The following is a 57,671-nucleotide window of genomic DNA, read 5'->3' as shown; positions in this document are numbered from 1 at the left end:
TTCCAATAATCGCTGTTCTGCGTTTTAAGCACAAGCGCAATTTGTTTCTTGGACTCGGAGATGTGCGGCTCGGTATTCTCGCTCCCGCAAGAGGCGAGCAGCAGGAGGCCCCAAAAGGCTGCAAGCAGCACCGGAACCGTTCGAAATGCTGCGCTTCCCCTTGTCATCGTTCCTCCGCCCCTTCCGTTCGTACGGCCGGAATCCACAGCGTCACCGTCGTGCCTTCCTCCAGTTGGCTTTCGATCTCCAGCCCGTAGGCTTCGCCATAGCCAAGCCTGATCCGCTCATGCACGTTACGCAGACCGACAGATGAGCCTTCGCCGCCTGCCGCCTCGCCCGTCAGCAGCCGCTCCAGCTTCTCCGCCGGGATGCCGAGCCCGTTGTCGATGACCCGCAGCCGCACCTTTTCCCCGACGAGTTCGGCGGTGATCCGGATGAAGCCTTCATCCGCCATCATTTCGATGCCGTGGTAGATTGCGTTCTCCACGATCGGCTGCAAAATCAGCTTCAGCGTCCGGCAGCTCAGGACCTCCGGCTCCGCTTCGAATGCGAACTCGAATTTGTTCTTGTAGCGCATTTTCTGGATGATCAAATAATTGCGGACATGCTCCAGCTCGTCCTGTATGGAGATGACGGTCTGGCCTTTGCTGAGGCTGATGCGGAAAAATTTCGACAGCGCCGTAATCATCGTAATGACCTCTTCGCTCTTGCCTCCGCCAGCCAGCCGCACGACGGAATTCAGCGTATTATACAGAAAATGCGGGTGAATCTGCGCCTGCAGCACCTCAAGCTCGCCTCGGCGCTTCGCTTCCTGCTCGCGGATGATTTGGCCCATCAGCTCGCGGATGCGGGCCACCATATAATTGAAGCGGCGCGACAGCCGCCCCACCTCGTCGTCGCCCTGCACCTGGATGTGAATGTCGAACACGCCCTGCTCCACCTTGCTCATCGAACGCTCCAGCCGGCGGATCGGCTGCGAGATTTTGGCCGACATGAACGCCGAGATCAGCAGCACGAAGACGACGACAAAGAGCAGCAGCCAGGCGATAAAGCCGCCGATTTCCTTTTTGGCGGTCACGATTTCGTCCATGTAAGAAACGCCGATAATTTTCCAGCCGATGTTATTGACCGTTGCGATGGTGATCAGCCGCTTGTCGCCGCTGGAGGAATCGAGATAATTGCCGTACGTATATTTGAGCGCCTGCTCCACATTCTCGTATTTCAGGCCGATATAAATGAGCTGCTGCTGAGGATGGTACACGATGTTGCCTGCGGACTCGTCGATGATGTACACGTAGCCTTTCTTCCCCAGACTGACCCGGCGGCACAAGTCGTCGATCGTCTTGAAGTTGAAATCGACGAGCAGCACGGCGTTCCGCTTTTCGCCGCCGTGTTCGATCGTAATCTGCTTGCTCATCGACACGACCCACGTATATTTGCCCTTGTACAGGTTCTGGATGTGCGGCAGCGAAAAGGTCAGATGGTTCGGGTTCTCCAGCGCCGTCTTGAACCAGCTCTGCTCGGTCAGCTTCGTGTTTTTGCGCATGTCCATGACCGGAAGCCCCGCAATCGGCTCGCCGTCCGCCGTAAAAAGCGCCATCGATACGATATCCGTGCGGCTGTCCAGAATCATCCCGAGCTGATCGGTCAGCCGTTCGCCCGCCACGACGGAATTCATCCACACCTTTTGTTCCACGGTCTGAAACACCTGCGACATATTTTGCAAGTAATTTTCAAGGTTGTATTTGACCTGCGCGACGATCTGTTCATTACTGAGAAACGTATTCTGCTCCGCCGTCTTCGTAAATTTGTTGTACAGCATCACGCTGACGAACGCCATCACAAGCAGCGTCAGCAGCGTAAACGACGCGGTAATGATCACCTGAATGCTCTTGACCTTCCACGTATAGACAACGGATGCGGCCATCCGCCGAAGCCCCCGGGCCACCCGCTTCATCCGCGCTGTCCCTCCATGGCGGCGCTGCGGTATTCCTTCGGCGAGACGCCGACATGCTTGCGGAAGCTGAAGCTGAAATAGTTCGGCTCCGCATATCCGACCCGCTCGGCGATCTCGAACGCTTTGAGGTCAGTTGTCCGCAGCAGCTCCTTCGCCGCTTCCATCCGAATGTGCATCAGGTAGCTCACGAACGTCATTTTCGCTTCTTTCTTGAAAATGCTGCTGAAATAGCCCGCGCTGATATGCAGATGGCTGCACACTTTCTGGATCGAAATGTCGGTCTCGTGGAAATGGCTCTTCGTATACTCGATGGCCTGCTCCACCAGCGATTTGTACGCATACTGCCGCTGGCTTGCGATGCTGTTCATGATGGCGGTGCACAGCCCGAGAATGCGGCTCTTCGCTTCCTGCAGGCTCGCGAACTTGTGCAGCTCCGCGAACGGTACGAAGTCCGTCCCGAGCACCGCATCCAAATCGACGTTCGCGTCTTTGGCCGCTTTGAGAATGGCGGTTAACATTTCCATCAAGTAAATCTGGTAATCCTTGAACGACACCTGCGTTTCGCCGATGCCGTGAAACAAGCCGTCCACCGTCTCCTGAATTTCCTGCGGGGTGCCGACCTTCAGACAGCGGATCAATGCATGCTCCTTCAATTCGTCGAAGCGCAGCTTCTCGACGAAACGCGTCTCCACGTCGTCGATGCAAATGATCCGGTTGCTGCCGAGAATGCCGCGGTAATCGAGCGCCAATACCGCATCCTTGTACGAATAGGATACGTCCGTCAATTCGCCGCATACGGTACCGACGCCAATCGTGACGGTAAATTTCAAATATTTCGCAATGCTCTGCCGGATGTCCTCCAGCGCAGTAAGCGTTTTCTTAAGTGTGGAAGCTTCGCCCTCCGGCACCTGTCCGGCTACCGTCAAAAGCACCAAGTAATCGTTGTGCAAAAACACCCGCCCCAGCCGGTGCTTCTCGACGATTTCTTCGGCAATGTTCAGCACGGCGAAGCGCTTCAGCTCCGTGTCCTTCGAACCTCTCAGCGAGGCTTCGGCCGCTCCCTCCGCGTCCTCGCTGTCGCCCGTATCCATACTGATGACGGATACGACGTAGGCGTCCGCCGCCAGCTCCAGATTGTAGCTGCGGCACTTCTCCTCGATTTCGCGCCGCGGCAGCTTCCGCGCGACCAGCGAGGCCAAGAAAACCTCGCGCAGCACGGGCAGACTTCTGCGGTAGTGCTCCTGCAGCGTCTGGACGTTTTCCTTCTCCGCCGCTTCTTCGTCAATCCGGCGCTTGATCTTCGCCAGCACGTCGATCAGCTCCTGCGCCGAATACGGCTTGAGCACATATTCGTCGATATGCAGCTTGACCGCTTTTTGCGCATATTCGAACTCGTCGAAACCGGTCAGGATGACAATCTTCGTCGCTTCGTACCGCTGCCTGATCCACGCCGCCAGCTGCAGCCCGTCCATAAACGGCATGCGGATGTCGGTGACGACCACGTCCGGCACCTGCCGTTCGAACAGCTCCGCCGCCTCCTGACCGTTTTCCGCGGTTTCGATCACTTCAAATCCGTGGCGGGCCCAGTCGATCTCCCGCAGGATGCCTTCGCGCACATCTTCTTCGTCTTCCACAAGCATGAGCTTATACATCGGTCACGGCCTCACTTTGCGCCGCTGCGGGAGCTAGCGCCTCCCGGCTTCGGCAGGTTTTCGAAATCTCGTGATACCAATGTACCAGAAGGTCGCCTCGTTTGAAAAGTGGAGGAATGAGGTCCCCGCTACTTCCGGCACACCGCCACGCCGATAAAATACCGGATGCCGTCCCGCGGCTTCTCGAAGGTCACGCCCCGCTGGTAGTAGATGTCCACCTCCGCAAACCCGGTGAACAACTCCTCGAACTCGCTCGGTGTCAACTGGTGAACATGAAACGGTTCGCTGGTCGGCATGCCCCGCCCCCGGCCGAACGGGCTGGACAAGACCAGAATTCCCCCCGGCTTCAGCATGCGGTAGAGGTTGAGCATAAACGTCCTGTCGTCCTCCAGGTGCTCGATCGTTTCAAAGCTCAAGATCGTATCGAACAGGCCGAGCCGCTCCGGAAGCCCCGGGTCTGTCGCGTCCCCTTGCACATACGTCACCTTCTGATGATGGTACTCCCGGCTTGCGTACCGCAGCGTCTCCTCATCGTTGTCGACGGCGACGATTTCCGTCACTTCCCGCTTCCGCTCCTTGGCCGTCATATGGCTCCCGTACCCGGTTCCGCACGCAATGTCCAGTACCCGCCCCTGCACATATGGAGCAGCAAAATAATATCTCGCGATATGCTCCAGCAGCATGCCGTTCGTCGGCTTCATCTGCTTCGGAATAATTCGCTCTCCCGTCCATTCGAGCATCCTCATCACCTCACTCGGAACAAAAAAGACCGCCCATCCAAGTTAACAACTTGAACGGCGGCTGTCAAATTCGTGCCTATTCCTCTTGACCGGTCTTGACCGGACGTTGATCCGGCGCCGAATTCACCAGCACCGGCAGCATTCTCGTATCGCTAACCATAGCGGACTGGCACAATGGACACGTCGGGTTATGCTCGAACATAAAATTGTCCCGCATCCACCCGTTGCAGTCTTCTTTCGTACAGGACCAGATCTTGGTCTCTTCCTTGGGGACTTCCTCAAACATCTTTTTACGATAATTCACGGCCATTCCCCTTTCCGATCTCAATACTAAAAGAAAAACCGCCCCTAACTTGCGTTAGAAGCGGGCTTGCTGCTTAGTAAACTTTTACAACGTTCTCGGCTTGCGGTCCGCGGTTGCCTTGAACAACGTTGAATTCAACGCGTTGGCCTTCGTCCAGGGACTTGAAGCCTTCGCCTTGGATCGCGCTGAAATGCACGAATACGTCGCTGCCGCCTTCAACTTCGATGAAGCCGTAGCCTTTCTCTGCGTTAAACCATTTTACTGTACCTGTTTGCATGGGTGTGACCTCCACAATTAATAAATTTAATATGCTCATTTTTAACCAAAATTAAAAAATTCACACATTGAAAAAAGTATCATGTAAAAAATGTCACCTTTTTCAATATGTGAATTCCGGTTTCATTTATAAACATTTATTTCATTTTACCACATTCCGTACGTAAAGGCAAATATCGCCGCCGGCAAAAATAAGCTGCAATTATTAAGAATTATTTAGAAAAGAAAACTAACTTTTGGATAAGCGCCTGCCGATAGATACAAATGAGCATTTCAAAATTTACTGTTGTTAATGGAGGAATCACTGTGGATTATACTACACCGCAACATCAACACAAGAGTCCGAAAAGCTTTGTAGCCGCGCTGCTTCTGGCTTTCTTCTTGGGATCGCTTGGCGTTCACCGCTTCTACGTAGGCAAGGTCGGAACCGGCATCCTGATGCTGATTACCTTGGGCGGCTTCGGTATCTGGACATTGATTGATTTTATCATGATCGCCGTTGGGAGTTTTACCGATTCCGATGGCAGACCTATCAAGAATTAATTTCCATCGCCTCATATTTACCCCGGAAACTGCTGCTGATGCGCGGCAGTTTTTTTCATTCGCGCTTGTCCGGGAATTGGAGGGTGGAAGCAATTAGAAACGACACCGCCAGCAAACAAAAAGGAACGGCGCTGATCAAAAAGCGGAACGTGCCCTGCGGATCAGGCCCCGGCTGCTCCCCGCTCACATACCCGAACAGCAACCCGACCACCCAGAACGCCAACGCCGAGATCAAGCCGCTCGAACGCGTAATAAAGCCGCCGACCGCGGTATAGACACCCTCTCTCCGGCGTCCGGTCTGCTCGAAGTCCCGGTCGATGATCTGGCTTCCAAGCACGGGCGGCGTCACCAGAAAGCCCGCCAAGCCGAACCCGACCGCAACGCCTGCCGCGATGCCGCCCGCCAAATGGCTGCCGAACCACAGCGGAATGACGGACAGCCCGTACACACCCAAGGAAAGCCGCCAGCTTCGGAGCGCTCCCAGTCTGCGAACAATCCAATACCACACGGCAACCAGCGGAATGACCGACACGAATACGGAAGCAAGCAGCAGGGAGACTTGCGATTCCGGGATGCGCAGTACGTATTTGGCATAAAACGGAATCATCGATCCGATCAGCCCGTTCACCGTCTGCGCGAACGAGTTGGCCAGATTGAACAACCAGAAAACGCGGTTTTTGAGCGTTTCGCAGAACGCTTCCCGCAGCCGGAGCGGCGGTTCTTGGCGGGCTTCCTCGCTTTCCCTTACGGTCGCGGCGCACAGCAGCATGAATACGGCAAAAGCAGCGGCATACACAAGCGCCATTCGTCCGAAGCCCATTGCTGCAAATAATACCGGCGTCAGCGCCGAGCCGATAAGGATGGCGGCGATTTGAAAGCCCTGCTGAATGGCGGATGCTTTGGCCCGCAGCCGCTCGCCCCGGAACAGCTCCGGGAACAAAGCGCCGTAGTTTACCCACAGAATGGCAGAGACGCTCTCGAACAACACGAGCGCGATCAGAAACCAGGCGAACAAGCTGTAGCCGGACAAGCCGTCCGGGACGGCAAACACCATAACGAACGTCAGCATGAACAACGGAACCGCGCCTACGATCCACGGCTTGCGCCGTCCGAAGCGGCTGCGCGTCCGGTCGGATAAATAGCCGAACAAGGGCTGGTTAAGCGCATCCCAGATCAAGTAAATCGTTCTTGCAAGCGTGGCAAGCCCTACGCCAAGACCCAGCTTCTCCACGTAGTAGTAGCTGTAGAACGCGCTGAACGCTTGAGTCGGGATCATCATGGCGAGCATGCCCAGAGCGAACGCGTTCGGGGAATTCACATATTTTTTCATGGCAGGTACTGTTCCCCTTTCGGCATAGAGTTCAATGTAAACGCTGCCACAAATGTTTCTGCTGGTTTGTTTCCTATACCCTTATGCGTGCCTGTCGTTGCATTATTCCGATTTATCAGATTTGTAATATAAATGAAATATAATTTTCATCGTTCTTTAATGTTCGCCGGCTATAATAATCCTTGACCCCCTTTTTAATATATAAAACCTTAAGACCCACAGCCCGTTGCTGTGGGTCTCTTTCTGTCCTGTCTGCTACAGTTTAAATTTGCCAATCACATCTTGTAACTCCTGCGCCATCTTGCTAAGCGCCTCCGCGGAAGCGAACACCTCTTCCATCGAGGCACTCTGCTGCTCCGTTGCCGCCGCGACACTTTGCGTATTGCCGGCCGATTGTTCGGCAATGCCGGCCACATCGTTGGCTTTTTCGACCATGCTTTGTGCGTTCGCATTCACTTGGGATACGATGGAAGCGACCTCCATGCCTTCGGCAGCCACTTGTTCGATGGAAGCCACGATTTCCTTAAACGTCTCTCCGGTCAAATGAACCATGCTGATCCCTTCTTTGACAACCTCCGTACCGTCATGCATCGATCGGACCGCATTTTCCGCTTCCGCCTGAACATGTTGAATGAGCTCGCGAATTTGACCTGCGGCTGCGCCGGACTGTTCCGCCAGTTTGCGAACTTCACCGGCAACGACCGCGAATCCTCTTCCGTTTTCGCCGGCCCGTGCCGCTTCAATCGCCGCATTCAGCGCCAACAGGTTGGTTTGACCCGCGATTTCCGTAATTAAAGTCACGATATTGCCGATTTCATTAATTTTATCGCCTAATTGGTTCACCGCTTCGGCCGTATGGCTGACAGTCTCTTGAATCAGGTTCATCTGCTCAACCGTTTTAATCACGACAGTATTCCCATTACTTGCTTTGTTGTTCGTGGCAACCGTTAATTGGGATACGGATTGAATCGACGCCGCCGCTTTATCCATCCCTTGGGACACTTCGCCCATCGCTTGAGTAAGTTCCGTCGCACTGCTTACTTGCCGTTCCGCGCCCGCGGCGATTTCCTGAACGGCACTAGCGATATGATCCGCCGTATTTCGCGTCTGCTCCGCACTTGCCGATAATTCCTCCGAGGTCGAAGCCACCAGTTCGGAATTGGAGCCGACTTGACCGATCAGATGGCGCAAATTGACCGTCATCCTATTCACCGCGGCCGACAGCATGCCCAACTCGTCGTTCGAAGTGACTGCCACCTCTTCACGCAAATCGCCGGAGGCGATCTTTTCCGTTGCGGTCATCAAGCGGTTCAACGGTCGATGAATCGACCGGATAATCCCCAATACCAGCAGCATCCCAAGCAGCACGGCGATGACCATAATAATAAGCGTCGTTTGGAAAATCCCCCGGCTAGCCTGGGCAATTTCATCCAAATCCATGATCCCCACGATTTTCCATCCCGTTAACTCGTTCGTCTCGAAGATGGCTTTTTTTCGCTTTCCTTCGGATGATACGTAGTCTACGATTCCTTCGGCCTGCTCCTTCATTTGGGCAACGACCGATTCGGTATTCTCGGTCCCGATGGGAAGGGTCGGATGGGTAAGATATTTATATCCCTGATCCAGGATGGTAACATACCCCTGCTCCCCCACTTTGATCGCATTCACTTGTTGGGACAGGTTAGTCAAGCTCAGAACGACGCTGACTACCCCGGACCCGTCCTCGGTCGCTTTGGAAGGCACCACGATAACCTTCCCGTCCTGACTGATGATCGGACTGCTGACAAGAGCCTCTCCTTTTTTGGCCAGGGCGTTCTTGTACCACGGGCGGTCTCTCGGATCAAACCCGGCAGCGAAAGTTTGCTGCGGAGAATTCAGCAATTTGCCGTCATTGGTTGCGTATTGGACATGATCGTATTCTTTCTTAACCGCTTTTATCGGATCAAGCACTCTTCGAAGCTCCGGACTTTTCTCGCCGTTCACCATTCCGCTGTTCACGGTTTGTGCAAGATAATTCAAGTCCTCCAAGCTGGTTGTAATTAATTTGGTCGTCTGTTGATTGACGGAGTCCACGCTCTGTTTCGTATTTCTCAAAATTTGTTCGGTAATATCTTTCTCCGCTTTCTGATATGAAAAATACCCCAAGGCACCGGTTGGCAAAAGCAAGACTGCCAAAAACGCAAGGATCAGCCGATTTTTAATCGACATTACCAGGCGCAGGTTCAGTTTCAGTTTTGGTTGTAACTTCTGTTTCGATTGCGATTTCTGCTGTGGATTCACGCTGTTTCCTCCTACCCGTTTTATCTCTTTCTTTTGTCCCAAAAATAGAAGACTCTTTTTTATTTCGGCAGCAGGCCCTTAGATTATTAGGTCTTATGGCGGATATTTTTGTAATAACGTTTCCAAAACAACAAAAAGAATATATATTCTAATTATTGTATTAATATACATTCCATTTCTTTAGAAAACGATATAATACCGATCATTTATGGCAAAAAATAGGTTTAGTTCTAAATTATTAACTTCAATAACATGCATAATTATGGTATATTCTCTTTGATTTCACCCCTCCTCGTTGAGAAGCGGTTACCATCAAGAAAACCAATGTCGTCCAGTTCATCAGCTTAGCATCCCAACCAAAGTCATAGTTCTAAAGATGGTCACCGTAAGCCGGCGAAAATTGGGAATCCGTGTCTCAAACGAGGAGGGTAACGGCAAAAAGAATCACTACATAGGAGGAGCTCGAATGAATACGAAACCACAAAGAGGAAGAACGTATCGGCGAATGATTTCAAGCTTTCTTGCGCTGCAACTTGTTGGGGCCGCCGTCGGCATGCAGGCGTGGGCCTCTTCGGATACCGCCGTATCCCCCAGTGGAGTAAAAACCTTATCTCCCGAAGGCGCGATTCAGCCGACCGGACCGTGGAATCTCGGAACCCGGGCCGGGGATCATCTGTATATCGCAGGCATGCGGGGCATCGATCCGAAGACCAATAAGCTCGTGGCGGACGAAGAAGGCCGCATCCGGCAAGCGTTCCTCAATATGAAGCTGATCGCCGAATCCGAAGGCGCCACCCTTCGCGATGCGACACGGCTTGTCGTTTATGTCACCGATATGTACAGATACCGTCCGATCGTCAACAAGATTCAGGAAGAGCTGTGGGGTAAGGGACCTTATCCTCCGCGGACGATCATTGAAGTCGACCGGCTGAATCAGGACGACATCGTGGAAGTCGAAGGCACGTTCTACGCTCCGCAGAAAGACAGCATCTCGCCGAACGGCGTCAAAACGCTGTCCCCCGAAGGCGCAATTCAACCGACCGGACCGTGGAACCTCGGCACACGCGCAGGGGACAATATCTACGTCGCGGGCATGCGGGGCATCGATCCGAAGACCAATAAGCTCATAGCGGACGAAGAAGGCCGCATCCGGCAAGCGTTCCTCAATATGAAGCTGATCGCCGAATCCGAAGGCGCCACGCTCCGCGATGCGACACGGCTTGTCGTCTATGTCACCGACATGTATAGATACCGTCCGATCGTCAATAAGATCCAGGAAGAGCTGTGGGGCAAGGGGCCATACCCTCCGCGGACGATTATTGAAGTCGACCGGCTGAATCAGGACGATATCGCGGAAGTCGAAGGTACGTTCTACGCTCCGCTAAAAAAAGGGAACCACTAATCCGTACAAGCCTTTCTGCGTAATCTGACGGAAGACCGCCCTCTGCTTTGCCTTTATGGCAAGGCGGAGGGCTTTTTTTAAGGGGTATTGAAAATATTGGAATACCAAATAATCATACCCATGGAAGCGAAATTTCCAAATCACGCTGTGCATAACCTTTTTTGTGAATATGTGAATAATAATAAGCCCCTAGGGTTAATTTTCCCGTCGATAAGCTGTTTATTATGTGCATAACTCCGTGGATAACTAGGTGCCTACCCCTGAAATTCACCCAGATACGGGGCTTGGAATTGGTAATTGGTTTGACTTCCACGCGCAAAAAAAGACTTCCTCCCCTCGGAACGCCCATGCGAAAACCCAAGGTAAGTGAAGTCTTTTCCGTATCATATCATTACTTCTTGTTGTGCATCGATCGCAGCGCCGTACGGAAGTCATCGTCCTTCATAGGAGCTTCGCCGGCTTTCCCGGACGGCGACGCGGGCCTTGCCGGTTGGGCAAACCCGCGGAGCGCCTGACGATATTCCGGATCGGCCAGCTTGGCCGAAGTCCGCGCGGCTTCCGCATCGGCGGCTTCAGGAGTACGTTCCCGGCCCGATTGAGCTATGGGCTTCTGCGCCGCCGCCCGCACCTCAGCTTCCTGTTCCGCCTTCGGAGGCACTTGGACCGTTGTGGCCTCCGCTCTCTCCTGATTCGCCTCGGGCCGCTGCGGCGCCGAAGGCTGCGGTCCGCGCTTCTGCTCCGCCGGCGGGCGCTTCGCCGCCACGGCTTCTTGCACAGCCGGACCCGCGGGCGCTTCCGCTTGCGGCCCCTTCCCCGGCGCCTCCTCCGAATGGCCGGGAAATTGCCGCTCGCTCCGGGGGACCGGCGAGGACATCATCGATCGCATATTATACATGATGAGAGCAATAACCAGAATGACGGCTATTGCGATGCAAATGACAGGAACGGTCATCTCGCTACCTCCTTCCGTCCGCCTGAGTCATCCGCTTAAGAACGCACAAATCTCCGCGTCACTTCGGCGATCCGCTTTCCGAAGGCCCGACCCAACTGTTCGCCATGCCCGCTAAGCAGCTCTTCGCTATCGATCGGGCACGTCACGCCTACGCCGTAATACGAGCCGTACGTAGCGTTTTCCGGAAGATTGCCGGGCAGACCGACAACGATCATGCCTTGATGCAGCATCGGCGTCATCAGGCTGACCATCGTCGATTCGAGGCCTCCGTGCTCCGTCGCCGTCGTACAGAACACGCCGCCGATTTTATCGATCAGCTTCCCTTGCGCCCACAAATAGCCGAGCTTGTCGATCCATGCTTTAAGCCCGGCGCTGATCGTTCCGAAATGCCCGGGACAGCCCCAAATAATCGCATCCGCCTCCGGTAGAGTCCTGATGTCCGCTTCCTGCACGCTGCGCACCTCTACCTCGGCGTTCTCGACGAGGGCGGCTCCCGCCGCAATGGCGTGCGCCAATGCCTCGGTATGTCCGCCTTCGCTATCGTATACGATATATAGTTTCACCTTGATCCCCTCCTTGTCCAAACCGTTTCCCTTCCAGATTCATTCGTTATTTATTGCGCCGTTTGTCCCGGCGACGGGAGCAGAATAACCTCCGTCGAACGCGCGCCTGTCTCCTCGGGCGCAAGCAGACTCCGCTTTGGCTTATCTTTTCTCACATCGCGCAAGAATACACTCAAGCCCAGCCCAACCACCGAAATGATCGTCGTCCAGAAAAAGGCGTCGTTAATCCCCATCACCGTCGATTGCAGCTTCGCTTGTCCGGCCAGTGCCGCTGCCGCTTGCGTTTTCGCTTCGGTAAGCGGCAGGTGCGCCACCGTGGCGATCCGGTTGACAAGCGCATTGAAGGAATCCATGAAGGTCGGGTCCGTCGTATCCATCCGGTCCGTGAAGGCGGCATAATGTGCGGTCGAACGATTGGTAAAAATCGTCGTAATCAAGCTTGTCCCGATCGAACCGCTGATTTGGCGCAGCGTATTGGACATCGCCGTCCCGTGCTTGCTCAGCTCCCGCGGAAGCTGATTCATCCCCGCCGTCATGATCGGCATCATCAACAGGGACATCCCGAAATAACGCGCCATATAAATGGCAACAATATAACCGTAAGATGTATCCAAAGTCAGCGTCGTGAATTCGTACGTCGTCACCGTCGTAATGATCATTCCGATGACCGCCAGCGGGCGCGGACCGATCTTGTCGAACAGCGTTCCGGAGATTGGCGACATGATCATCATCACGATCGCCCCCGGCAGCATCATCAATCCGGAATCAAGCGGCGTAAAGCCCCGCAGGTTCTGCAAATAAAGCGGCAGAAGAATCATGCCCGCGAACATGCTGGCCGTGACGAACACGTTGATCACGGTCGACAGCGAAAAGACGCCGTAGCGGAACACCCGCATATCCAGCATCGGGTTTTCCGAACGGATTTGCTGAATAACAAACGCGATAAGCAGAACGAATCCGGCAACGATGCAGGACAAGACAACGGTATCCGTCCATCCTCTGGACCCGGCTTCGCTAAGCCCGTACAAGAGAAGCCCTACCCCGGAGATCGAGGTGACCGTGCCGAAGGTGTCCAGCTTGATTTTTTTAGGCTCTTCGATATTTTTCAGCTTGAAAAAAGCAATGACAAGCACCAACACGCCGAACGGGATCATTCCCGTAAACAGCCAATGCCAGTCGTAATTTTGTACAATCCATCCCGACAAAGTCGGTCCGACCGCCGGCGCGAACATCATCGCGAGCCCGAACAGCCCCATGCCTTTCCCCCGCATTTCCGGCGGAAAAATAAACAAGATGACGCTCATCACCAGCGGAGTCAGAACGCCGCCGCCGATCGCCTGAATCAGACGTCCGGTCAGCATGACCGGAAAGCTTGGAGCAAGGCTGCAGATCAGTGCCCCTGCCGTAAAGGAAAGCATCGCGATCAAAAACAACCGGCGCACCCCAAGCCGTTCAATCAAGTACGCGGACAAGGGGATCAGAACCCCGTTCACCAGCATGTAGCCGGTGAGCAACCACTGCACCGTACTCGTGCTGACGCCGAAGTCGGCCGTCAAATGAGGGAGTGCGACGTTCAGCAGCGTCTGGTTCAGAATCGCCAGGAACAAGCCCAGCATCAGCACCGTCAATAAGCTCCCATAACCTGACAAGCCGCCCCGGTTATCCTTCGTTTCTGTCGGAGAAGCCATCATTGCAGCTCCTTTCTTTATAAGATATTAGAAATAACCCATTATTTTTTCGTCAATTTAACCGTAGCGTTCATTCCCGGCAGGACAGAATCCGAATAGTTGGTCATCGAGATTTTAACCTGCACCTTCTGCGTGACTTTCGTATAATTCCCGCTTGTATTGGCGGAAGGCAGCAAAGAAAATACGGAGTTCGTCACATGTCCGATCTCCTCGACCTTTCCTTTCAGCGTCGTGCCGGCATCGCCGTCCACCGTAATGTCCACCGTCGAGCCGACGGCAATGTCTTTCACGTCGGTTTCGTCCAGGTTGGCCGTCACGTACAGGTTCTTCATATCGACAAGCTGCGCCAGCGGCTGGCCGGGCTGCACCATTTGGCCTTCCTTGGCCTGGTTTTTAACGACTGTACCGTCAATCGGGGCAGCGACGTTCACCGTTTTCGAGCCTTCTGCCACTTGTCCGACGTTGCCGTTTTTGGCGACGACCCCGCCTTCCTTCCCGCTCCAGGACGATAGTGTACCGGCTGCCGGGGCGGATACCGCAATCACATCGCCCGCAACCCGGGCATCCTCGGTCTTGATATATTTGGACGACTGATCGTAATAATAAAATCCGCCGAAGGCTAACAATACAATAAGAACAACGCCAATAATATTGGCTGCAAACATGCGACCTTTCATTCCAGTTTCTCCTCCATTATTTTAATATGTTAATTACTTTGTTATAAAGTAATTTTGCAATAAAACCACTTTAGCATGAAAAAAACGGAACACAATTAGTAATAAAATCCGGTATACTTGATCTATCACCGATTTTGAACCAAGTAAGGAGAAGCCTCATGCCCGCAAACCAGCCTCCGGATACGTCTGCCCATGAATTCGATTCGATGAACAGAATGACGGAAACGTTCCTGAAATACAAAATGAAGCTCATCGAGCAAAAGCTCAAAGAGCCGCATTGGCGGATGAACAATACGAAATATTACATTCTTAAGACCATCTACCATAACCAAAACTGCATGGTCGCCGATATCGCCAAGCGATTGCAGCTTTCCTCCGGCGCAACGACGATCGCGCTAAATCAGTTGGAGGAAGACGGCTTCATCGTCCGTCTGCGCAGCGACGCGGACCGGCGCACCGTACGGATTTCGCTCACGGAACAAGGCGCTGCCTTCGTGAAGAGCGCCATGGAAATTCGGCGGCAGCTGCTTGCCGATATGCTTGAACCGCTGAGCGACGAGGAGAAGACGCAGTTTTTCGCCATGATCGACAAAATTACCGAACAGCTCGCCCTGAAGCTGGAACGGGAGTAATGTTTTCTTTTCGCACCCCTGCATTGCCGGCTACGGGATTCTGCTAAGCTTTGCCGTATTCGCAATTGACAACGACCAAAGGTTGTTATACGGTTATTACCGAAACGGAATACTAAAACCTATTTGGGATAATGTGGACTTTTCTGGAGATACATCTCTATTTTCGCCACACAAAGGCCTTACTGGTCATTTGTGTGGCTTTTTGCATTTAAAAAGGAGGATTATTATGAAGTTATGGCACTATGCATTGATTGTTTTTTTGGGAGGCTGCTGTTACGGGATATTGTCTACATTTGTTAAATTGGCTTATACAGCAGGTTTTACCGTGTCAGCAGTAACCGGAGGGCAGTATTTTTTCGGAGCTGTACTTACTTGGCTTGTTGTTGTATTTACCAAAAAGAAAAAACTAACTCGTATCCAAACTTCAAAACTTATTCTATCTGGAGTTCCATTTGGGCTAACAGGTATATTTTATTATCAAGCCTTACAAACTCTAAACGCTTCGCTGGCCATTGTTTTTTTGTTTCAGTTTGTTTGGATCGGAGCCCTGCTGGAGTGGTTGTTCCATAAGAAAAGGCCGACAAAGCGTAAGCTTACTTCCATTGTGCTGCTTCTCATTGGGTCCGTTTTGGCTGCCAATGTACTGTTTCAGGAAGGCATGGCGTTGTCATGGTTGGGAAGCTTTTGGGGAATGCTTGCTGCATTAACGTTTTCCTCATTCGTTTTTTTGAGTAGCTCTGTTGAAAAAGCAGCCCCTCCCATTTTAAAAAGTGCTCTTCTTTCCACGGGGGGTGTATTCACCGTATTTATCGTATTCCCGCCATCGTTTTTATTGGATTTGGATGTATTCATGGGGTTGATTCCTTATGGATTAGCACTGGGTATATTCGGGGTCGTCCTTCCTCCCCTTTTGTTTTCCATCGGAATGCCGCATGTTGGTTCAGGACTCGGAACCATTCTGACAGCATCCGAACTGCCGGTTGTCATTGCCATGTCCTCTTTCGTGCTGGCTGAACCAATAAGCTTGCCTCAGTGGATTGGAGTGACCATTATTTTAGGCGGGATTGTTAGTAGTAACCTTCGATCTGAAAATTCGAACAAGCTGTAATGCTTCAGAGCCTAGGCTAATCGCGCTCTAAAGCCGCGAATCCGCTTTTCCTTCCAGATTGCGCGCCGTTTCGCTTTTTTCCACCTGCTGCTCGTCGCGGAAGGTGCCCAGCATGACATCGAACAGCGGGTTGGTTACGCCGTACCAGTAATGTTCGCTTTTATAATGATGCCAGAGATGCACTTTCTTCATCCAGCGCCCCCAGGGCGTGATCGGCTTGATAGGCCGATGGGCGACAAAATGCGTCCATTCGTAGTAAAGCAGGAAGCTGATCACTCCCGTCACAAAAGAGACGGTCAGCAACGTATCCCGTGTCATCAAGTAAGCGATAAGCGCCGGTCCGGCCATGACCGGGAGGCTGTACCAGACAGGAAGGAACAGCAGGTGCAGTTCGGTCGGGTAAATATGATGGTCATAGTGCAGGCGGCGGAGCATGGCAAGCAACAGGGGATGCTTCGGCGGCTTCATATGAAACAAAAAGCGATGAATCATATATTCGCTCAACGCATAACCGGCCATGCCGATGACGAGAGCCAGCCATATCGTCCCCTCATTCGCATGCGGCAAAATGACCGTCCACCCCGCCACCAGCAATACGCACATCACGCAAATATCAACATGGGTAAAAAACTCTTTGATATAGGGTCTCATCGCGCGTCCCCCTTGCCGCTGCCCGGCTCGCTTATTTGGATTTTCGCATCAGCTCAAGGTACGCCCGAATGAAACCAAGCAGGCTTCTCCGGGAACCGTACCAGCTTTTAATCAGACGCCCGAAGACCGGATATTTACCCGCATAAGGAAACCAGTTAACTTCCGCCGGTTTCGTTCCGCGGTCCAGCACGACCGCCTTTTGATGACAAAACAACGTGAGTCCCTCTTCCCCATGGTAGCGGCCTATTCCGCTGCGCTTTATCCCGCCAAAAGGCAAGTACGGATTCGCGATCGTGACCATTACATCATTAATACACACGCCGCCGCACTCCAGCAGGTCGGCGACGCGGCGGGCCTTGGTCAAGTCCCGGCTCCAGACGCTGGCGTTCAGACCGAAAGAGGAATCGTTCGCCAGCTCGACCGCTTCCATCTCATGGTCAAAAGGCATGACGTTCATGACGGGGCCAAACGTTTCTTCACGCATCACCTTCATCTGCGGATTCACCTGCGTCAGTACGATAGGCTGCACCTGCAAGCCCTGCGTGAGTCGCCATTGCTCGGGATGAATGCCGCATTCCAGCTCGGCCCCTTCCGCAAGCGCATGGCGCACATGTTCGCTAACGATATCCACCTGCTTCGAAAAGGTCATCGAGCCCAGGTCCGTGTCCTCGGTTCCATTTTGGCGCAGCCGGCTGACTTCCTGCTTAAGTCGCGCAGTAAAGTCGGCATAGACGGACCGCTCGACATAGATTCGCTCCACCGAAATGCACGCTTGCCCGCTGTTGGCCAGCGATCCCCATACCGCTCCTCGCACGGCCCGTTCAAGGTTCGCATCGGCGAAGACGATCATCGGGTCCTTGCCGCCGAGCTCAAGCGTGGTCGGAATGAGCCGCTTCGCGGCTTCTTGCTGAATCCGGGCGCCGGTTTGCACGGAGCCCGTGAAGAAAATATAGTCCGGCTCCGCCTCAATAAGCCTGGCTCCCAGCGTTCCATCCCCATGAGCGATTTGCACAAGCCCTTCGGGAAATCCCGCCGCCGCGAATATACGCTCCATCAATTTCCCTACAAGCGGCGTTACCTCGGAAGGCTTGATAATGACGCTGTTGCCGGCTGTTAATGCGCTTAACGCAGGTATCATCGCAAGCTGAAACGGAAAATTCCACGGCGCAATTACAAGAACGACACCCCGGGGGTGGTAGGAAATCGCGGATTGCTTTCCGAACAAGGTGAGCGGTGTTTTCGCTTTTCGCGTTTTTAGCGTCTTGACTGCGCAACTTTCCACATGCTTGATCGCATCCGCCACGATAAACAGCTCGTGCGTTGCCGCTTCCACGAGCGGCTTCCCGGTTGCCTCAACAATTAGCTCCGCGCATTCCTCAAAATGTTCCGTGATGTAGTAGCGAATCCGCCGCAAATACGTCAATCGTTCCGCTACCGGCGTCTGCCGCCACCGGGCCGAAGTTGTTTTCGCCTTTTGCATCATTGGGTCCACCGCTTCCAGCGGCGTTGCCCGAATTTCCTCTCCTTCTTCTCCAGTCGCAGGATTTACCGCTCTCCACACCACCACCATCGCTCCATTTCGCTACAAAATATTTTATTCACCGAACATCATCCTGCCGCGGCGTAAATAATCGCCATCTGTCCGGCGACATACGTGAACCAGATCCATATTTCTTTATGTTTTATTCGGTATCCCCCGACATCCGTCACGCCGATCAGCAGATCGGACAGGACAAAGATCAGCCCGCCGACAGCCGTCAGCCACCAGACTCCCCCTAGCATCATGGCCAGATCAAGAGCAAAGCAGGCCATTCCGCCGACCCATAATCCGTATCCAAGCGCTCCATAATTAAGGATGGCTTGCTTGCGGGGATTTCGAATGAAGAACAGCCATCCGACAACAAGCAGCAGGCCGTAGCCGGCCACACCGATCCATAATCCACGGCCTCCCGCAGCCCCTCCGCTAGCGGACATCATTTGAATAAAGGCCGTCATATAGAAGCTCTGCGCGACCGCGAAGGTCAGCATGCCGCCAATTAGCCGTTGTGGCCAAGGAATGACGCCGGCCATGGACAGATCGCCGAGGAATGACATCAGCATTCCCCAAAACACCCATTCGCCATAAGGCGAAGCAGGATCGGATCGCCAAATCACCAGCGCTGCCGCAACCAGCGAGAGGCTGAGCAGCACTCGTGCCCACAGCGGGAGGATAAGACCGTCCTCTCCGCTTGCCGCTCTCCGCCTGGCCATCCATAGGCCCCATGCAAAAAGAACAACCTGCACCAACGCAATCCCCATCGTACCCCTCCAAATCTAAATCCATTCTATATCCTATATATGCCATTTTCCATCATTTCATTGACAGTTCGATCAAGAAGAATGGCCCGGCCGGCAAAAAGATAAAGCCGCAGACGCGCCTGCGAATAACGCAGAGCACGACGGCGGCTCCTTTTGCGACCTGATGAAGAAAGGCTTTGGTACCGGAACGTCAGTCTGTTACGCCCATCGTTTGAGCGAAGGGATGAATTGATTCAGCATTTCGCGGGCTTCCTGCTCCGATATACCTTGACCTTCGACCACATGCGGAACGCATTCCTCGATCATCGATTGCACGGTAGCGTCCGGGGAGGTGAAGGCCCCTCCTTGATAGCAGTAGGTGCAGTACTCTTCATTGCGGCTTCCGTCGGCATTCGTGCCGAAATCCTCAGCAGCGTTCAGGGGCATGCTGCAGCTTTGACAAAACTGTTTGTCCATTTTGACAACCTCCATTTGATTGGGAATAGCTACAGCATACACCCCTAACTCTGACAACAGTTTGTCATGTTATTTTTTCATTTCCCGTACATCTTGCAGATGCGCTCCGCGCGGTCCCGGATGAGCACACACAGCCGCTCGGGTTCGAGGATTTCAACCTGGTCCCCGAAGCTGAGCAGAAAACCATACACCCACTCGTCCTCGGGATACGTCTGCACAACCGTCAAGTAACCGTCCTCTCCCGATTGCCCTTCCTCCATGCCGAAAAACTCTTCCGCCCGGGCTCTCGCCTCAGGCGCGAAGCGCAGTACCATCGTCACCGTCCGGGAGCCGCTATTCCACATCTGCTCCAAGTCCTTTTCTTCCAGGCTCGCCTGCTCTCTGCGCTCGAACGGGTGATCCGTCACCACCATTTGAGTCATGCGCGACAACCGGAACATGCGAAAATCGCCGCGAAGCGGGCAATACGCATACAAGTACCAAGCTGCGCCCTTGAGCAAAAGCGTCATCGGCTCGACCTCACGATCGGTCGTCATCCTATTGTTCGAAGTATAGGCGAAGCGGAGGGTCACCTCCTTCTGCAGCGCCTCCCGAATCAGGGCGACCTTCCGCTTCATCGCGCCGTCCGCCCCCCACGGATTCATATCGATGACGAGCCGCTCCTGCCAGAAGCGGGCGGTTTCTTTTTCCTTGTCGGTGAGCAGACTCGTATATTTCTCCAGCGTCGTTCCAAGACGCGCATCGTCGAGCGTCTTCGTCATCCCTTTCAGCGCCGAAATAACCGAGGCGATTTCCTCGAACGTCAGCGCGTTCCGCTCCAGCCGATAGCCCTCCATGACGGCAAAACCGCCCCCGGCCCCTTGATAGGCGACGATCGGGAAACCGGCTTGGCACAACGTCTCGATATCCCGGTAGACGGTACGGACCGAAACTTCCATTTTGTCCGCGAGCTCCGCGGCCGATATTCTTCTCCTGTTGACCACCAGCATCAAAACAGCAAGTATCCGTTCCAAACGCAAGACCGTCCCAGCCTTTCTTTACTCGGACTCTCCCTCATAGCAGCATTATTTCGACTTAAGGAGCACGTCCTCCTTTTTTCCATCCCATTCGACATGTATGGGGATTTCCTCGCTCTTTTGAAGAGGAGCAATCGAGGAGACGGAACGGGCCACGATTTTATTATTTTTTATGTTATAGCCTTTTGTCGAGGAGCTTCCCCCGGAATAGGAATAGGAGAAGTCAATCGGCACCGTAAGCCGCTCATTCGGTTTATATTGAAGCGTGAATCTTTCCTCCGCTTTGTCGCCGATCCGATAAACTTCAAACTTCCCCGTCCAATGCTCACTCTCGCCGGAGAGCACAAGGTTCTTTTGATCTTCACGGGCACATCCCTGCAAAAGCAGCAGTGAAAAGAGTAAAGCGAAGGCTTTTCTCATCGCCAGACCTCCCTGTTATTTACCATAATACCATACTAAAAAAGCCTGCTTATGGGAACCGGGAATTTTACATATTCGTGTGTTGAATAAGAAGAGCCCATAGGCGAGATTCCTCGTCTATAGGCTGGATATGGGGTGTATAGTAACTATTATTCTTTTAAATGGCAGTTAATTCTGAGATGTCCTCGATACAAAGCTATTTACAAAAGAAAAGCGCTCTGGCTCAGTCTGGCGGGGCATTTAGTTTATTTCCATTAAGTATTAAATTTATTATTTGGAATATCCACCGTTTTTCTTCTTCGCTTTTATCTCTTAATGCCGCCAATATTGCAGCAGTAGTAACATCGTCAGTTATGTCTAAATCCTCGAATTTAAAAAGCTCATATAATTCCACATTTAAAGCCTTAGCAATCTTTTCAAGGTTCTGAAGAGTGATGTTCCTCTCCCCACGTTCCATACTCCCGATATATACATAGTGCAAGTCGGCTTTCTCTGCCAAAGCTTCTTGCGAAATTCCCATTAATTTTCGCAAAGTGCGTATTCGGGCACCTGTCTTCTGAAGAACATTCACAGTAGTCCACACCCCCTGTAGGTTAGTGTAGACAATTCCCACAAAATAGATAATGATTCTAAACGTTTCTTAATTGAAACTTTTAAGTTTCTATCGTAAAATTTTAGTCATTAACATAAATGTTTCAACTAGAAAACGTAAAGTTTACCTAAAATATAGGTTATGGGAGTTTGAAGCAATGCTTTTACAATTTCTTCGGTTCTTTGCGTACGTTTTAATTTGCGGGTATTTAGGTCTAATTTCCTTATGTACGATTGACTTAGTTACAAGGATACTGCGATAATTCACCAGCAAAAGAAAATCCCCACTAGCTTCGGCTGGTGGGGATTCATTTTACTATTTAGAAACAGGAGTATACTCATTCACTTCATAGGTGAGAATCTTATCGAAGATCACATAATCTTTTCTGCTTTTGAAAGGCCCCTTATTGTTGTCGTGTTTATCAATCGCATAGGAAGCTGGGCCGGTTCCAGCAGCTTTTCCTTCATACCAGGTGATGAATGCATTTACTTCAGTCATAGAGAGATCAAACTCTTTTTCAAGGCCGGTATCCAACGTAACAACTAAAATTGCTCTACCACTGGTAGGAGGCGTTACTTGTCCTTTCGGCGTTGCGGAAGCTTCGTTAGAGTTTGCGCTCTCTCCATCAGCAGTGACTGCCGTAACAACGTAATAATAAGTAGTTCCATTGGTAACTGTAGTATCTGTATAGGTTGTACCATACACATCATTAGCAACAGTAGTATACGGTCCACCTGGGGTAGTTGCTCTTTTTATATTATATCCTTTAACACCAGTAACTGAATTCCAATTAAGAGTGACCTGTGCATCTCCCCCTGTAGCAGTTAGATTTGTGGGGGCCCCAGGAACATCACCCTGGCGGTTCTCAAAAACATCAAATTCATAAACTAAAACGTCATAGGGTGCAAATATTGCAACAAATTTTACATTTGCAATCGAAGTAGGAAAATTAATTTGTTGGACACTCTTAGGGCCAGAGGGAACATACTTATACCTAAAAATAACATTTTTTGATTCATCATAAAAAATAATATCCATGTTAGAATTTACAAGAAATTTAGTAGAACTTATTGTCTTAACAGTATCGAATTTGTACCATGCGTAAACATCTTTATTCAGATCTACGTAAGTAGATTCATTGCCATCTGTCCATTCTCCACGGTTGAAAACTGGACCTTCATCAACTCTCATACTTTTAGACAACTGTTTTCCATGCAAAAGTCCATTTTGATATGCAAAGGCAGGCACGGATGAAAAAAGCATAATTAGCATAATGATGGATAATAATAAAGAAATTCTTCTTTTCAAAACAAATCTCTCCTTTTTTCTCATATGTTTCATGTCGAAACAAATAAAATACTACAAAATATTACATGGGTTGTCCAAACAAATATAACCAAATGTTATATATAAAGTTATTTATTAGCATTTTTTTGGATATTTATCCTTGTTATGTCGTCGCCTGCTTCGAGACCTTCCACAGCTAGCTCCTCGCTTTCAGCCAGCCCGCAAATTTGTAGTTCAGAGAGAATTGTTACGAAAAAGTAAGTCTTCTTTTCACCCTTTCTGGACTGATCGGTTCAGATATGTTATATTTCAATTACGGGAGGTGTTACTCATCGCTAGGACAAAAGAGTTTAACGAGGATCAAGCGTTACACCAAGCGATGCTGTTGTTTTGGAAAAAGGGTTATGAGGCAACAAGCATTCCGGACTTGCTGCAAGTTATGGGCATTAGCCGATCCAGTCTTTACGATACTTTTTCCGATAAGCAAGCATTGTACATTGCTGCACTGGAACATTACAAAAAGGTTAGCTTCAATAAACGGGTCATTCTTGAACGGGCATCAAGCGTTAGAGCAGGACTTCGACAATATTTTGAGCATCATATTGCGACAGCGTACGATACCAGCCTACCTGGTGGATGTTTTGTAACGAATGCAGCTACAACACTGGAGTCGCCGGATGAAAAATTAAATGAATTGATAAAGACCAGCTTTTCGAATTTGGAACAGGCTTTTTACGAGCTTTTGGAAAAAGGCCGGCAATCCGGCGAAATTGATAAAAATACAGATGTCAAAGCGCTGTCTTACTTATTGTTACATTTACATCAAAGTATAAATGTCATGGCAAAGGTAGATCCGGATCAGCAACGCGCAAAGGACATGATAAAAAGAGTAATTGAAGGAATATAATTTTTTTTGACCATATTGGAACGATCGTTCCATTATCTTATTCATATTAAATGGAGATGAGACTTATGAAAGTATCGTTTATTGGGCTTGGAAATATGGGTTTTCCAATGGCACAAAATTTGCTGCAAGCCGGTTATGAATTAATCATCTTTAATCGTACCCCTGAAAAAGCGGAACCCTTAATGCATCAGGGAGCACGATATGCCGGAACACCGTTGGAGGCAGCCAAAGAGAGCGATCTTGTAATAACCATGCTTTCTGATGATGCCGCTTTGGAGGAGGTCGTTGAGGGACCGAATGGAATTCTGAACGGATTGCCGGAAAAAGGGATTCATATCTCTGCAAGTACGATAAGTGTAGATCTGGCTCGGAAATTATCTACCGCGCATGCAGAGAGAAAGCAATACTTTGTGTCCGCCACGGTGCTGGGGCGTCCGGATGCCGCTAAAGCAGCTAAATTGCGCATCCTTTTGGCAGGTCCCGAACAAGCCAGGCAACGAGTAATGCCTGTTTTAGCAGCATTGGGTCAAGAAATATTCGAGATTGGGGATCATGGCGAAGAAGGGAATGTTGTAAAAATAGGCGTAAACTTTTTAATCGCTTCAATGCTGGAGCTTTGTCGGAAGCGCAGCTGATGGTGGAAAAGTACGGCGTAGAGCCGGCCCGCTTTATGGATGTCGTGAATGCTCTTTTTCAATCTCCGGTATATCGGAACTATGGAGCGATCATGACAGAACAGCGCTTTGAACCGGCCGGTTTTAAAATGAAGCTTGGGCTGAAGGATGTTGAACTGGCTATAAAGGCAGCGCAGTCCGTCCACGCTCCTCTGCCTCTGGGCCAACTTATTCATAATCATTTTTCCGTAGGGATGGCCCGAGGTTATGGTGAAATGGATTGGACGGCTTTAATCCGTTGTCTAGAGCATTCTTCTAAATAATTTGGGTTGCCCGAATCTCTGTTGGGCGTAGTGCAGGAGAAAATCAAAAGAGGTGAGATGAACCGTGGAAATAGGTGTTACTTCGTTCGTAGAAACAAAGCCTGATATTGAGACTGGTATAGTGATCAGCCACGCACAGCGAATACGCGAAGTCGTCGAAGAAATCGTTCTTGCAGATCGGGTGGGACTTGATGTTTTCGGCATAGGTGAGCATCATCGGGAAGATTACGCTGCTTCTTCACCCGCAGTTGTGTTATCTGCTGCTGCACCTCTAACTAAACGGATTCGGCTGACTAGCGCTGTAACGGTCCTTTCATCAGCCGATCCTGTACGTGTGTTTCAGGATTTTGCTACGCTTGATGGCATCTCCGATGGACGTGCCGAGATCATAGCGGGCAGAGGTTCCTTTATTGAGTCTTTTCCGTTGTTTGGTTATGACTTACATGATTATGAGGAGTTATTTAATGAAAATATCGAACTGCTTCTGAAATTACGGGAATCTGAGAAAGTAACATGGAGGGGAGGCCATCGGCCGGCGATTCATAATCTTGGTGTGTACCCGCGTCCCGTTCAGGACTCTCTACCCATATGGATTGGCAGCGGAGGTACCCAAGAGTCCGCCTTACGTGCAGGTCTTCTGGGCCTGCCATTGATCCTGGCGATCATTGGTGGAAGTCCGATGCATTTTGCACCGCTTGTACAGCTTTACAAGAAGGCGGCGGCCCACGCTGGACATGATGTATCACGGCTTCGGGTAGGGTCTCACTCAATCGGCTTCATTGCAGAGGATACAGAGTTGGCGGCAGATACATTTTTTCCGTCTACCCAGGCTGGTATGAATAAACTCGGCAAAGAGCGAGGGTGGGCGTATTACGACCGGTCCAGTTTTGATGCTGCCCGACGCTTTGAAGGCGCATTGTATGTTGGCGATCCGGAAACGGTTGCCCAGAAGATCATCCACCTGCGCAAGCATGTAGGCATTACACGCTTTATGATGTATGTACCCTTAAGCACGATGCCGCATGAGCTGGTCATGCGGGCCATCGAGCTGCTCGGAACCGAGGTTGCTCCGCGGGTAAGAGAGGAAATTGCCAAGTGGGAAGCTGAGACGGAATAAGGAGTATCCATTCAAACGTCCTTCAGAACACGAGAATGAATGAAGATCCAATTTCGTTTCATTATATTACCGGAGGGATTTACATGAATATGGATAAACGTATACTGCCGGAATTAAGAGAGGCTTTTGAACAATTTCCAGGGTTTCAATTGGAAGAGAATTTGGAGTGGAGTAGAAGTCTGGTGTCGGCTCCGCCTGTGAAGAAATCAGAGCATGTACATACAACCAGTCAAACGATTCCGGGTGCTGCAGGTGAGATGCTGGCTAAAATTTACGAACCTGCCGGACGAAAAGGTGACAAGCTTCCAGCCATGCTGTGGATTCACGGAGGCGGATATGTGATGGGACATCCTGATATGGACGACGAGTTGTGCGAACGCTTCGTTCAGACGGCTGGATGTGTTGTCGTGTCGGTGGATTACAGGCTTGCTCCCGAGAACCCTTACCCAGCGGCTATCGAAGATTGTTATGCCGGCCTGGTCTGGATGATAGAGGAGGCGGAATCGCTAGGAATTGATGTGAACCGGGTTGCCATTGCCGGCGCAAGCGGAGGCGGCGGGCTGACAGCAGCACTCGCGCTGATGGCACGTGATAAAGGCGGACCGTCCATTATCTTTCAAATGCCGTTGTACCCGATGCTCGACAACCGTAACATCACGCCATCAAGCCATGAGATTACGGAAGATCGCGCAATCTGGAACCGAACGAACAACTTGGCCGCTTGGAACATGTACCTGGGCAAGGAGAACGATGCCAGCGAGTTATCTCCCTATGCGGTACCGTCGAGAGCGGACAATTTGGTAGGGCTGCCACCAACCTATACATGTGTGGGTCAGCTTGATCTGTTCCGATTATGAGACGATCGAATATGTAACACGACTTGCACAGGCAGGTGTAGATGTCGAATTTCACCTGTATCCCGGATGCTTTCACCTTTTTGAAAGTTTCGTTCCAGAAGCGGAAGTAAGTCAGCGCGCCGTTCAGAGCTATCTGGATGCGATGGCCCGGGCATTTCATACTTAATCTATTTAGATTGTAAAAATCGACACGGATATACGTAAAGGCCGTAAAACAGCTTCCATTGCGGTCAATAATGAAACCATTAGTGTCAAGGAGCATCTTCTCCTTCAAGGGAGAGGATGCTCTTTGTTGCAGCCTCTCCAACGACGGTGTACGGTATATGCAGCGCTTCAAGTTGATGCAGGTTTATCACCAATCATGTTGCTCCGGATACAGATGTCGATCCGTAAAGACTTTTTTCCTTCGAACCCAGATCCTCTTTTTCGAAGCTCTAAATGTTGGGAATCCAAAAATATGCCTAGCTGGAACAACCTCGACTATGACGCCTACAGTCGCCGAAGGATGTTTCAATTTTCCGTAGGTACGTTCTAAACACTGTTTTGCCGACATCAAGACCACGGACCGAATCCAGTTTCAATTCCTTATAGGTACGTTCTAAACCGAATCCAGACGACGCTGCCTAAGCTGACCGCTAAGGAGTTTTTCCTTATAGGTACGTTCTAAACGGCTGTTTGGCGGCCGAAGGCCACCATACCGACCGAAGTTTCAATTCCTTATAGGTACGTTCTAAACGCGTTCGGTCGTACTGTGGAATCAAACGAGCTTATCGGTTTCAATTCCTTATAGGTACGTTCAAAACGAATTATACAAGTCCCAAATCAAAGAGTTTGACTCGTTTCAATTCCTTATAGGTACGTTCAAAACTTCGCGTATCGGCAATTGCACAGTCAGAACAAACTCTAGTTTCAATTCCTCATAGGTACGTTCAAAACCCACAAAAACGCCGTCGTTACGCTATTCCCACATATCTAACAAACAATTCTCCCTTACACCAGCTACCAAAATCTCTGTTACCACGCTGCCCTCATTGTCGTCGATCCCCCGGCTTTTTTGCAGCATTGGAGGTCGACGACACAAATGCGTAGTTACATTATAAATCTTTACCCGTTTTTTTCCAACAGAATTCAACTCTGCTTTGGTTAGTTTCTATATTGCATAAGCTAATTCTACCTCTTTAATGTCCTTACCTTCAAATTCTTCCAGCAGCCGATCACAAAGAACGAGACGGACTCCTAAATTATAACTCCCCTGCCTATTTATCCCTAACCCTACCCCTCAGCAACCGCCACCCAATGCCCCTTCTTCACTTCAACAAAGCTTGAGCGCTCCAAGCCGTATGGGTCCGCCTTCGAGGACTCCTCTACAGCGGTGAACGTCTTCTGCGATTCCACCTTCGGGTCAGGAACCGGGATCGCGGCCAGCAGCGACTTCGTGTAGGCATGCTGCGGATTCTCGTACAGCTCCTCGCTTTCAGCCAGCTCCACGATCTTGCCTTTATACATCACCGCCACGCGGTCACTGATATGCTTAACCATCGACAAATCGTGCGCGATAAACAGATAGGTAAGACCCAATCGCTGCTGCAGCTCTTCCAGAAGCTTCACGATCTGCGACTGGATCGAGACGTCTAGAGCCGACAACGGCTCATCGCACACGATAAATTCCGGCTCGATGGCCAGAGTGCGTGCGATGCCAATCCGCTGGCGTTGACCTCCCGAGAATTCGTGAGGATACCGCATGGCATGCGCAGGACTAAGTCCGACCATATCAAGCAGCTCTTCGACCCGCTTCTGCCGCTCCTTTTTTCCTCCTGCGATCCGGTGCACGTCCAGCGCTTCGCCAATGATATCAACGATGCGAAGACGCGGGTTCAACGAGGCGTACGGATCTTGGAAAATCATCTGCATATAGCGCCGCATCGTCTTCATTTCACCACGGTTGAGCCGATTCAGCGCGATCCCTTTGAAAAGCACCTCGCCCCCGGTAGGCTCGTTCAGACGAAGAATCGCTCGCCCTGTCGTCGACTTACCGCTCCCGGATTCGCCTACGACGCCAAGCGTCTCGCCGGCCCGGATATCGAAGCTGATATCGTTGACCGCCTTGACGATTTGCCCCTTCCCAAGATCAAAATACTGCTTCAGCGCCCGCACCTCCAGCAACGGTCGATCCTCGGCCGATCTCGCGATGAGCGGCGCGGGCTTCGGCTTCTTCTTCTCGTCCAACCGGGGCAGCGCGTTCAGCAGCCGGATCGTATAAGGATGCTTCGGCGAGTAGAAAATCTCTTCCGTCGTGCCGGTCTCGACGATCTCGCCTTCCTTCATGACGACGACGCGGTCGCACATGCCGGCAACGACTCCCAAGTCGTGCGTAATGAGGATGATCGAGGTGCCGAGCTTTAGTTGAAGCTCCTTCATTTGGTGCAAAATCTGCGCCTGTATCGTTACGTCCAACGCAGTTGTCGGTTCGTCGGCGATCAGCAGCGACGGACGGCAAGCGAGCGCGATGGCAATCATCACCCGCTGGCGCATGCCGCCGGAAAATTCATGAGGATACTGCATATAGCGCGCCTCGCTATACGGGATGCCAACCATCCGCAGCATCTCGATCGCTTCCCTGCGCGCCTCCGTTTTGGAGAGCTTCCGGTGCTTGATCAAGCTCTCCTCGATCTGCTTGCCGATCCGCATGGTCGGGTTGAGCGAGGACATCGGGTCCTGAAAAATCATTCCGATCTCCCGCCCCCGGATCTGCTCCATCTCCTGTTCGGTTTTATGGGCCAGATTCTGGCCTTGGAATAAAATCTCTCCGCCCTTCACCATCGAGGGCGGCGAGGGCAGCAGACGCATGATCGTGCGCGCCGTGACGCTCTTGCCGCTGCCGGATTCTCCGACGATCCCGAGCGTCTCGCCTTTGCGTACCTCGAAGCTCACATTCCGGACGGCTTCGACTTCTTTATCGCGAGAATAAAATGAAACGGATAATTGGTTCACCTGCAATAACGTATCCATGGAGTCACCTGCGTCAAATCGTAAATTTTGAAAAAAACTTGGCATCGTCGTCGTTAGTAATTGTTGACATTTTTCGACCCTTATCTTAAAATCTACTATAACAATCGGAATAATGCAAATAGTAAAATGCTAATTTACTTGAAAGGGAGCGCACAAGCTTGACAGGGCAAACGGTCGTGACAGGTTCCCGTCTCGTTGACCGAATCGGGAACATCTACTCCAAAATGTTGCTGCACCCGGCTTATCGTTTCCTGCTGCTGCTCTCAGGGGCGCCCGTAAACGTAATCGTCGGCATCGTCTACTTATATGGACGCAAACGGAAGGCGCATCAGGAACTGCGCCGAAGTCTGGAACGCAAACTGCTGGAATCCGGCTACCGGGACCGGATTTTATCGGAAACAAAGGAGCAGTTGATCCGGAAGCATCATTTTTTCAACCAACAGGTCGATCAGAAACAGTTGGAGCATGAAGCGGAGCGCATCACCGCCGAAAAATTCAAGGAAGCGCTGCAGCGCCAGGTCGAAGCTCATCTGGAGCAGCACCACGAGAGACAGGTCACGTTTGCGGAGACGTTTCGGATGTTGATCCAAAACCCGGCGTTTCTGGCTGTAACTTTCCTGCCGGGCATCCTGATGTATGCGCTGATCGGAATTTACGGCAACGCTTATCTGAAATACATCGTGGAGCGGCTGGTCATGACGGTGCTGGTCATTTTCGGCGTCGCCTTCCTGGTCTTCACGATCCTGTACATATCGCCGATGGAGCCGGCCGCCAATATTCTCGGGGAAACCGCAACCGCCGAACAGATTGCCGCATTCAAAAAGCTGTACGGACTGGATCAGCCTTATCTGGTTCAGCTCTGGGATACGCTAAGAGGCATCCTGACCTTCGATCTCGGCAAATCGTTTGCCGGTAACGAGGAAGTTACGACGGCCATCGCCAATAAATTCCCCGTGACGCTGACACTAACGGTGATATCCACGATCGTCGCGGTGCTCATCGCCCTGCCGATCGGCATTATATCGGCGACGCGGCCGAATTCGTTTTTCGATTATACGTTTATGTTCATCGCGCTGCTCGGCTTGTCGATCCCGAACTTCTGGCAAGGCTTGATCTTTATCCTGAATTTTTCGATCAAGCTGCAATGGCTTCCCGCTACGTATAATCCGGAGAATTGGCTTTCGATGATCATGCCGGTTATCGTTCTGGGCACGGGCCTAACGGCGGCGGTTGCGCGGATGACCCGCTCTTCCACGCTTGAGGTCATTCACGAGGATTACATTACGACCGCCAAAGCCAAGGGGCTGTCCCGCAGGCGCGTCCTGTGGAGGCACGCGGTAGGCAACGCGCTAATCCCGATCATTACGGTCATCGGACTTCAGTTCGGCGGAATGCTCGGAGGGTCAGCCGTAACCGAGAAGGTGTTCAACATTAACGGCATCGGGAGCTATATCGTGGACAAGCAGTTCATCCCGGACATTCCTGCGATTATTGGCGGCGTCGTCTATACCGCGATCGCAATCTCTATCGTCAATGTCGTGATCGATATTTTGTACGCCTTTTTCGATCCAAGAATCCGTTCAAAAATGAAACAATACTAGCAGGTGGCAGCCGTGAATACCATTCAACCAAACAAACATGAAATCCACTTCCGGCTAGCCTCTTGCCCGGAATACAGTCAAGCCGGCTTCTCCGGCATCGCTTCGCTCGGAATCGCCCTGTTGCTGCTGCTGAACAGCTACGATTGGTCCGGCGCGGTCTGGAAGCCGACCGTCTTGGCTGCATGCGCCGCCTATCTCGTTTTTGGGCTGCTGCAGTTAGCGGTTAAGTTCCTGATCAAAAGAGACCTACTTCGCAGCGGCGAGCTGCAACGGAGGACTCGCCGATTAGGCTACGTGCTGCTGCTCAGCTTGCTGACAGCCAATATTTTCGTCGGGACGGCGGCTTTCCAGCTCATCAAACGCAAAAAGAGCGCCGCCTACACGTTGGCCTTTTATACGCTGCTAACGACCTTGTTCGTCTTTGCCGTCTCGGCCTTGAACGTATTCAAGCCTTACGTCGCCAATACGTTCCTGCAAGGCATGATGCTGCTCATCGTGGCAGCCGTGCTCCAACTGGTCGCCTTGCTGCTGGTGGCGCGCTACGCAGATGACAAGATTTTACCCAAGTGGATGTGGATCGTCGCCATCGCGCTGTTGGCAACCGCCGTAACAGGCAATCTGTTCGCCCTGTTCCTGGGCCTTCTGTTGATCGCCAAGCTGCGCGACAAGGAACAGCTGTCGGACTCGAAGCTCCACCATGCCGTCGAGCGCCTGTCCAGAAGCTCCACCTCGATGCTCGGCCTGTTTTTTATTTGTTTCCTGCTTACCATCGCCGTGTGCAGCTATCTGACGTTCGATTACGGCATGGCGATCGAAAACAACTATGGGGCGATTTTGCAAGCTCCGAGCTTGGCTTACCCGCTCGGCACCGATAATTTCGGACGCGATCTGTTCTCCCGCATCGTATTCGGCGCGCGGATCTCACTGTTCGTCGGCTTTTTGTCCACGCTGATCCCCGTCGTAGTCGGAGGGATACTAGGTGCGATCTCCGGTTACTTCGGCCGGCAGACGGATAATGTGATCATGCGGGCGCTCGACATCCTGTACGCCATTCCGGGTATCCTGCTCGCGATTGCGATCATCGCGGCATTTGGCGCCAACACCATGAACCTGATTCTCGCGCTGAGCGTCGGAGCGATCCCCGCCTATGCCCGGACGATGAGGGCAAACGTCATGCTCGTCTCGACGCTCGAATACGTGCAGGCGGCGCGGGCTTTCGGCTCCGGCGATCTGTTGATTTTGTTCAAGCATATCATTCCCAACTCCATCTCCCCGATGATCGTCAAATCGACGTTGACCATCGGGAGCGCCGTCATCTCGACCAGTAGCTTAAGCTTTCTCGGTCTTGGCGTCGAGCCGCATATCCCGGAGTGGGGCAACATTCTCAAGGTCGGCAGCGCGTATCTGGAGTCGCATTCGTTTACGGCCATCTACCCGGGTCTGGCGATCATCGCGCTGGTCCTCTCCTTCAATTTCCTGGGAGACGGTCTCCGCGACGCGCTCGATCCGAAGCTGGAATAAAGCTGCCGGTCCCGGCAAGCAGCGCATTCGGAATCCTCATCCATACTCTAGCTCCCTTCCGGGTTCTCGAATCCTGCAGGAGCGATAAATGAATGTGTGTGAGTTCATATTTTCAAAACTTATTTTCACCAGGAGGGACTTCCATTGAAGAAAAAGGGGAAATTGCTCATTCCGGCGATTCTCAGCGTGTCGCTTATGCTGAGCGGATGCACTTTAACAACCAAGGACGAACAGGCGCAATCCAAGCCGTCGTCAGAGCAGCCGGTGGGCGACGGTAGCAAGGTCGATATCGAACTGCTCGCTATGAGCTCCGGAGAGGCGGACGTCAACATCATCCGCGATCAACTGACCAAGAACGGTTTCAACGTAAAACTGAACCTTCAACCGGACTATGGCTCGTTCAAGGCACAGCAGGACGCAGGCAATTACGACATCTCCCTGTCGGGCTGGACCACGGTAACCGGCAACCCGGATTACGCCGTGCGCTCGCTATTCAAAACGGGCGGCGACTACAGCATCATGGCTGACAAGGAAATCGACGAGCTGATTGAGAAAGCTTCGACACAGACGCAAGGAGAGTACAAAGATACGTACAAACAGCTTGAGCAAAAGCTGGTGTTCGACAAGGCGTATATCGCGCCCCTGTACATCTCCGTCAAATCGCAAGCTTTTAACCAAGAGGTTCTGAAAAAGGAATCCGTACGACTGTCGAAATCTCGCTCCCTCCCGTGGGAAGAGCTGGATTTCAAGGATGAGGGGAAACGCGCGAAAGACCCGATTATCCTGCAATCGTCGCTGCCGACCTTGACGTCGCTCGACCCGATCAAAGGAAACGATGGCTCGATCAACATCATCAATACCAACATGTACGTGCGCTTGCTCAACCTGACGGATGACGACAAGCTGACCGCCGAAGGCTCCCTGTCGTATAATTTCGCCATCGCCGAAGGCAATACCGACTATTACTTCATCCTGCGGGACGACATCAATTTCGCTCAAATCAAGGATAAGCTGGCTGTTGATACAGGCGAGCGTGTAGGCGCAGACGATGTCATCTTCTCCCTGCTGCGCGCGAAGGACAAAAACTCGGTGCCGAACCATCGAACGTACACGCTGCATGAGCACATCAAGAACGTGGAACTCGTAACCGACCCGGCCGTTCTCGATTCGATCAAGCAATCCGGCAGCTCCGAAACGGTGAAAAGCGGTTTGGAAAAGGGCCTGGGCGCCAAAATTTCCGCGCTGGTCCCGGACAAGAAACAAGCCAACAGCAAAGAAGGCAAATACCAAGTCGTGAAGCTGACGACAACCAATCCGTTCCCGCAAGTGCTGAACTACCTGGCTCACCAATCGGCGGGCATCGTGTCCAAGAAGCAAGTCGAGAGCATCAACACGTACGATGTAGCCAAATTCGACGTCAACAAAGACATCCCATATGGCGATCAAAACACGGTAACCGAAGGCGCAAAATATAACAACACCCTGTTCACGAGCGGTCCGTACATCTTGTCTTACAAGAACGATTACGAAGCGCTCTTCCTCAAAAACCCGGCTTACATGGCGGGCACGAAGCACGAACCGAAGGTGAACAATATCAAGATCCGCTTTATCAAAGAAGCCGATAGTTCGCTATCCGCGCTGCGCAGCGGCGAGATTCACCTGTTCTACAGCGTGCCGGAGACGAAGTTCGACATCGTCAAAAGCGACAGCAAGCTTTCGCTGCAAACCATGCCGAGCAACGCCGTCTCGTACCTGCTGTTCAACACGAAAAACCGTGAAGTGGCGAAAAGCGCCGATTTGAGAAAGGCGGTGCTCTACTCCATCAATCAAGACGAGTTCCTCGCTTACTACAAAAACAATAAATTCAAAGCCGTATCGACGGTCAGCCCGATCGTCCAAACCGGCCTTGAGCTCAAAGCCGATGCCGGCAAAGCCAAAGAGTTCCTGAACGCTTACAAAGCTGGCAAAAAATAAGGATTTCAACGATAATGAAAAGAGACTGCCTCAACTGGGCGGTCTCTTTCTTCACAAACTTTCGAACGTCTATAAAATAAGGAGCGATCATCCATGTCTTCTTCCGATAAAAGTAAAGCCAAGCTGTCGCAATGGGATGCCCTGATGCTGGAATCGTTAAACGCCTACGGTTGGTCCAAGGAGGAACGGCTTCGCCGCATCCATGCGGGCGAGCTGCCTCAGGACGAGAGCAAATTCAAGTTCGATTACAAGCTACTGACCGAGTCGGCCGCCAGCGACCCGACTGCCTTCGAAGACGCCGTCTACAACGGTTACCAGATCAAGTTCAGCACGCTGCGGGGCATCTCCAGTTGGCTTCTGCTCGCCTTAGGCGAGGAAGCCGAGCTCAGCCTGGAGCCCGGACAAGAGTCGGTCTCCGCCAAGCTGACCGTGGAGGAGCGTGACCGCCTGGCATCGACGCTGTCGTACGGCTGGGTCATCCACGGCGAGCACACGGGAGCGGCCGATGAGAAGTCGGCCTACCGCATCGAGCCGCTAAACCGGTTGTAACGAAATGTGCGTGACGATGTGCTAAAGCAACGAGGCCAACGATATCATTTTCTCGTTGGCCTCGTTTTTTCGTGGATTTTAACCATTATCCTATTTCGAAGCAGGTGTATACTCACTCACTTCATAAGTGAGAATCTTATCGAAGATGACATAATCTTTCCTGCTTTTGAATGGTCCCTTGTTGTTGTCATGCTTATCAATCGCATAGGAGGCTGAACCCGTTCCCGCGGCTTTTCCTTCATACCAACTGATGAATGCTTGTACTTCCGACATGGACAGGTCGAACTCTTTTTCAAGGCCGGTATCCAAGGTAACAACCAGAAGGGCCCGCTGACTTTCTTGGGCTTGCGGGGTTGCGGAAGCTTCATTCGAGTTGCCACTTTCGCCTGCCGCATGTAAAGCGGTCACAACATAATAGTAGGTTGTGCCGTTAGTTACGGCTGTGTCGGTGTAGGATGTGCCGTATACATTGCCGGCAACGGTCATATAAGGACCGCCAGGTGTTGTGCTTCTTTTCACATTATAGCCTTTGGCATTCGGTACCGATCCCCATGTTAATGTTACTTTTGCATTTTCCGGCTTTGCCTGCAACTGCTCCGGTTCCAAAATCATGCCCAGCAATTGTCCGGAGGCGTCGATATCTACCGCATCCAGCGTCAAATATCCTGTTGTCGGCGCAACTCTCGATATTTTTACCGTATGCACTCCGCTCGACAAACCGATCTTCTCGAAAACCAAGGCTTGATAAATGAGATTATTGGAGCTTTCCGTATAAGTATAAGAGACGCCGTCGATCGTAATTTTATCCAGAGGGTCCCGTCCAGCATACATTTGAGTGATAATTCTTATTTTCGGGCCGGTAAATCTGAATTCAATTTCCGCTTTTGGATCAACGGAGTAGGATGCTGTACCGTTGTAGTTTCCGGCTTGACTGGCTCTCGGGCTGGTGTAATTGGAATAAACAATCTGCGGAGCCGTATCGTCGAATCGTTGCCATCCCTCTTCGGGTTTTGTGAGAGGAGAACCTACCGTCGCTGCAAAAGCCGAAGAAGCCGCAAACATGGTCAAAATGAAAAACAAGAATAAACCCGCCAGCTTTTTCAAAGAAATCTCTCCCTTTTCTTCTATTTCAATCAGACAATACCATTTATTTCATTTGGTCACCAAACATTTAATTACTTATTTTTCTAATTATGTAATGTTCATAGTAAATTCACTTTCTATGAAAAACACTAGTCCCCCAACCGATACAGCAATTGGGGGACCAACGTCAAATGAACCTTATTAGTATGATTTCAAAGCCGTAACCAACCGTTTCACCTCGCCCGAGGCGGTCTCGATCACCTCGTATATTTTCACCGTCAGATTGGTTTCCATCTGATCTGCTCCCGGGAGCCCGTCGACCGTCAGCTTTTGCCGGCCGGAAACCAAGCGGTTCGGCCCGACGAACGAATAGTACTGATACCCGATCGTTCTCCCCAGTCCGTCTTCAAGCTCGACTTTCATTTTGGAGAAGCTGGGGTCCGCGATCATTTGCGCGTCCTTCATTACGTCCAGATTGAGGACAAGCTTGTACGTATACGCCATAGCGTTCGTAGGCGTCTGCGTTACATACGGGAACAACGTCCAGTCTTTGAGATGAACCGTGTACGGGTAAAAAGACAACTTGGACGAATCCGACTTGTTCGATGGCTTGACGACCACGGACGCAATCGACGTTTGGTGCGGGGCGGCAGATTTGTCGTCCAACAGCCTCAGGTTGAAAATTTCCGTCGTTTCAGACGTCGGGAACACGAAAACATAACTGACGACGGAACCGGTTCCCGGCATCAGCTCTTTGAGCGTATAATTTTGTCTGCTGCCGGAGTATCTGCTGCCTTCTTTGCCGGACAGTTCCGCCCCAAAGGCCGGAATCGGAATCGGGCGCTCTCCTTTATTCGTTAATTTAAATTTGGCAATGGCCGTTTTATACCCGTCCCCACTGTTCTCTCCCACATACAGATCCGTGACGGACACCTCCAGGCTCGGGTCGATGTAGTTGTTCCACTTGTCAAAAGCAATCGGCATATTCATCCGGTATTCCTGCGGAGTCGATTCCACTTCTCTCGTTCCCTGATTCGGGAACCGAATGGCTAGTTTGCCTACGGAAAAATGAACGGCTCCGGCTGTCTTCTGTTCGCCCTGCGCAACGAATTGCTCGGAGGCTAACACGTTGAGGCTGCTGATCTCCCCGTTAAAATCCATATCCGTCGGAATCGCATAATAAATGAATCGTTTCTTGCCGGGCTCCAGAGCAATCGCTTCCTTCTCCACCCGGTTGCCATGGTAAATCTGCTGCGCGGTTTTGGCATCCAGCGAAAAGGCAGGGATCATTTCCCGCTGCTCCGAAGGATTCTCGACCAGCAGCTTGATCAACATTTCGATTCCTTGCGGTGTGTGATTCTTGGTATAGCCTACGGGAGTATACAGCAATTGCGAATCCAGAGTAGGAATCCGGAACGATTCCCCCCAGTTCTTGACCGCCGATGGATTCATCTCGGAATAGCTTCCGTTCCAGAGCATCGAAGCGACGGGAATCGAAGCAAGCACCTTTTCTTTCTTCGGATATACGTTGAGATCCACATCGACCAGCAGCAATTCTGTCGGTTGAACGGCAGTTTTGCGCTCAACGACTTTCATATAACTGAGCTCTTCTTTGGATTTGGGCTCGATGCTGCGCAGATTCGAACGGCTGGATTGCAAAATGTATTCAAGGCCGCTGGCGGTTTTCAACCGCAGCTCATGATCCGGAACGCGGACAATCGTATCGCTATCGTTATGGAGCCGGATGACCGCGCCCAATTGAACGCCGCTTGACGTTTTCTCGTTTAATACGCTTTTTACCTCGACCCGCAGCGATTTGGCGATAGCATAAGACTCTGCTTGGGCCGGTATCTGCTGTGCTTCAAGAGCCGAGACAAAACCGGGCTGATAGACGAGTGCAGCCGAGACGACGAATGCCACCATGAGTTTTTTCCAGTTCCTATTCATTGGCTTCCTCCCAATTCATATGTCGTTTCGAGTTCGGCGCGCCGCTTCTGACGACGATCCCGCCACTCGGCAAGCTTTAAGTACATCGTCGGAACAACAATTAGCGTCAGCAGCGTGGAGAAGATGAGACCGGATATGATACATACGGCCATCGACCGCCACATGCTGCCTCCCATAAGGGCCATAGGAAGCATTCCCCCGATCGCCGCAGCGGACGTGAGCAGAATCGGCCGCAGCCTTGCCCGGCCTGACTCGGCGATGGCATCGTACAAGGTTGCGCCTTCCTTGCGGGCATCTTCGATAAATTCAATCAGCACGATGCCGTTACGAACGACGATGCCGGATAAGCTGATCAGCCCCATCAGCGCCATGAATCCGATCGGAGCGCCGGTTACGAACAAACCGATCAAAGCGCCGCCCAGAGCCAAATAGACCGTCGACAAAATTAATATCGGCGTGGACAGCGAATAGAACTGCATGGCAATAACGGTATAGATTAGCAGCATAACGATAACGGATAGTTTGCCAATCGAGATAAAGGCCGCATTGCGCTCTTGATCTTCGCCCCCGTATTCGATCTTATAGCCATCCGGCAAGTGAATATCCTTGATCGCTTTGGTCAGATCATTCTGAATGTCCGAAGCCAGACGCCCGTCGGCATAGGATTTGACCGTGATTGTTTTGGTCAAATTGCGGTGCTGAATCGCATTAACCATCTGGTTGCGTTCAAAGTTGACGAACTCCTTCACCGGATACAGCATCCCGGTTTGCGAAGGCACCAAAACGTCCTCAAGCGCTTCATAGCGGGAGACGTTCTCGTCTTCGCTATACAAGGTGACATCGATCAGCTTATTGCCGATCTGGATATCCGTCGCTTTCACGCCTTCGGTAGCCAGACGCATCGAGGCGGACAAATTTTTTTCGGTCACGCCGTAAAACTGCGCCTTGTCTTTATCCAACTGTAGATCGGACGTTGGCATCGGCGCGCCTACATCATCCTTCACATTGACAGCACCCGGAATGCTTCTCAGCTTATCCTGAACTTGTTGGGATAGGGAAGTCAGCTCCAGTAAATCCGAACCACTGATCCGGACGGCTATGGGAGCTCCGACCGGAACCCCTTGCTCCAATTCTCTTATGATGATCCCGGCATTCGGAAACATCTGGCCGAGCTGTTTGCGCCATTTAGGAACAAGCTCTTTCGTATGTGCTTTGGATTCGTCCAGACTGACGAATAATTGTCCGAGTCTTGTGCCGTACGATACGTTCTCCGAATAATAGAACCGGGGTGCCGTACGCCCCGTATAAGCAGAGACGGCGCGAACCCCTTCCTGCCGCTCGGCCCAGGCCGACAAGTTTTTCATCGTATCGACCGTCTGCTCGTAATAGCTGTCGACCGGCATTTCCACATCGACCAAAAACTCGGACCGCTCGGCGCTAGGAAAATATTCTACCCCAAGAAACGGCAGCAGCCCGTAGCTGGATGTGCCGATGATCAAGGCCGTCATCCCCGTAAGCACCGGTTTCTTCAGCAAGCGGCGAATTTGCTTTTCATAAAAAACGCTTATGCGCTCAAGAGCTCCTCCCAAAAGCCCGGGCAGCTTACCGTAATTCGTAGATTTCTTCCGGCGCAGCTGCCGTTCGGTGGACCACTGGCGGTAAATCGGGACAATCGTCAGAGACATAATCATCGACGCCGCCAAGGTAAGGCTGATTACCACCGGAATCGGCCGTATGAAATCGCCGATGTTGCCTTCCAGGAAGAACAGTGGAAAAAATGCCGCCGCCGTGGCCAAGGTAGCGGTGAGAATAGAAATGCCCACTTCCCGGCTGCCCTTCAGCGCCGCTTCGTAGGGCCGGTCGCCTAACTGAAGCCTGCGCTCGATGTTGTCATTGACTACAATGGCGTCGTCAACCAGAATCCCGAGCACGATCACAAGCGCTGCGATGGTGATTTGGTTCAAGTCAATCGAGGTCATCATCACGGGCAGAAACCCGATGGCAATGGAAATCGGAATCGCCAAAGAGACAACGACGGCCGTATTCAGCCTCAGCCCCAGAGAACAAACCAGGATGACCACTACCATCCCGATGATCAGCTCTTTGCTCAATTGCGAAAAAAGCTTATCGACGCTTTCTTTTTGCGTGAACAAGGATACCATGGTGACGTCGGACGGAAGCTGTGCTTTGAGGCGGGCCGTTTCCTCATCGATTCTCTGCTGCAAAGACGGAACGTCGACTCCCTTCTCGGCATTGATCACGATATCTACCGAAGGCTTGCCGTTGTAGAATACTTGTTCATTGACCTTCTTCGTACCCATTTTCACTTCGGCCACATCTTTCAACTTCACCGAAGGTCCTTGCTCGGGCGACCGGAAGATGACCGTATCCGCAAGATCGCTTGCCGATTTCCACTCTCCCGTCAATTGAACGTAAATGCGCTGGTTGTCCTTTTTGACGTCGCCAATAGGAATCCGGTCGTGCGTATTGGTCAGCGACTGCAGCACAACACCCCAAGGAAGCCCAAAGCCCTCAAGCTTCTTCTTTTCGAGGATCACTTTCATTTCCTTATCGGGCAAACCGGCAATTTGAACGTCACTGACTCCGGAGATCGTGCGAAGCTGTTCTTTCCAGTTATCCGCGACCGGCCGCAGCTTCTCCATATCTTCCGGACGATCGATGACCAGATGTACGATTTGAGCAGCCGTCTTGACCAGATCGTCATCCACTTCTGATTGGTAGGCGTCGGCCGGCAGTTTGCTTCTTGCAGCTTGCACCTTTTGCCGTAAGGTGTCCCACGCTTTCTTGTAATCGACGTCAGGGACCAGCTCTACGGTAATGAGCGAGACATTGACCTCGGAGGTCGATTCGATCTTTTCGATATGCTGCATTTCTTTGATCGCTTCTTCCAGCGGCTTCGTCACGAGCTGCTCCACTTTTTCCGGGGATGCCCCGGGATAGATCGTTTTGACCAGTGCGACGGAGGTCGTGATTTCGGGATTTTCCCGCTTTTTTAAGGTCGCAAGGCTAAAAAAGCCCACGAACACAAGCATGATGAAAAACAGCAGCGTAATTTTTTTGTATTTCAGCGCTTTGGCAATCAAGTCATGTCATCCCCCTTCAACAGCTCGACTATATGTAACGTATGGCTATTCGACCACTTTGACTTTCTCGTTGTGTTTTAACTGATGCTGTCCGGTAATGACCAGTATCTCGTCCACATGCAGTCCGTTCAAAATTTCCTGCTGATCCTTTTTGGTGCGGCCTGCCTTTACTTTACGTTTCTCCACCTGATCTCCGTTAGCGACAAAAACATACGCTTCCCCTTCTTCTCGAACAATGCTGCTGACAGGGACGGCAATCGTTTCCTGCTGCCCGTCTTCGGCAAGAACCAGCTGCACGCGCATGCCGGATTTCAAGCGTCCGTCTTCATTCGGAACTTCCAGCTCCAGCGTGTAGGTCTTCGTCTGGGTGTTCGCCACATTGGCCAAGTAGCTGATTTTTCCCGTAAATTTATCTGGCGTATCCGGGATGTAGAAGGGCAGCTCTGTTTTTCCCTGCACGTGACTTAAGCTCGTGTCGGTCAATTCAGCGCGAATCTTGATCGGGCTTTGCTGCTGAACGACGCCGATTTTCGTTCCGCGGGCCAAGACCATGCCTTCCAGAATGGGCATCTCGACAAGGACGCCGTTAGCCGGAGCCTTCACGTCGTAATAGGTCATGCTGCGTTCGACGTCTTGCAAGTTAATTTCATTGGCCTGGATCTGCAGTTGAAGCGCAGCGAAGGAATTGGTGTTTTCCAGCGTTTCGAGTTTTTTCTGCATGATCTCCAAGCCTCGCCGCAATTTGTTCACCACGCTCTCCATCTGCTCCATCTGCTTCTTGTCGGCGAGTCCGCGATCGTAATTGTTGCGGATCGTGTTGTATTCTTTCTCCGTGTCGGTTAATTCTTGCTTCGACGTCTCGATATTGTAGACAAGCTCCGTTCTGCCGTCTTCGAAATCTTTTTTGGCCTTGGACAGTTGCTCCTGCAGGCTGCTTTGTTCATAAAGCAATTTTTGTTTTTGCCTTAAAATATCTTTCTTGTCCAGCTCCACAATCACATCATCTTTATTGACCTGCGCCACCCGCTTCTTCACAACGTTCAAAACGTCACCATCCGTCTTCAGCACAACATCCAACTGCTGCGAAGGAATGACCTCCGCGACCATTTCCTTGGTTCCTTCCCAGCGTTGTTTGGCCACTTTCATGGTTTTGACGGTTTTCAAGGCCGCCGGTTCAGCCGCTTGTACTACTGCGTCCGAAGGCGAGGAGCCCTGCGAGCAGCCGGCAAGCAGTGCGGTAACCGTCAGGAACACGACACCCAGCTTTTTAGAAAAGGTATTACCCCGCATTTTGGGCCGAAAAAATTTCTTGATGAATCGCATATTGTCACTCTCGCTTCCCCATCTTTGTACTATGAGTACTATAATATTTTTTTGGGTACTCACGCTCTTTATTATACCGACATTTTCCATCCTGTAAAGCTCAAAATTAGGGCCGGCCAACCTGCGCGTAAAACAAAAAAAACCGAACCGCATCCCGCCAACCCGCAAGGTCGCCGTTCTGCTGCTCAGCTTTCACGAATGGAAACGCTATATTTTTGCCTTAACTCTCTTTTGAAATTCCGTGCAGGATGATGTCCACCATCGTCGAAAGAGATTCCTGCAGCGTAACCTGATTGGTGGCCAAATACGGCTGTTCGAAAATCGCTTCGAACGATGCCTGGAGAATTTGGATCAACGTCGGAACGTGCGTCGGTCGAAAGACTCCGCTGCTGATGCCGTCTTCCACCAGCTTAGTGATGATCTCCCACTCTTCGTCGATGGCTTGATCCAGTTTACTCCACTGTTCGGGATGGTAGCGCTGCAGTTCAGCAAACAAGCGTACATAGCTGTGTTGAAAATCCTCAGGAACAATCAAGAGAATGCCTTTCAGCTTTTCGGATATGGTCAAACTCGAGTCTTGGGTAATTTCCCAAAAACGTCTTTCCGTTTCTTCGTTTGTTTGATCAACCACGTAACCTACAAGCTCGTCCTTAGACGGAAAATGCTCGTACAGCGTGCTTTTGCTTACCCCTAAATAACTGGCCAAGTCGCTCATCGTAAACTTGATCCCTTTTTCATGAAACAGCGCGATAGCAGCTTTGGCAATCCGTTCTTTCATCCGATGTTCACCTCATGCCAAAATAGTCAGAGTCCGTATTGCTAGAATACGTTTACGGTACTCCGGGTACAAAGCCTAGTTTAGCGTGTTAGGTCGTGAAGGTCAAATGGAGTTGGCTCGCCGGTGCCGGTTGTTCATGATGCCCTAGTGTTGTTTTTTACAACCCCGCATCGGCAGCAACGGGTGAAGGCGGTGAAAGCCCCGACGAAGATAAAAATGGTTCATACGACTCAAGATAATCAAGGAGGCAATCCTCTGGCAACTACGTTGAAGTCCAAGGAAAATGGTTCCAATCACTATGAAAATGGGCCACGCCCCGAAGGCATGACCCACTTTCTTCATTTATTCAAACTTAGAATCTTAGAGCAACCTCACGCGCTTGTTGAATAGCCTTTTCTTTTATCGCAGGTTCTTGCTCGGGTTTCGCAGCCATCCCTTCAACAAATATCCCCTCAATGCTGGGAACTCCAACAAATTCCATAATGACCTTCAGGTGCCGGTGAGCCATTTCCAAGTCTGCATCCTCCGAGCCTGGTGACAAGAAGCTTCCGCTTGCTTGAATATGCACGGCTTTTTTATCGCTCAGCAAGCCAACCCGGCCGATATCCGGTAAATACTTGAAGGTTTTCCCTGCTATGCAAATGGAGTCGATGTATGACTTCATAACGGGTGGATACGAATAGTTCCAAATCGGAGTAACAAATACGTATTTATCTGCGGCAATAAATTGGTCAACCAACTCGCCGATACGGCCTAGCTTCATTTTCTCCGGTTTAGTCAAGTTTTCAAAGGCAAGCCCCTCCTTCAGCTTTCCCCAACCGCTAAAAACATCTTGATCAAGCTGCGGTATATCCATTTTATACAGATCAAGATGGACCACTTCATCATGCGGATTTGCCAATCGATACGCATTTACGAACTCTTTGCCTACTAACATACCGTATGATTTTTCATCACCATGCGGATTTGCCGTAATATATAACACGGTTGCCATAAGGGAAGTCCCCACTTTCACTAATTTTTTTAGTTGCGATTATGTGCCCGCGGAAACGGCAGCGATCTGCCTCGTAGAGACGTTTAGTCGATTCCAGAGGTTGGCTGTGGCGATCCCGGCGATCGGCCCAGGGCTTGTAAAGCTTGGGACGCATCGGGTACGATCATAACAGGACTATCCATTCTTGATTCCATGCGCAGCACTCCTCTAATTTGGATTAGAACCGTTTTTTGGCTCGTTACTATGCTGACGGATCGCCCCATGGGAAGTGTGACAACATTTTTTCGGGAAAAGAAAAAATCAACAAATCATCGGCGTCTTGTCGCATTGTTCCGGTTTCATTCGTCAGTACTTATAGAGGCTTTTATTGTGTGCGAGGGGATTGAACGATGAACGAACAAGTTGGATTGGCGAATACGTTCGAAGCACACCGGAATCACCTTCAAGCCGTGGCTTATCGATTGCTGGGTTCATTGAGTGAAGCGGAGGACGCAGTACAGGAGGCTTGGTTGCGTCTTAGTCGCGCGGATGGAAGAGGCATCGAGAACATGGGAGGATGGTTGACCACCGTTGTTTCGCGTATATGCCTGGATATGTTACGATCGCGAAAATCCAGGCGTGAAGAATCGATCGAAACTCATTTGCCCGATACTTTGACAAGCCAAGAGTATATCATCGATCCCGAACAAGAAGCCGTATTGGCCGATTCTGTTGGTATTGCCCTGCTGGTCGTGCTCGGTAATTTGAATCCTGCAGAACGCATCACGTTCGTGCTGCACGATGTCTTCTCCATGCCCTTCACTGAGATTGCTCCTATTGTAGGAAAATCGGAGAGCGCCACAAGACAACTTGCAAGCCGGGCACGCCGCCGAATTCGCGGGGTGAAAGCCATGCCGGAAGCCGACTTGGATCACCAACGCAACGTTGTTCAAGCTTTTCTCGCGGCGGCTCACTCCGGCGATTTCGATGCTCTTGTCAATGCGCTTGATCCGGACGCTATCCTTCACGACGACCGTCAAACCGGATCTTCGAGAGTAACGCGGGGAGCGGCCGCACTAGCAAAACAAGTTTCGGGACGTGCTCAGAAAGCAGCACAACTCGCCCTCGTGAACGGACAAGTAGGAATTATAGCGGCTCCACGAGGCCGATTGCTCTATGTACTCCAATTTACAGTGCATCATGGAAAAATAACCGAAGTCGACCTGATCTCCGATCCCGAACGCGTAAGCCAGCTTGATCTGGCCGTATTGGGCGATTGAACATGCGCCCCATACAATACACCATTTACAGCTTCCGATTGATGATAAGGCAATGAAGGATGAAACTTTCCCGTAGATCTTACCTCATTCAGATACCGGTCTTGCATAGTTGTCGGCTTGGCCAGAGAAGGTGCGGCAAAAGATGCTGAAGAGAGGGATGATTCCATGGCCGTTAACAAAACAGAATTCTTCAGGTTATATAAGGTTTTGTGGCCTTTCGTTCGGGCAGGGAATAAAGAAACGACCATCTTTGTACTTATTTCATTCATTATAGAAAATGGTTATGAATCGACAAGCTTTCCACTCGACCGGGTTTATAGTATGCTAGCTATATAAGGGAGGAGAGGGAATCTATGGTGAAACAACTGATCATCGGAGACGCCATGCATGAGCTGGCCACTACGCGCCGCATCCTGGAGCGCTTGCCCGAGGAGCATATGACATGGAAGCCGCACGTGAAATCGATGACGCTGGGCGGGCTGGCCACGCACCTGATCAACCTGCTAAACTGGCAAGCCGCGATTTTTCTTTACCCGGAATTCGATCTTTCGACCGTACCGCTTCGGCGGGAAGCTTTGGAAAGACGCGAAGACGTGCTGGAGGAATTCGACGCAAACGTCGCCAAGCTTGAAAAGCTGTTAGCCGAATGCGACGAGAAAACACTCGGCGAGGAATGGACCTTGCGGAACGGCGACCATATCATCCTGCGTCAACCGCGGGCGATCGCGCTTCGCACCTTCGGATTAAGCCACATGGTCCACCACCGGGCGCAGCTCGGGGTTTATTTGCGGCTTCTCGATCTTCCGGTGCCGGGCCTTTACGGTCCCTCGGCCGACGACGAAGGCAAATGAACGAACGCAGCCAAAAAGTCGCAGAGCATCGGCATGACCACCGTGCTCTGCGGCTGCTTTTTTCGGACCCTTAATATACGCAACCGCATCTACGAGAACACCAGCTTTGATCCCACCCCCGGCGACCCTCGGCAAGTCTGCAACGACACCTCCATCTCCGTAAGCGGGCATCACTGGCACAAGAAATGCAAACGAAGTCACGGTCCCGGGTCTCCCTTCAGCCCTTGGTTTAGATGATCGATCATCTTCTGGGAAAACTTCAGCACCGCCTGCAACTCTGTTTCCGAAAACGAGTCCAAAATGCTTAAAAATCGGCGATTGATCTTTGCGTGCATCGCTTCGTGCGCTTCGAAAACGTGTCTGCCCTTGGATGTCAGACTGAAGTACACTTCTTTTTTGTTGTCGTTCAGCCGGCTTCGCTTGATGTATCCTTCTGCATGCAGCTTGGTGCAGATTTTCGTAATACCCGCTTTCGACAAGTTCATCTTGTCGGCAATGGACGTATTGTTAATCGGCTCGTGGTTGCCGATGCACTCGATGACGTGAATGCTGGTCAAATTGTTCGGAAACGCGGCAAGTCCCAGCAACCTCGCCTGATCGGCGAACTCATCCAACTCGGTTTCGACCGTTTGCTCGATCAAATGAGAAAAATGGAGAAACTGGCCGTAAATCAATCGCTTAATTCCCTCGGAAGAATCCATTGCGCATCCCTTTCCTTCGAAGTTTTCCATTTTGATACGTTTACTCAAATACTATATCACAACCGGTCATCATCTATCGCAGCAAACCGTCGAGAACAGCCACAATTCTTCTTTCCTTGTCCGGCACGCCGAGCCTTCGGCAATATTCACGGTCAAACACCCATTCATCGAAAGAAACGTTTACTCCGAGCTTCCTTTCCCGTGCGGGCAGCTTGAAATTTTGAATGCTCCGCCGTAAATGATTCTTGTGCTTCGTCATCGCTCTATGAAGACACCCCAAAATTGTTAACTTATAAACAAAAATAACAAAATCGACAGTGACAATCAATAGCGGTTCGTCAGTCGTTACAAGTGCTCTCATCTCTACCACTCCGTCTCCAATGAGGTTGATTGTTACATGAAATGAAAAAATTGACAGAGTGCGCTGTGTTCATTTATTATTTACTTGTAAACAATATTAAGCGACGTAGACGTTTCCCCTACACCTAACAGCATTCATGTCGTGGATTGTATGGTTAAGCATCGTGTGGAAATATGATTATCGAGGAGTGGTGGTAATGGAATTATTCAATCCAAAAACCGTGATCGACACGGTCGAAGCACTTGAGGCGGTCGTGGGCGAGATTCCGCTTCTGATGACGTTAAAGGCAATCGACCATCTTGACGAAGGCGCGATACGTTGGATTGCCGCATCGCCACTTTTATTCGCCGGGTTCGGCGAAGGCGAACAGATCGGAGTCACCCTAGGCGGTGGCGATTCCGGCTTTGTAACTGCCGATACCCACGAGCTTCGAGTGCCAGCCGCGATGCTCGACGACCCTATACTAGCTCGACCCGGCACGGGTTTCGGTTCACTGTTCCTGCTTCCTGGCACCGGGGAAACGATGCGCGTCAATGGCCGGGTTGTAGATGTAATCGACGGTGAGATTCGCATTCGCGTTGAGGAGTGCTTTGGTCATTGCGCAAAGGCGATAATCCGCTCCAATTTCTGGACGGCCACACCCGACGAAAGCTCGCCGCAGGACGCCGTTAACTTCGTTAGCGCCAGCCGCTTTATGGCACTGGCGACAATCGATGCAAACGGCCGTGCCGACCTGAGTCCGAAGGGCGATCCAGCCGACAAAATGGCGCGTGTTGAAAAAGGCTGCGTTTGGTTCGCCGATCGGCCTGGAAATCACCGCACGGACAGCTTCCATAACATCATCGTGCAGCCGCATGTCTCGGCATTGTTTTTGATCCCAGGGTCGTCCTATGTTGCCCGCATCTCGGGAACCGCCCGGATGACGACTGACGAGGCAATACGCGCAAGCTTCGTCGTTCAGGGCAAGACACCGGCTCTGGCTATCGCCATCGAAAGCAACAATATCGAGTTGAGCCGGAGTCCCGCTCTCTTGCGTGCCAAGCTCTGGCCGGTACCAGAGCCTGCTCACGGTATCCAGCCCACAAAGATATTCCTCGAACATATGAAGATGAACAAGAACAAGAGTTTAGAAGCGAAACTCGCGAGCGAAGCCCTGTCGAAGCCCGGGTTTCAGGATCAGTTGGAGAAGGATCTGAAGAAGGAATACAAGGACAACCTCTACTAATCCGGCGCTATCGGTTTGGGCCTTTCATTTGGGATATTTTCGCTTGCTCTTCCAGATGTTATAATGCATACGACAACGATGCGGAAAGGCCGTGATTGGCTTGTGTTTAATCTTGTTCGCTTATCGGATGCATCCCGTTTATCAACTCGTCCTGGCCGCGAACCGCGATGAGTTTTACGCACGTCCGACGGCGCCGATTCATCATTGGACGGATCACCCTCATGTGCTGGCCGGACGGGATTTGCTCCGGAACGGGACGTGGATGGGTGTGACAAACAGCGGCCGATTCGCGGCCTTGACGAATTATCGCGATCCTGCGGAGCAAGCCGAGGGTAAGCGCTCCCGCGGACAGTTGGTCTCCAGCTATTTGGTCGGGAACGAATCGCCCCAGGCTTATGCGGAACGCGCCGCCCACGAACGGACGGAATATCCGGGCTATAACTTATTGGTTGGCGATCCCAACGAGCTGTATTATTATTCGAACATAGGTCATGAGATTCAAAAGCTCCAACCCGGTGTGTACGGCGTAAGCAACCATCTGCTGGACACCGATTGGCCGAAGGTAACGAAAGGGAAGAAAGAGCTGGGAGCGCAGCTGGAGGACGTTCGGGAGGACCGGGTCGATGCGTTGTTTGAACTGCTTGAGGACGCGGAGCCGGCACCTGACGATGCACTGCCTGCCACCGGCGTGCCGCTGCAGTGGGAGCGTCTCCTCTCTTCGATTTACATTCGGAGCGATCATTATGGTACGAGAAGCTCTACGATTTTATTGATGACGGACAACAAGCTTCACTATGTCGAACGAACACGTTCCGGCGAACGCATCCAAGACCGCAGACATTCGATTACGTTCTAATCGCCGTAAAGCCTCTCGAGACGATCTCGAGAGGTTTTTTTGCTTGCATTGTTCGGCCGCGCCACGGCGCATAATCGAGCGGAATGACCTCCACTTGAGCCCAGGTTCATTCCTTCAACGAAATATTGGTCATGCACGCCATGCTCACTATACTGGCTGAATAAAGCGGCGGAGTTTCAATTCCTCATAGGTACGTTCTAATCTAAATAATCTGCCAGTCAGGAACTAGTGCAGTTTGTTTGTTTCAGTTCCTTATAGGTACGTTCTAAACGCAAGATGGCGAGATTCAGGAAGGCGACGGGCATATGATGTTTCAATTCCTCATAGGTACGTTCAGAACGATACACCCCGTGGATATCATCCACATTAAGTGCATCAGGTTTCAATTCCTCATAGGTACGTTCAAAACTGATGAGTCCAAGCAATTCATTCAGGAGACGACCCGGTTTCAATCCTCATAGGTACGTTCAAAACTCAACTTCGAAGTTAACATCGAACCAATGGGTGCGGGTTTCAATTCCTCATAAATTGAAATGTACCTATATTGAATCCGAGTAAATCTTTAAAACCCTCGATAATCGAGGGTTTTTCCCGTTCGTATCTGTTCGTAATCCGAGTGAATTTTTGTGAATCCAAGTGAAGTTTGTCCCCAATCCGCCCCCAACTCCACCTTGACGCCATGGTTCTGGATTCACATTGAACCGTACATCCGCCACCAGTTTTCCCTGTCCTCACGTTCCCACGCTTGGATCAACGTGATCCGTTCAGGATCGGCCGGGGTCCAAGAAATATAACCTTCCTTCGCCAGCTCCGCCAAAGTCTCCAATAGCTTTTTTTGACTCTTTCCCGTTTTCCTCTCTAACTCCAGTAATGAAGGCATCCTTCGACGGCCAGCCGAATAATTCGCAATGATCCGCAGCACTTTCCTTTCAGCATCAGCCAGCATGGCGCACCACCTGTTGTACGGCGAGGATATTCTCCAGTTTGAACACTCGCGGCGCTTGCCGCTGGAAACAAAACGCTTTGACCCTGCCTCGTTCAACTGACCGAACTGCAATCCTTCGCTGTGTCACGCTGCCGTCATTCCCAAGGTAGATGATTTCGACCTATTGGCCAACATATGGAAACATTTGCTTTTCCAATGTGTCCGCCTCCTTATAGGAACATTTGTTCGCATTAATTATACGCGAACAAAATGCAAACACGCAACAAAAAAAGACAGTTCCTTATCCTTCCTCCGCCGCAAAATCGAGATAACCGTCAAATCCGTCTCGCTCCATTTTTTCTTTGATCGCTTTCAGGATATAAGCGTTCCTGCTCATTCCGGCCTGCTCCGCAGCGGCATCGATCGTGTCCCGCCCGCCCTTTTTGACGACGAATTTAACCTGGTCGTAATGAGCGGCATTGTATTTTTCCTTCGCCCGCGTGGCGGCGTTCTGCTTTTTTTCCACCATGATCCGTACCTCCTTTCTCTTACATTCTTACGGCGCTGATCCAGCTAGTAACAGCCATCATTTCATTAAAAAACGGCAGCCGCAAGAACAACAAAAAAGGAACCAAACGCAGCCACCCCGGCAAACGTAAATAGGTTCCTCCGAGAGGGTCGGATGCGACCCGGCCCTCTCCTCCCAATCTTAACATAAAGCAAGATTAAAATAAATGGAGGGATTAGGCGTGGACAAACTCTTTTGGATCGTTGGTTTCCAGTTTTAGTCCTCTCGGTTGTCGGTCTTATTCAGGCTTTACGGAATCGGAAATAGTTGCAGGAGGTTACGGACCATGAATGAAATTCAGCAAGCATATGAGACAGCAAAAGCAGTATATGACGCGGCGGTTGAATCTGAAAATTGGGATCTGGTTGAGCAAGTGGAAAATGCTTACCTTGATGCTGAATCGAGCCTCGTAAATTGGGCCTTGGACGTAGCAGAAAAGACCGGCAGGCTTTCCGCTAATGAAATGGATCTACTAAGAAAAAACTGGGTTCAACATAATGAACGAATCGTGAGTCTCGCAATGAAGCTTTCAGCATAGGCCGGGGACTTGGGTCCGCTAAAGGAGGCACACAGTATCATGGTCGATGAGCTGCGAAAACTTATAATGACTTGCAGTTCCTTCAACAATTTTGGGGAGCTGAAGCATCGGAACGGACCGACGAAGCCGGGCAGGAATTTGCCAAGGGCGTAAGCTACGGATTTAAGATCGCAGCGGCGATTGTTGAAACGAAGGAGGAAATATAAGCGCGGGGGCTTCAGCCCCCAAATAATGCGGGAAGCGAGGTTCGTAGAATGAAGATAACACGCAACGATACCGGGAGAAGACGGAATCTGTTTCCGGCTTCATGCCCCTGCGTCGAACTGGAGGCCATCGGAATGTAGCGCAGCGTGGTAGCGGGAGAACTTGTCTTGCAAAAGCAGGATACAAAAAGACATCTCTAGAATGAGATGCCTTTCTGATAAAAGAATCTATTCACCGGCCCAGTCGAGTTTCACTGTGCCGTTGGTGATTTTACCACCTGGAGCACCGTTATACCACAATTGAACTCGGTAAGTACCCGCTTTAAGTTTAGAGAACGTGTGTGCCTTCTTAGTATTGGTGAAAATGTCCTCTTCGACCATATCCCAAGAGCTTCCATTTCGTTTTTGAAGTTGCATGTAGAGTTGAGTGTCTTTTGGATATGTTGCATAAGCAGTCACTGTTACATATCTACCCTCATCAACAATCATATTTTTTTTGACGACGAGATTAGTAGATATTGAAGCAAAAGTGCCTTCGTAATGCATGTTTGTTGACTTCGCTTGTGGGGTAATCAGATTCGATTCAGCATTAACTGTTGCGCTTGGATTAATCTCGCGAGACGATACTTGTTCTGCATTTGCAGCAGGCACAATAGATACGACCGAGAAAGCCGCCAGTAAAGCCAAGGATGCAATTTTCTTCATAATAATGGCTCCCTTCAGAATTTTGTCCAGACAGTCTGGACATGACCAATATACAATATTCCCCTTTTGATCTTGATCTTTTTGATTATCTCGCAGAAAAGCGACATTATCCTGCGCAAAATAAGTCGAAATAAGTCGAAATTTCCTAGAATCTCGTCGGATGCACTTACCTAGACTTCCTCTTCAATTCGTCAATAACCTCTCGCATGTACCGCCCGATCTTCTCGCCAATCAGCGCTTTCGCTTCCTTATGATCAATATCGATCTTCTGTTCTCGTATCCCGCGCTGCAGCAGCTCCTTCCGAACACCGACTAGCTGATTCGTCAGCCGGACGTGAATCACCTTCGCGACTTAGATGTACAGCCGTCGGGTAGTTGTTTACGATAAGGGTTAGAGACAAGTATCTTCGAAATTGTAATGATTGGCCGAGCATATTGTCGTCGACCCCCAATCCCGCAAAAAAACCGGGGGATCGACGACAACATAAACCGTGTAAAATAATGAATCTTCTTGTTCCCCACGTTCACTTATACTTTGGCGTTTAGTTCCCTTGCGGTTTTGAACCTACCTATGAGGAATTGAAATACCGAAGTTCCCGCGTAAACGTCGTTTACGGTTGATGTTTTGAACCTACCTACGAGGAATTGAAACATCGACGAGGAAGCACAGGCATTTTGGGCTCAAAATAAGGACTCCCCCAGGCCCAAACAAAAAACGCCGCGGCACAGGACAAACCTGACTACCGCGGCGTTTCCGCTACACTCCCGCTTTTTCCGCGGTCGATTTCATTCGCTGCGCGCTTTCATAAAGGATGCGCTCTTCGTCGAGCGTCAACACTTTCCGCTGCTTCATCACCAGTTTTCCGTCGATGATGACGTCCTCGACATCTCTGCTCGTCACCGATTCGACGATCATGTTGATCAAGCTGTGGGACGGCGAGATATGCGGTTGATCGATATCGATAAGAATAAGGTCCGCTTTCTTGCCGATCTCGACCGTCCCGATCTCATGCCCTAGCAGCACGGCTTTCGCGCTGCCGATCGTGGCCATCTTGATCAATTCCTTGGCCGGGAGCACGACCGGGTCGAACACCGGAAGGCCCCAAGACATGTGGATGCCTGAGCGGAACACCCGCATTTCGTCGAAAAGACTCAGATTCGAAGAGGACGACCCGTCGCTTCCCATGCCGATGTTCATGCCCATTTGCATCATTCTCGGCGTTTTCGGAATGCCGTGACTGTTGAAGTTGACCCGCGGGCAATGCACGATGTTGACGTTCCGTTCTTTGAGCAAGTCGATCTCGCCTTCGGAATAGACCACATTGTGCGCCGTCAGCAGGTTCGGGCCCAGCGCCCCGAGGGAATCCAGATATTCCGCCGGTCTTTTCTTGTACTTCTCCAGACAGTACCGCACCTCGTCGCGATGCTCCGCCAAGTGGGCGTGCAGGCCCGTGTTGTATTGTCTGGCCTTCTCGGCCGCGGCTTGGATCAGCTCGGGCGAGCAGGACATCACCTGCCGGATGCCGAACCAAATCTGGATTCTCCCATCGCCCGCGCCGTGATATGTCTTGTACAACCATTCGTTGCTGTCGATAATGTCTTGCATCGGCTGTTTCATCGAGTCCGGGAGAAAGTCCCCGATATCGATGGCGGAACGCGTGATCGCGGCCCGCATGCCGGATTGGACGGCCGCCTCCGCCGCTTGATGCATATGCACGCCGCCGGCGTCCGCAAAGGCCGTCGTCCCCGACTTGATCATTTCGAGACAGCTCAGCTCCGCACTGACTCGGACGTCCTGCTCGTCCAGATTTCCTTCGAACGGAACGAGGATGCGCGACCAGATCATCGGCAGCTCGTCTATCGTCCGCCCCTTCAAAAGCTGCTGACACGTATGCGTATGCGCATCGACCAAGCCGGGCATGCACAGCTTTCCTTTTCCGTCCAGAAGGTGCACCGGCTCGTATTTCGCTTTCAGTTCGTCATAGGCGCCGATCTCGATGATCCGCGAGCCGTGAATCGCAATGGACTGCCCTTCCGCAATCTCGAAATCGGGAGTCATCAAGGCGGTATGTTTGATCAAAATATCGCACTTCATAAGCATTTAAGCAGGCTCCCCTCACATTCTCTATTTGTCCTCCATATAAGAACATCGTTCTCCTACCCATACAAAAAAAATTTTAGCCGTTCCCCTGCCGTTAACCTGCCGAACGTTCGTACACGTACCATACCGGCGGCACGCCCGATTAACCCCCGCGGCGGCGCTGTCACTTATGCCCTATCATCGCACCTGCCCACGGCGAAGCCCTACCCGTCCCGCCTCAGACAACATGTGCAAAGAAATCCTTCATGAACCGTTCCGCGTCGACTTGCATGCACACGAGCGTCGTCGGCTCCGTTGTCCGGTACAAATCCTCCGTCGTCCGGCCGAGTGCGTTGTCTTCCAGATCCACCTTAATATTCATCGGCACCGTACGGACCAGATCCGGATAGACCGCGACGCCGACGGCGAGCGGATCATGGAGCGCGCAGCCTTTCAGATAAGGATGGAGCTTGCTGTAAGCATCCAGATAAAACTCGGTAAATTGGGCAAAAAAGGTGCTGGCCGGCGTGCCTTTTTCCCGCCATTGCTGCGCGTCCGCTCTCGTGAGCAGCGTTTTTCTCGTCACATCCAGCCCCACCAGCGTGATCGACATTCCCGACTCCAGTACGATACTAGCCGCCTCCGGGTCGATGATAATGTTGGCTTCGGCGAATTTGGTTACGTTGCCCGGGGTCGTGACGGCTCCGCCCATAATGACGACTTTGCCGACCATTCCGGCAATTTCGGGCGCTTTCATAAGCGCGGCAGCCAGATTCGTCAGCGGTGCGGTGGCGACGATCGTCAAGTCTTTCTTATGCTCATAAATTTGCTCGATGAGGAAATCTACCGCATGCTGCGAAGACGAGACCGGACCTTCGACCGGACCTAACGTCTCGCCGAGCCCGTCGGTACCGTGAATTTTGCCGTTGTATTCCCGGGTGCGCTGCAGCGGTTTTTCCGAGCCTCGGAACACAGGAATGTCCGTTGCACCCAGCACTTCGAGAATTTTGCGCGAATTGCGGCATGAATAATCCACCGGGGCCATTCCGTAAGTCGTCGTGACGCCCAGCAGTTCCACCGTCGGCAGCGAGACGGCATAAGCAGTCGCCAAAGCATCGTCAATCCCGGTATCTACATCCAGAATCATTTTTTGCATGATATTCTCTCCCTTCTATTCTTCCATCCTATACGGCCTCTTGCTCCACGATCGTTTCGCTTGCCAGCCTTTGCCGCTCTTTTCTCCCGTAGAACACCTCGAACAGCACCATGCCTACCACCAGCATCAGCGAGAATAGTAAGCATACGTTGCTGTACAGGTGCACATGCTTCAAGCCTTCGGGCACGGGCAGCAGCTTGAAGTCCAGCGTGTCCTGGGAAATGAGAATGCCGACCAGCGCGACGAACAGGGACAAAATAATTTTGGTGATCAGATTGTAGACGCTCATACTGATTCCTACCCGATCGTCAGGCAGCAGACCTGTAAACGAAGTGTAAAACCCGGAGTAAATGATCGTGTAACCGATCCCAAACAAGGCCAGCGCAATCCACATATAAATGATATTCATCCCGAGGAAAATACCGAACATGAGCATCCCTGCCAAGACGATGCTTGTTCCCACATAAAATGCTTTTAGTTTCCCGATTTTATTCGTGATTTTTCCGGCAAGCATCCCCGAAATGAAGGCCCCGAAGTTCGCAGGAACGAACATAAGCCCGATCACTTCGATCCCCGCGCTGTACACGTCGCGAATGAAGAAAGGGAAAATAAAGAAAAAGGCGGACTGCACGCAATAGATCAGAATCGACACCAGCAGCAGAGGGGTGTACGTTTTAATGCGGAACACCGACAAATCCAGGATCGGGTCCGTTCGTTTCTTGGAATACAGAATAAAGAAAGCAAGAATCACGAGTCCGATCAGGCCGATGACCATATCCTTTCTCGTCACCGCCAGAATGAGAACGGTGGAAAGCACGGTCAAAATGATCGCGCCGATGATATCGAGCTTGCCTTTTTTTCCGGTTTCGTCCGGAAGATACTTCAAGAATACGGGAAGCGTTATCAGAACGACGAGCGGAAGCAGGAACGAGAACGTCCACGAGAAATATTTCGCGACGTAGCCGCCGATAATATGGCCGATGCCGGCCGATAACTGGTACATGGCGGTACCGTAGCCGAGGTAGAGAGGTTGTTGTTCTTTCGGAGCGTATCTCCGCACGAGCACGATGAAGCAGCCGGGAATAACCGCCGCCCCCATGCATTGAATGGCTCTGGCCAGGACGACCAGCACAAACGAGCCCTGAACAATAAAGCCCAGAAGCGAACCGGCCACAAAGGTAATGACGCCAAAGACGAACAGCTTGCGGAACGAGATGCTGTCGGAGAGCGCCGCATAGATGGCTCCGCCGACGCCAAGAATGAGCCCGCCGATCGTGACGACCCAACTGACGGTCCCCGGCGTGATCGCGAAATCTTCCGCGATTTTCGGCGTGACCAGCGAAAAAACGTTTTCATTAAACACCTGCATGAAGAGTAAAAAGATGACCCAAGGCATCGCGATGAGGATGACCTTGGAATTCACGCTGCTGTTATCCGGTTGTCTGTCTTGACCCATGTTCTTTCACTCCCCCATAAAGTTTAAAAAACGTTTATCCGTGCCGCCGCGCCATCGCTATACCGGGCATATGACATAGGATCACCTCCTTGTCTTGGTTTAATCAAGAAAACGCTATCATATTTCCTTGTCAAACGGGCAAAATCTTTGTTCTTATATGCGGAACAATGTTCTTGATAATTTCTAAAAAAACTACAGCGGAATAACCAGCATACTATGTTTGTTTTCAAGCTCCCGAAGGTAAGCTAGAGGATTTCTTCTA

General features: G+C 51.3%; 50 protein-coding genes and 2 pseudogenes (1 of these 52 running past the window's edge). 17 read left to right on the top strand and 35 right to left on the bottom strand.

The features are described from left to right. The 6 genes from KQX66_RS22685 to KQX66_RS22660 all read right to left on the bottom strand — a co-directional run. On the bottom strand, window positions 1–167 hold the beginning of the coding sequence (locus KQX66_RS22685; RefSeq protein ID WP_216795082.1) for a substrate-binding domain-containing protein. Its footprint begins 820 nt before the window's first position; the window shows 167 of its 987 coding nt (coding positions 1–167); it begins with the start codon at window positions 165–167; its stop codon lies off the left edge, out of view. Further along, on the bottom strand, window positions 164–1,957 hold the full coding sequence (locus KQX66_RS22680; protein WP_253957367.1) for a cache domain-containing sensor histidine kinase: 1,794 nt from the start codon (window positions 1,955–1,957) through the stop codon (window positions 164–166). Before KQX66_RS22680 ends, KQX66_RS22685 begins: the two co-directional genes overlap by 4 nt. Then, on the bottom strand, window positions 1,954–3,609 hold the full coding sequence (locus KQX66_RS22675; RefSeq protein WP_216795080.1) for a response regulator transcription factor: 1,656 nt from the start codon (window positions 3,607–3,609) through the stop codon (window positions 1,954–1,956). Before KQX66_RS22675 ends, KQX66_RS22680 begins: the two co-directional genes overlap by 4 nt. 128 nt (window positions 3,610–3,737) lie before the next feature. Next, the gene (locus tag KQX66_RS22670) at window positions 3,738–4,349 is read right to left on the bottom strand and encodes a class I SAM-dependent methyltransferase (protein ID WP_216795079.1); all 612 of its coding nucleotides are present in this window, start codon (window positions 4,347–4,349) and stop codon (window positions 3,738–3,740) included. A 76-nt stretch (window positions 4,350–4,425) separates the two neighbouring features. Then, entirely contained in the window at window positions 4,426–4,653 is a 228-nt protein-coding gene (locus KQX66_RS22665; protein WP_216795078.1) for a cold-shock protein, read from the bottom strand. 73 nt (window positions 4,654–4,726) lie between these two features. Then, window positions 4,727–4,930, bottom strand: coding sequence for a cold-shock protein (locus KQX66_RS22660; RefSeq protein ID WP_010495688.1), 204 nt, complete (start codon window positions 4,928–4,930; stop codon window positions 4,727–4,729). A gap of 305 nt (window positions 4,931–5,235) precedes the next feature. On the opposite strand from KQX66_RS22660, the gene KQX66_RS37855 reads away from it, so the two are divergent. Further along, window positions 5,236–5,472, top strand: a complete 237-nt coding sequence (locus tag KQX66_RS37855; RefSeq protein ID WP_054975248.1) for a TM2 domain-containing protein — start codon at window positions 5,236–5,238, stop codon at window positions 5,470–5,472. Window positions 5,473–5,527: 55 nt separating this feature from the next. Here the strand turns inward: KQX66_RS37855 and KQX66_RS22650 are convergent, their stop codons facing one another. Both KQX66_RS22650 and KQX66_RS22645 read right to left on the bottom strand, forming a co-directional pair. Continuing rightward, window positions 5,528–6,802 (bottom strand): MFS transporter, encoded by a 1,275-nt coding sequence (locus KQX66_RS22650; RefSeq protein ID WP_216795077.1) that lies wholly within the window; start codon window positions 6,800–6,802, stop codon window positions 5,528–5,530. Between the two features lie 255 nt (window positions 6,803–7,057). Continuing rightward, complete coding sequence (locus tag KQX66_RS22645) at window positions 7,058–9,082, bottom strand: methyl-accepting chemotaxis protein (RefSeq protein ID WP_216795076.1); 2,025 nt, start codon at window positions 9,080–9,082, stop codon at window positions 7,058–7,060. 466 nt (window positions 9,083–9,548) lie between these two features. Between KQX66_RS22645 and KQX66_RS22640 the strand changes: the two genes are divergently transcribed. Then, window positions 9,549–10,484 carry a RidA family protein gene (locus KQX66_RS22640; RefSeq protein WP_216795075.1) on the top strand — a complete coding sequence of 312 codons (936 nt, stop codon included), beginning with the start codon at window positions 9,549–9,551 and terminating at the stop codon, window positions 10,482–10,484. A gap of 391 nt (window positions 10,485–10,875) precedes the next feature. Here KQX66_RS22640 and KQX66_RS22635 read toward each other — a convergent pair whose 3' ends face one another. The 4 genes from KQX66_RS22635 to KQX66_RS22620 are packed head-to-tail and all read right to left on the bottom strand — an operon-like array spanning window position 10,876 to window position 14,364. Next, window positions 10,876–11,436: a hypothetical protein gene (locus KQX66_RS22635; RefSeq protein ID WP_216795074.1), complete on the bottom strand. Its 561-nt coding sequence runs from the start codon at window positions 11,434–11,436 to the stop codon at window positions 10,876–10,878. A gap of 35 nt (window positions 11,437–11,471) precedes the next feature. After that, on the bottom strand, window positions 11,472–11,999 hold the full coding sequence (locus KQX66_RS22630; protein ID WP_216795073.1) for an NAD(P)H-dependent oxidoreductase: 528 nt from the start codon (window positions 11,997–11,999) through the stop codon (window positions 11,472–11,474). A 50-nt stretch (window positions 12,000–12,049) separates the two neighbouring features. Next, complete coding sequence (locus KQX66_RS22625; protein WP_216795072.1) at window positions 12,050–13,690, bottom strand: DHA2 family efflux MFS transporter permease subunit; 1,641 nt, start codon at window positions 13,688–13,690, stop codon at window positions 12,050–12,052. Window positions 13,691–13,728: 38 nt separating this feature from the next. Next, on the bottom strand, window positions 13,729–14,364 hold the full coding sequence (locus tag KQX66_RS22620; protein WP_253957365.1) for a biotin/lipoyl-containing protein: 636 nt from the start codon (window positions 14,362–14,364) through the stop codon (window positions 13,729–13,731). A 158-nt stretch (window positions 14,365–14,522) separates the two neighbouring features. Between KQX66_RS22620 and KQX66_RS22615 the strand changes: the two genes are divergently transcribed. Both KQX66_RS22615 and KQX66_RS22610 read left to right on the top strand, forming a co-directional pair. Continuing rightward, window positions 14,523–14,996 (top strand): MarR family winged helix-turn-helix transcriptional regulator, encoded by a 474-nt coding sequence (locus KQX66_RS22615; RefSeq protein ID WP_216795071.1) that lies wholly within the window; start codon window positions 14,523–14,525, stop codon window positions 14,994–14,996. Between the two features lie 226 nt (window positions 14,997–15,222). Beyond that, window positions 15,223–16,104: an EamA family transporter gene (locus KQX66_RS22610; protein WP_216795070.1), complete on the top strand. Its 882-nt coding sequence runs from the start codon at window positions 15,223–15,225 to the stop codon at window positions 16,102–16,104. 27 nt (window positions 16,105–16,131) lie between these two features. Here the strand turns inward: KQX66_RS22610 and KQX66_RS22605 are convergent, their stop codons facing one another. From KQX66_RS22605 to KQX66_RS22570, 8 genes are all read right to left on the bottom strand, one after another. Then, entirely contained in the window at window positions 16,132–16,755 is a 624-nt protein-coding gene (locus KQX66_RS22605) for a sterol desaturase family protein (protein WP_216795069.1), read from the bottom strand. A gap of 31 nt (window positions 16,756–16,786) precedes the next feature. Continuing rightward, window positions 16,787–18,325, bottom strand: a complete 1,539-nt coding sequence (locus tag KQX66_RS22600; protein ID WP_253957364.1) for an aldehyde dehydrogenase family protein — start codon at window positions 18,323–18,325, stop codon at window positions 16,787–16,789. A 38-nt stretch (window positions 18,326–18,363) separates the two neighbouring features. Next, the gene (locus KQX66_RS22595) at window positions 18,364–19,053 is read right to left on the bottom strand and encodes a lysoplasmalogenase family protein (protein WP_216795067.1); all 690 of its coding nucleotides are present in this window, start codon (window positions 19,051–19,053) and stop codon (window positions 18,364–18,366) included. 198 nt (window positions 19,054–19,251) lie between these two features. Further along, window positions 19,252–19,509, bottom strand: a complete 258-nt coding sequence (locus KQX66_RS22590) for a zinc ribbon domain-containing protein (RefSeq protein WP_216795066.1) — start codon at window positions 19,507–19,509, stop codon at window positions 19,252–19,254. A gap of 77 nt (window positions 19,510–19,586) precedes the next feature. After that, window positions 19,587–20,522: a helix-turn-helix transcriptional regulator gene (locus KQX66_RS22585; protein ID WP_216795065.1), complete on the bottom strand. Its 936-nt coding sequence runs from the start codon at window positions 20,520–20,522 to the stop codon at window positions 19,587–19,589. Between the two features lie 51 nt (window positions 20,523–20,573). Further along, window positions 20,574–20,945, bottom strand: coding sequence for a hypothetical protein (locus KQX66_RS22580; protein WP_216795064.1), 372 nt, complete (start codon window positions 20,943–20,945; stop codon window positions 20,574–20,576). Between the two features lie 223 nt (window positions 20,946–21,168). Further along, on the bottom strand, window positions 21,169–21,516 hold the full coding sequence (locus KQX66_RS22575) for a helix-turn-helix domain-containing protein (protein WP_237762984.1): 348 nt from the start codon (window positions 21,514–21,516) through the stop codon (window positions 21,169–21,171). A gap of 336 nt (window positions 21,517–21,852) precedes the next feature. Further along, the gene (locus KQX66_RS22570; protein ID WP_216795063.1) at window positions 21,853–22,845 is read right to left on the bottom strand and encodes a fibronectin type III domain-containing protein; all 993 of its coding nucleotides are present in this window, start codon (window positions 22,843–22,845) and stop codon (window positions 21,853–21,855) included. 358 nt (window positions 22,846–23,203) lie between these two features. On the opposite strand from KQX66_RS22570, the gene KQX66_RS22565 reads away from it, so the two are divergent. From KQX66_RS22565 to KQX66_RS22550, 4 genes and pseudogenes are all read left to right on the top strand, one after another. Then, window positions 23,204–23,731 (top strand): TetR/AcrR family transcriptional regulator, encoded by a 528-nt coding sequence (locus KQX66_RS22565; protein ID WP_216795062.1) that lies wholly within the window; start codon window positions 23,204–23,206, stop codon window positions 23,729–23,731. Between the two features lie 65 nt (window positions 23,732–23,796). Further along, window positions 23,797–24,668, top strand: a pseudogene (locus tag KQX66_RS22560) (NAD(P)-dependent oxidoreductase). 64 nt (window positions 24,669–24,732) lie between these two features. After that, a complete protein-coding gene (locus KQX66_RS22555) occupies window positions 24,733–25,785 on the top strand; it encodes an LLM class flavin-dependent oxidoreductase (protein WP_216795061.1) in 1,053 nt (350 codons plus the stop codon). 83 nt (window positions 25,786–25,868) lie between these two features. Further along, window positions 25,869–26,808: pseudogene (locus KQX66_RS22550) on the top strand (alpha/beta hydrolase). A 1,106-nt stretch (window positions 26,809–27,914) separates the two neighbouring features. Here KQX66_RS22550 and KQX66_RS22545 read toward each other — a convergent pair. Beyond that, window positions 27,915–29,651 carry an ABC transporter ATP-binding protein gene (locus KQX66_RS22545; RefSeq protein ID WP_216795060.1) on the bottom strand — a complete coding sequence of 579 codons (1,737 nt, stop codon included), beginning with the start codon at window positions 29,649–29,651 and terminating at the stop codon, window positions 27,915–27,917. A gap of 158 nt (window positions 29,652–29,809) precedes the next feature. On the opposite strand from KQX66_RS22545, the gene KQX66_RS22540 reads away from it, so the two are divergent. The 4 genes from KQX66_RS22540 (at window position 29,810) to KQX66_RS22525 (ending at window position 35,296) form a co-directional block, all read left to right on the top strand. Continuing rightward, window positions 29,810–31,252, top strand: coding sequence for an ABC transporter permease (locus KQX66_RS22540; RefSeq protein ID WP_216795059.1), 1,443 nt, complete (start codon window positions 29,810–29,812; stop codon window positions 31,250–31,252). Between the two features lie 12 nt (window positions 31,253–31,264). Then, entirely contained in the window at window positions 31,265–32,773 is a 1,509-nt protein-coding gene (locus tag KQX66_RS22535; protein WP_216795058.1) for an ABC transporter permease, read from the top strand. 144 nt (window positions 32,774–32,917) lie between these two features. Beyond that, window positions 32,918–34,747: an ABC transporter substrate-binding protein gene (locus KQX66_RS22530; RefSeq protein WP_216795057.1), complete on the top strand. Its 1,830-nt coding sequence runs from the start codon at window positions 32,918–32,920 to the stop codon at window positions 34,745–34,747. A 93-nt stretch (window positions 34,748–34,840) separates the two neighbouring features. Further along, window positions 34,841–35,296 carry a hypothetical protein gene (locus tag KQX66_RS22525; protein WP_216795056.1) on the top strand — a complete coding sequence of 152 codons (456 nt, stop codon included), beginning with the start codon at window positions 34,841–34,843 and terminating at the stop codon, window positions 35,294–35,296. 90 nt (window positions 35,297–35,386) lie between these two features. Here the strand turns inward: KQX66_RS22525 and KQX66_RS22520 are convergent, their stop codons facing one another. The 6 genes from KQX66_RS22520 to KQX66_RS22495 all read right to left on the bottom strand — a co-directional run bounded on the left by KQX66_RS22520 (window position 35,387) and on the right by KQX66_RS22495 (window position 44,525). Continuing rightward, window positions 35,387–36,400, bottom strand: coding sequence for a fibronectin type III domain-containing protein (locus KQX66_RS22520; RefSeq protein WP_216795055.1), 1,014 nt, complete (start codon window positions 36,398–36,400; stop codon window positions 35,387–35,389). A gap of 180 nt (window positions 36,401–36,580) precedes the next feature. After that, on the bottom strand, window positions 36,581–38,326 hold the full coding sequence (locus tag KQX66_RS22515) for a hypothetical protein (protein ID WP_216795054.1): 1,746 nt from the start codon (window positions 38,324–38,326) through the stop codon (window positions 36,581–36,583). Then, entirely contained in the window at window positions 38,323–41,430 is a 3,108-nt protein-coding gene (locus KQX66_RS22510) for an efflux RND transporter permease subunit (RefSeq protein WP_216795053.1), read from the bottom strand. The genes KQX66_RS22515 and KQX66_RS22510 overlap by 4 nt, the downstream gene beginning before the upstream one ends. A gap of 45 nt (window positions 41,431–41,475) precedes the next feature. Next, entirely contained in the window at window positions 41,476–42,753 is a 1,278-nt protein-coding gene (locus tag KQX66_RS22505; protein WP_216795052.1) for an efflux RND transporter periplasmic adaptor subunit, read from the bottom strand. A 220-nt stretch (window positions 42,754–42,973) separates the two neighbouring features. After that, a complete protein-coding gene (locus KQX66_RS22500; RefSeq protein WP_216795051.1) occupies window positions 42,974–43,531 on the bottom strand; it encodes a TetR/AcrR family transcriptional regulator in 558 nt (185 codons plus the stop codon). 352 nt (window positions 43,532–43,883) lie between these two features. Then, window positions 43,884–44,525, bottom strand: a complete 642-nt coding sequence (locus tag KQX66_RS22495) for an NAD(P)H-dependent oxidoreductase (protein ID WP_216795050.1) — start codon at window positions 44,523–44,525, stop codon at window positions 43,884–43,886. A 389-nt stretch (window positions 44,526–44,914) separates the two neighbouring features. On the opposite strand from KQX66_RS22495, the gene KQX66_RS22490 reads away from it, so the two are divergent. Both KQX66_RS22490 and KQX66_RS22485 read left to right on the top strand, forming a co-directional pair. After that, on the top strand, window positions 44,915–45,784 hold the full coding sequence (locus tag KQX66_RS22490; protein ID WP_216795049.1) for a sigma-70 family RNA polymerase sigma factor: 870 nt from the start codon (window positions 44,915–44,917) through the stop codon (window positions 45,782–45,784). A gap of 353 nt (window positions 45,785–46,137) precedes the next feature. After that, window positions 46,138–46,635 (top strand): DinB family protein, encoded by a 498-nt coding sequence (locus KQX66_RS22485; RefSeq protein WP_216795048.1) that lies wholly within the window; start codon window positions 46,138–46,140, stop codon window positions 46,633–46,635. A gap of 197 nt (window positions 46,636–46,832) precedes the next feature. Here KQX66_RS22485 and KQX66_RS22480 read toward each other — a convergent pair whose 3' ends face one another. Both KQX66_RS22480 and KQX66_RS22475 read right to left on the bottom strand, forming a co-directional pair. Then, entirely contained in the window at window positions 46,833–47,336 is a 504-nt protein-coding gene (locus KQX66_RS22480; RefSeq protein WP_216795047.1) for a MarR family transcriptional regulator, read from the bottom strand. A 73-nt stretch (window positions 47,337–47,409) separates the two neighbouring features. Further along, the gene (locus KQX66_RS22475; RefSeq protein WP_216795046.1) at window positions 47,410–47,697 is read right to left on the bottom strand and encodes a nitroreductase family protein; all 288 of its coding nucleotides are present in this window, start codon (window positions 47,695–47,697) and stop codon (window positions 47,410–47,412) included. 196 nt (window positions 47,698–47,893) lie between these two features. On the opposite strand from KQX66_RS22475, the gene KQX66_RS22470 reads away from it, so the two are divergent. Beyond that, the gene (locus tag KQX66_RS22470) at window positions 47,894–48,922 is read left to right on the top strand and encodes a pyridoxamine 5'-phosphate oxidase family protein (RefSeq protein WP_216795045.1); all 1,029 of its coding nucleotides are present in this window, start codon (window positions 47,894–47,896) and stop codon (window positions 48,920–48,922) included. Window positions 48,923–49,013: 91 nt separating this feature from the next. Then, entirely contained in the window at window positions 49,014–49,778 is a 765-nt protein-coding gene (locus KQX66_RS22465; RefSeq protein ID WP_308647262.1) for an NRDE family protein, read from the top strand. Between the two features lie 691 nt (window positions 49,779–50,469). Here the strand turns inward: KQX66_RS22465 and KQX66_RS22460 are convergent. After that, window positions 50,470–50,724, bottom strand: a complete 255-nt coding sequence (locus KQX66_RS22460; RefSeq protein WP_216795044.1) for a LexA family transcriptional regulator — start codon at window positions 50,722–50,724, stop codon at window positions 50,470–50,472. 280 nt (window positions 50,725–51,004) lie between these two features. Next, window positions 51,005–51,232 carry a transcriptional regulator gene (locus KQX66_RS22455; RefSeq protein ID WP_216795043.1) on the bottom strand — a complete coding sequence of 76 codons (228 nt, stop codon included), beginning with the start codon at window positions 51,230–51,232 and terminating at the stop codon, window positions 51,005–51,007. A gap of 325 nt (window positions 51,233–51,557) precedes the next feature. Between KQX66_RS22455 and KQX66_RS22450 the strand changes: the two genes are divergently transcribed. Next, window positions 51,558–51,809, top strand: a complete 252-nt coding sequence (locus KQX66_RS22450; RefSeq protein ID WP_216795042.1) for a hypothetical protein — start codon at window positions 51,558–51,560, stop codon at window positions 51,807–51,809. Between the two features lie 431 nt (window positions 51,810–52,240). On the opposite strand, the gene KQX66_RS22445 is transcribed toward KQX66_RS22450, so the two are convergent. The 4 genes from KQX66_RS22445 to KQX66_RS22430 form a co-directional block, all read right to left on the bottom strand. Beyond that, window positions 52,241–52,717 (bottom strand): hypothetical protein, encoded by a 477-nt coding sequence (locus KQX66_RS22445; RefSeq protein WP_216795041.1) that lies wholly within the window; start codon window positions 52,715–52,717, stop codon window positions 52,241–52,243. Window positions 52,718–53,474: 757 nt separating this feature from the next. Continuing rightward, on the bottom strand, window positions 53,475–54,818 hold the full coding sequence (locus KQX66_RS22440) for an amidohydrolase family protein (protein ID WP_216795040.1): 1,344 nt from the start codon (window positions 54,816–54,818) through the stop codon (window positions 53,475–53,477). A gap of 217 nt (window positions 54,819–55,035) precedes the next feature. Further along, a complete protein-coding gene (locus KQX66_RS22435) occupies window positions 55,036–55,953 on the bottom strand; it encodes a nucleoside hydrolase (RefSeq protein ID WP_216795039.1) in 918 nt (305 codons plus the stop codon). 28 nt (window positions 55,954–55,981) lie between these two features. Then, window positions 55,982–57,409, bottom strand: a complete 1,428-nt coding sequence (locus tag KQX66_RS22430) for an MFS transporter (RefSeq protein WP_216795038.1) — start codon at window positions 57,407–57,409, stop codon at window positions 55,982–55,984. Between the last annotated feature and the right edge of the window lie 262 nt (window positions 57,410–57,671).

This window comes from Paenibacillus oleatilyticus (assembly GCF_018998565.1).
In the GTDB taxonomy this organism is placed as follows: domain Bacteria; phylum Bacillota; class Bacilli; order Paenibacillales; family NBRC-103111; genus Paenibacillus_G; species Paenibacillus_G oleatilyticus.
Note: the sequence above shows the minus strand (reverse complement) of the source record. Positions and strands in the feature narration are given on the sequence as shown.

Coding starts and splice junctions, on each gene's coding strand:
- KQX66_RS22680 (WP_253957367.1), bottom strand. CDS start 1,957: ATGAAGCGGGTGGCCCGGGGGCTTCGGCGGATGGCCGCATCCGTTGTC.
- KQX66_RS22675 (WP_216795080.1), bottom strand. CDS start 3,609: ATGTATAAGCTCATGCTTGTGGAAGACGAAGAAGATGTGCGCGAAGGC.
- KQX66_RS22670 (WP_216795079.1), bottom strand. CDS start 4,349: ATGCTCGAATGGACGGGAGAGCGAATTATTCCGAAGCAGATGAAGCCG.
- KQX66_RS22660 (WP_010495688.1), bottom strand. CDS start 4,930: ATGCAAACAGGTACAGTAAAATGGTTTAACGCAGAGAAAGGCTACGGC.
- KQX66_RS22650 (WP_216795077.1), bottom strand. CDS start 6,802: ATGAAAAAATATGTGAATTCCCCGAACGCGTTCGCTCTGGGCATGCTC.
- KQX66_RS22640 (WP_216795075.1), top strand. CDS start 9,549: ATGAATACGAAACCACAAAGAGGAAGAACGTATCGGCGAATGATTTCA.
- KQX66_RS22635 (WP_216795074.1), bottom strand. CDS start 11,436: ATGACCGTTCCTGTCATTTGCATCGCAATAGCCGTCATTCTGGTTATT.
- KQX66_RS22625 (WP_216795072.1), bottom strand. CDS start 13,690: ATGATGGCTTCTCCGACAGAAACGAAGGATAACCGGGGCGGCTTGTCA.
- KQX66_RS22620 (WP_253957365.1), bottom strand. CDS start 14,364: ATGAAAGGTCGCATGTTTGCAGCCAATATTATTGGCGTTGTTCTTATT.
- KQX66_RS22615 (WP_216795071.1), top strand. CDS start 14,523: ATGCCCGCAAACCAGCCTCCGGATACGTCTGCCCATGAATTCGATTCG.
- KQX66_RS22610 (WP_216795070.1), top strand. CDS start 15,223: ATGAAGTTATGGCACTATGCATTGATTGTTTTTTTGGGAGGCTGCTGT.
- KQX66_RS22605 (WP_216795069.1), bottom strand. CDS start 16,755: ATGAGACCCTATATCAAAGAGTTTTTTACCCATGTTGATATTTGCGTG.
- KQX66_RS22600 (WP_253957364.1), bottom strand. CDS start 18,325: ATGGTGGTGGTGTGGAGAGCGGTAAATCCTGCGACTGGAGAAGAAGGA.
- KQX66_RS22595 (WP_216795067.1), bottom strand. CDS start 19,053: ATGGGGATTGCGTTGGTGCAGGTTGTTCTTTTTGCATGGGGCCTATGG.
- KQX66_RS22590 (WP_216795066.1), bottom strand. CDS start 19,509: ATGGACAAACAGTTTTGTCAAAGCTGCAGCATGCCCCTGAACGCTGCT.
- KQX66_RS22580 (WP_216795064.1), bottom strand. CDS start 20,945: ATGAGAAAAGCCTTCGCTTTACTCTTTTCACTGCTGCTTTTGCAGGGA.
- KQX66_RS22565 (WP_216795062.1), top strand. CDS start 23,204: ATGCTGTTGTTTTGGAAAAAGGGTTATGAGGCAACAAGCATTCCGGAC.
- KQX66_RS22545 (WP_216795060.1), bottom strand. CDS start 29,651: ATGGATACGTTATTGCAGGTGAACCAATTATCCGTTTCATTTTATTCT.
- KQX66_RS22525 (WP_216795056.1), top strand. CDS start 34,841: ATGTCTTCTTCCGATAAAAGTAAAGCCAAGCTGTCGCAATGGGATGCC.
- KQX66_RS22515 (WP_216795054.1), bottom strand. CDS start 38,326: ATGAATAGGAACTGGAAAAAACTCATGGTGGCATTCGTCGTCTCGGCT.
- KQX66_RS22505 (WP_216795052.1), bottom strand. CDS start 42,753: ATGCGATTCATCAAGAAATTTTTTCGGCCCAAAATGCGGGGTAATACC.
- KQX66_RS22500 (WP_216795051.1), bottom strand. CDS start 43,531: ATGAAAGAACGGATTGCCAAAGCTGCTATCGCGCTGTTTCATGAAAAA.
- KQX66_RS22495 (WP_216795050.1), bottom strand. CDS start 44,525: ATGGCAACCGTGTTATATATTACGGCAAATCCGCATGGTGATGAAAAA.
- KQX66_RS22490 (WP_216795049.1), top strand. CDS start 44,915: ATGAACGAACAAGTTGGATTGGCGAATACGTTCGAAGCACACCGGAAT.
- KQX66_RS22485 (WP_216795048.1), top strand. CDS start 46,138: ATGGTGAAACAACTGATCATCGGAGACGCCATGCATGAGCTGGCCACT.
- KQX66_RS22480 (WP_216795047.1), bottom strand. CDS start 47,336: ATGGATTCTTCCGAGGGAATTAAGCGATTGATTTACGGCCAGTTTCTC.
- KQX66_RS22475 (WP_216795046.1), bottom strand. CDS start 47,697: ATGAGAGCACTTGTAACGACTGACGAACCGCTATTGATTGTCACTGTC.
- KQX66_RS22470 (WP_216795045.1), top strand. CDS start 47,894: ATGGAATTATTCAATCCAAAAACCGTGATCGACACGGTCGAAGCACTT.
- KQX66_RS22460 (WP_216795044.1), bottom strand. CDS start 50,724: ATGCTGGCTGATGCTGAAAGGAAAGTGCTGCGGATCATTGCGAATTAT.
- KQX66_RS22455 (WP_216795043.1), bottom strand. CDS start 51,232: ATGGTGGAAAAAAAGCAGAACGCCGCCACGCGGGCGAAGGAAAAATAC.
- KQX66_RS22450 (WP_216795042.1), top strand. CDS start 51,558: ATGAATGAAATTCAGCAAGCATATGAGACAGCAAAAGCAGTATATGAC.
- KQX66_RS22445 (WP_216795041.1), bottom strand. CDS start 52,717: ATGAAGAAAATTGCATCCTTGGCTTTACTGGCGGCTTTCTCGGTCGTA.
- KQX66_RS22440 (WP_216795040.1), bottom strand. CDS start 54,818: ATGCTTATGAAGTGCGATATTTTGATCAAACATACCGCCTTGATGACT.
- KQX66_RS22435 (WP_216795039.1), bottom strand. CDS start 55,953: ATGCAAAAAATGATTCTGGATGTAGATACCGGGATTGACGATGCTTTG.
- KQX66_RS22430 (WP_216795038.1), bottom strand. CDS start 57,409: ATGGGTCAAGACAGACAACCGGATAACAGCAGCGTGAATTCCAAGGTC.